The organism is Lysinibacillus sp. NPDC098008 (genome assembly GCF_044760715.1).
GTDB lineage: Bacteria > Bacillota > Bacilli > Bacillales_A > Planococcaceae > Lysinibacillus.
The window spans coordinates 56,693-114,363 of record NZ_JBIWBA010000003.1; the positions used below are offsets into that span (position 1 = coordinate 56,693).

Below are 57,671 nucleotides of genomic sequence, written 5' to 3' on the forward strand. Positions count from 1 at the left end.
TCATGTTCAACATTCAACTACTATTATAAAAGTATTTGAAAATGCCTATAAGTCATTGCATAATAATTCTAAAGGAATTTATTTATAATTTGAAATCCTTAGATACTATAACATTGACGGAGAGAGTGTAAATGAAAGTAACAATCTATGATGTAGCGAAAGAGGCGAAGGTTTCCATTGCTACTGTTTCGAAGGTAATTAATGAAACAGGGCGAATTAGTGATAAAACAAGAAAAAGAGTGAAGAAAGTAATTGAAGAATTAGGATATAGTCCAAATATTTTAGCTTCAGCGTTAATGGGGAAGCAAACTAAAACAATAGGTTTGTTAATTCCAGACTTAGCTAATCCCTTTTTTTCCGAGTTGGCGAGAAGTATAGAAGATTACGGTCAACTGATGGATTATAATTTTGTTATTTGTAATACTGATTATAATTTTGAGAAAGAAAATAAATATGTAACTTTGTTAAAGCAAAAAAGCGTAGATGGATTTATATTAGCTTCAGGCTTTGAAAATTTAGAACGTGTCGAAGAGTTAATGAAAGAAGAAGTTCCAGTGGTTATGGTAGCCCGTGATCTTCCTATATTTTCTGTAAATGCTGTAGCATTAGATGATTTTAGGGGTGGGTATTTAGCTGCAAGTCACTTAATTGAGTTGGGTCATACTAATATTGGAATCATTGCAAGAGATTTATGGAGCAATCGCGAGCGTTTAAGAGGTTTTCATCAAGCACTCCAAGAAAATCAATTAAAGTTACATCCAAAATTTGATTTTATTACAGAAACAGATAGCATTGAAGCCGGAAAAATAATGACTGGATATTATTTAGAGGATGATAATCGGCCAACTGCTATTTTTGCTTGTAATGATTTACTGGCAGCAGGCGTTGTTAAAAAGGCTAAAGAATTAGGAATTGTTGTACCAGATGATTTATCAGTCATTGGTTTTGATAATACTTCTATTGCTACTATTATTGAACCACCGTTAACAACAATCGCACAGCCTATTGAGAGTATGGGGCGTGAAGTGATGAACTTAATGGTGTCAATTATTAAGGGAGAAAAGAACGAGTGTAGTAGAATAATGCTTTTACCAACATTGGTGAAACGTCAATCTGTGGTAGCAATAACTAAAAATAAGTAACATTATATTTTTTCTTAAATAAATTAAGCGTTTAATTTATTTAAAAAAAGCAATAAAATAAGTTGGACACCGTAGTATTTTTCTTGAGTGGAAATGCTTTTTGCTCCCATCTTTTTAAAACGTGTATACTAAACAATTTAATCGTTTAAATTTTAGGATCCTCTTGAAATAATAAAAACTGCTCAATATCGCATTTAATTCAGTTTATAAAAATAGTATTTGAGAAAATTTGAAAATAAAATATTGCATTTTTCAGAAAACGAATATAGAATAAATTTCAACAGAAAGAGAAAGCGCTTAATCAAAAAAGGAGGAAGAAAAATGTCTAAAGTAAAATGGGGAATTTTAAGTGCTGCTAATATTGCATATGATCAATTATTGCCAGCTTTCAAAAAATCAGAATATTCAGAGGTTATTGCGATTGCCTCTAAAACTAAATCAAAGGCTTTGCGATTTAATATAAATACGATTTATGAAGAATACGAGGAATTATTAAATGATTCGAATATAGATGCTGTATACATACCGCTACCAAATGCTTTACATAAAGAGTGGATTATTAAAGCAGCTGAGGCTGGTAAACATGTATTAGTAGAAAAACCTGCTGTCCTATCTGCAAAGGATATGGATGAGATTATTGCAACAATTAAAAAAACTAAAACAATTTTTATGGAAGGATTTATGTATCAATTCCATAGTCAGCATAACGAGATAAAACGTTTACTTAACGAAGGAGTTATCGGAAAGAAAAGACACATTAAGGCACATTTTTCTTTTCCATTAAATAATCCAGATGATATTCGTATGAATAAAGCGTTAGGGGGCGGTGCATTTTGGGATGTTGGTTGCTACGGTATGCATGCCGTTACACAACTTCTAGAATTTAAGCCAAAAAGCTTAACGATGACATCCAAAATCGAACAGGAAGTTGATGTGACATCGGTTTGTGTGATGAAAGATGCAAACGATGTTACGGCAGAAGTTTGCGCATCCTTTGAACTACCATTTGAAAATCGTTATGAAATTTTTGGTGAAGAAGGCGTTATTGTAGCGAAGTATTCGTTCCGACCAGATGAATCTGCTGCTGCTTCTGCAGTAATCAATGTACTAGATATCAACGGACATCTTCAATCATCGACAATAATTAAAGATGATCAATATGTAAACCAAGTTAATTATTTTAATGATTGTGTTTTAAATAATAAACAGCCTCATTACGATGCATTGAAAACAAAGGAATTAATCACTTTCATTGAAGATTGCTATAAATCTATGCAATATCTTTAATAATAAAGTTGAAAAAGTGGTAAAGAAATAAGTTACGTCAATGCCAATGTTGAAGTAAGGAGAAAATATATGAGAAAGTAGCTTTATTTTTAAATTGGTGAAGCGCCTAACCTAGGCTAAGAGAAGAAAGAGGAGTAAGAGATGGCAAATAGTTTAGTTATACAATCAGGAGGTCCAACGGCTGTTATTAATAGTACGGTTGTTGGGGTAGTTGAGGCAGCATCGCAATTAGATAAGGGGACACAAGTATTTGGAGCTCTTGGAGGGATTGAAGGTTTATTACATGCTAATTTTGTAAGTATTCACAATTTGACTTCGGAGGAACTAGATTTGTTACGTTACACACCTGGTGCAGCACTGGGCACATGTAGACATAAGCTTACAAAGCAAGATTTACAGCAAATTATTCATAATTTGAGAGAGTATCACATTACAAAGCTGTATTATATTGGTGGAAATGGATCGATGCAGGTAGCGATTTTTTTAAAAGAACAAGCTATGGAGATGGGCTACCCCTTACGAGTCATCGGGTTACCAAAAACAGTTGATAATGACTTATTTGGAACAGATCATACACCAGGCTTTGCAAGTGCTGCTAAGCATTTAGCAACAATGGTGGCTGATTTAAAAATGGATGTTTCAAGTTATGCTAGTGGTGAACGTATTACTGTCATCGAAACAATGGGGCGTCATACAGGTTGGTTAGCTGGTGCTTGTCAATTAGCATTTTTAGAGGATGACGGTTTTAATGAATTTTTAATTTATTTACCAGAGTTTCGTTTTGATATCGAGAGTTGTAAGGCGAAGGTAGATGCTCTTTTAAAGAAAAATAAAAACGTCTTTATTATTATTGCTGAAGGTGTAAAGGATTTAGAAGGCAATTGGTTAACCTCACATAATATGAAATTCGATGATTTACAAAGGGCTAAACTAGGTGGTGCTGCGAATTATTTGAAAGAACAACTAGAAAAAGCTTTCCTTGTTCAAGTAAGAGCTATTGAGCCAAGTATCTGGCAGCGAAGTAGTACGATTATCGCATCACAAACAGATTTTGATGAGGCATATGAGGTTGGCAGACAAGCTGTTAAATATATGAATGAAGGAAAAACAAATGTGATGGTGGGCATGCAACGCTCGAAATTATCTAGCTATGAAACTGAGTTTTACTGTACACCATTATCATGGATTGCGAGTAAGGAAAAAATTATACCACTAATCTGGTATTCCTTAAGTCAAAATAAAATGACAGATGATTTCATTCAATATTTACTCCCTTTAATTCAAGGTGAGGTGACAGCTAAACGAAAACATGGTTTACCTCAATATAGCTCACTGTATAAATTAAGGGCCAAAGGAGATGAAGGAAATTGTCAACTATCAAGTGTGCGATAGCTGGAGTCGGTCGTCTAGGAATGATTCATGCACAAAATATTGTCCACAATATACCAAATGCAGAATTAAAGGTAGTCGTCACAACGCATGAGGAATCTGCTAGACAGGCAGCAAAAAAACTAGGAGTGGACGCTTGGACAACAGATTACCAGCAGGTCGTTCAAGATGATGCAATAGATGCAATTATTATTGCAAGTCCAACTGGAGCGCATGCAGAGCAGATTAAAGAAGCTATTAAATATAAAAAACATATTTTTGTAGATAAACCGATTACGAGCACTGTAGAAGAGGCGCAAAGTATTGTTCCGTTAATGCAGGATTATAACGGAGTACTGCAAGTAGGCTTTGTAAGACGCTTCGATGATGCTTATATGAAGGCAGCAGAAATGATTCGTCGTGGTGATATCGGAGAGCCAATTTATTTTTCAAGTATAAGCCGTGACCCTGGTTCACCACCAGAGGAATACATAGCAACGAGCGGAGGCATATTTGTTGATTTATGTATCCATGATTATGATATTTCTCGCTATTTAATGGGAGTAGAGGTAGAATCACTTCAGAGCTTCGGGAAAGCGCTTAATCATAATTTTATGAATAAATACGGTGATGTTGATCAGGCGATTACGAAAATGCAGTTTTCAAATGGGGCTCTTGGCATTGTAGAAGGTAGTAGAAACTCCTCATTTGGTTATGATATTCGAGCAGAGGTGCTCGGAACAGAGGGAATGCTACAAATCGGCTCGATTCAACGGACCAATGTATTAACATTCTCGAATGGGCGTTCAACATACGATAATATTCTCGACTTCCCAAGTAAATTTGAAAATGCTTTTTTAAAGGAAATTCAGATTTTTATCGATACTGTTGCTAATAAAGGTGAATCACCAATTACAGTAATGGATGCCATTAAGGCATCGCAAATTTCGGAGGCTGCAACAGCATCATTTAATACAAATAAAATGGTAAAGGTAGGTAGTTAATAATTATGGGAACAATTCGTTTAACAATGGCACAAGCATTAGTCAAGTTTTTAGATAATCAATATGTACTGCATGATGGTGTAGAGCGTAAATTCGTTAAAGGAGTCTTCGGTATTTTTGGTCATGGTAACGTAACTGGTATGGGAGAAGCTTTAGAAAATCATATTGGTGAGATCACTTATCTGCAAGGTAAAAATGAACAAGGTATGGTGCATACAGCAGCAGCTTTCGCGAAGCAAAAAAATCGCCTTGAAATTTACGGTTGTACAACTTCAATTGGACCGGGTGCATTAAATATGGTAGCAGCTGCGGGAACAGCAACAGCAAATCGTATCCCAGTATTACTATTACCAGGTGATAACTTTGCATCTCGTCAACCGGATCCAGTATTGCAACAAATTGAAAACCCAATGGATTATACAATCTCAGCAGCAGACGCTTTCAAGCCTGTAAGTAAATATTGGGATCGAGTGGTTCGCCCAGAGCAATTAATGACAGCAATGATTCATGCAATGCGTGTATTAACAAACCCTGCTGACACGGGTGCTGTGACAATCGCTTTACCGCAAGATGTACAAGCTGAAGCATATGACTATCCAGAAGAATTTTTTGCGAAGCGAGTGCATTATATTGAGCGTCAGGAGCCATTTAAAAATGCATTACAACGTGCTGTAGAGTTAATTAAAACAAAGAAAAATCCTGTCATCATCGCAGGTGGTGGCGTGCACTATTCAAATGCACAAGAGCAATTACAAAAATTTGCACATGCATTTACTATTCCAGTAGGTGAAACACAAGCTGGTAAAAGCGCTTTGCCGTGGGATGATGCATTATATATGGGAAGTATCGGTTCTACAGGTTCGAAAGCTTCTAACATTTTAGCACGTGAAGCAGATTTAATTATCGGTGTAGGTACACGATTCACAGATTTTACAACATCTTCAAAATGGGCATTTGGCAATCCGGATGTAGACTTTTTAAGTATCAATGTAAGTGACTATGATGCAGTGAAGTTAGATGCTACAAAATTAGTGGGCGATGCACAAGTAACTTTAGGGCAATTACAAAAAGCTTTAGAGGCAGAAGGCTATCAATCAGCACATGATTCAGGTCGTCTGAAAGAATTAAAAGCAGAGTGGGATGCAATCGTAGATGATTACTACTCACAGGAAGTAGCAGGCGGTCTTTCCCAAACTCGTGTCATAGGTGAAATTAACAACTTTGTTCAACCTGAGGATGTAATTGTTTGTGCGGCTGGAAGCATGCCAGGAGACTTACATCGTTTATGGCGTTCATCTAAGCCAAAATCGTACCATATGGAATATGGTTTCTCTTGTATGGGTTATGAGGTAGCAGGAGCACTGGGTGTGAAATTGGCTATCGGAGATGAAGGTGAAGCATATGCATTTGTTGGTGATGGAAGCTACTTAATGTTGCATACAGAAATTGTTACAAGCATTCAAGAAAATAAGAAAATGACAATCCTATTATTAGATAACAATGGCTATCAATGTATCCATAACCTACAAGTTGGACAAGGTAGTGAAGGCTTTGGTAATGAATTCCGTTATCGTTCAGAACAGGATAATCGCTTATCAGGTGACTATGTACAAATTGACTTTGCACAAAATGCACGTAGCTTAGGGGCAAAGGGTTACACAGTACGTACAATCGAAGAGCTACATGAGGCATTAGCAAGAGCGAAGGAAGAAACGGTCACAACTTTAATTGACATTAAAGTATTACCAGGTACTTGCACAGTAGGTACTGAATCTTGGTGGAGACTTGGTGTTGCAGAGGTTTCTACATCAGAGAAAGTATCAAAAGCTCATGAGGTAATGGCAGTAAATGTTATGCAAGCACGCAAATATTAATTTTATTGAAGGAGGAATTACAAGTGTCAAAATTACAAATTAAACCGCAAAATCCAAAAATGAATAATAAAAAATTAATTTCAATTACGCCAGAATCAGCAAACTGGGCTTATGTGGGAATGGACGTTATACAACTAGAGCCAGGTGATAAATATCGAGTTGAAACTGGAAAAAATGAAATGATTGCGTTATTGCTAAGCGGTAAAGCAAATGCGAAAACAAAGAAAAAAAGTTGGGATAATATCGGTCAGCGTATGTCTGTATTTGAAAAAACAGCAGCATATTCTGTATATGCACCAAATGACGACTTTGTAGAGTTAGAAGCTTTGACAGAAGTTGAAGTAGCAATTTGCACAGCTCCTGGAAAAGGAACGTACGAAGCGCGGCTCATTGCACCAGAGGATGTAGAAATTGCAGAGCGTGGAAGTGGTCATATAAGTCGTATGATTCACAATGTTTTACCTGAAACAAAGGATGCGGATAGTTTATTTATCTTTGAAGTATTTACACCAGCTGGGAACTGGTCAAGTTATCCACCACACAAACATGACCAAGATGATTATCCGAATGAAACTTACTTAGAGGAAACGTATTACCATAAAATTAATCCAAGCAAGGGTGGATTTGCTATCCAGCGAGTATATACAGATGACCGTAGTTTAGATGAAACAATTATTGTCAACGATGGAGATGCAGTGTTAGTACCAAAAGGACATCACCCATGCTCGGCACCTCCGGGTTATGAACTATATTATTTAAATGTTATGGCTGGGCCAATTCGTTCTTGGAAGTTCACAAATGATCCAGATCATGTGTGGTTAACGAAACTGTAAAAGAGGTGCGCAAATGAAATTACCATTCTCCTTAGGTATCCACCCCATTAATTGGGTTGGAGAGGATGTGTTAGAGCATGGTGATCACTATACTAGTGATGACATAATGCAGCAAATTAGTGAGCTTGGCTTTTCAGGTACGGAGGTAAGTCGCAAATTTCCAACAGATCCAATAGAGCTAAAAGCAGCTTTAGATAAATATAATCTACAGCTAACAACGCAGTGGAAATCAGTGTTCTTCTCTGACAGAAGTCGTCATGAAGAACAATTGAAAGAATATCAAAAGCATATCGATTTTTTAAAGCAATTTGGTTGTAAAGTCATTAGTACGGCTGAAGCACGCAATTCTATTTTAAACCAGGATCCAACAATGCCAGAGGATGCTAGGGAAGTTCGCCCATTAACGGATGATGAGTGGGAAGCATTAGCTGATGGTTTAAATAAAGCTGGTAAACTAGCGCAAGAAGCAGGAATGAAGCTTGTTTATCACCATCATGCAGGTACTGTAGTAGAGCAACCACTGGAAATCGAGCGGTTAATGTCAATGACTGATCCGAATTATGTTCATTTACTATATGATTCTGGTCATGGTTATTACGGTGGAAATGATCCTATAGAGCTTTTGGAGAAATATTATGACCGTGTTGGATATATTCATTTAAAGGATGTACGTCAAGACGTACTAGATGCAGCGCATGCTCAAAAGTATCCAATTCGAGAGTCGCTACGTAAAGGTATTTTCACCGTGCCAGGCAGTGGTGTGTTAGATTTTGAACCAATCTTCCGTTACTTATTGGAAAAAGGTTATTCTGATTGGGCTTTAATTGAAGGAGAGCAAGACCCATCTATTTATAATCCATATGAATTTGCACAAAAAGCATTAGAATATATTGAAACAATTGTTTCAAAAATTGAAAGTGACAAATAGTAAGAGAGTGGGGAATACACAATGGTAAAGGAAATTCGTTGCGCAGTATTAGGCCTAGGTCGTTTAGGCTACTGGCATGCAGAGAACATTGCAAGCAAAATTCAAGGAGCAAAGCTAGTAAAAGTAATTGATCCAATTGAGGAACGAGCTGCAGAGGTAGCAAGACTATTAAAGGTAGACGCCTATGGAACTGATCCAAAGGAAGCGTTTGAGGATGATCATATTGATGCGGTAATTATTGTAACGCCGACAAGCACACATGGAGATATGATTGTACAAGCCGCAAAACATGGAAAACATATTTTCGTTGAGAAACCAATTACACAGACTGTCGTTCAAGCTGATCAAGTAATCGCAGCTGTTGAAGCAGCAAATGTTGTTTGTCAAGTAGGCTTCATGCGACGATTCGACCCAACATATGCGGAAGCACAACGTCGTATCGCACAAGGAGATATTGGAAAACCACTCTATTTCAAAGCGGTTAGCCGAGATGGGAATGTACCGCATGAATCATTTATTGAAACAAGTGGTGGTATTTTCTTAGATGTAGCAATCCATGATTATGATATTGCTCGCTTCTTAATGAATGATGATGTAACAAATGTTCAGTCAACAGGTAATATTTTACTAGAATCAAATCAATTTATGGCTAAATATGACGATGTAGATCAAGGCTTAACAACACTTAAATTTGCAAGTGGAGCAGCTGGGGAAGTTGAAACAATGCGTATCGCACCTTATGGCTATGATATTCGAGCAGAGATCATTGGAACAGAAGGTGTGCTCCAAGTAGGGTCATTACGTCAGCATAATGTAACAATCTTTAAAAATAATACATCAAGTCACGATTTGATTCAGGATTTCCCAACAAAATTTAAAGATGCGTACGAAATTGAAATACAGCATTTTATTCATTGCTTACATACTGGCGAGCCAGTGAAATGTAATATTTATGACGGGAAAAAGGCTCTTCAAATTGCTGAAGCGGCAACCGAATCGTTTAAGGAAAAGCACTTAGTGCAGCTTTAAGCATATTGTATTGATGTTACTGGATGGGGAGTTTAATCCCCATCTCGTAATAAAACAAGACACAGCTAGTCCATTGCAATAGCTTATACATAGACGGCTAATCAATATGTTGAAATGGATAATTGCTCGATTCATATAAAATTTTTGTGACAGAATTGCTCAAAGTAATAGTGAAAAGGGGGAGCAACTCATGGTTTTAAAAGTAGAAAATATCAGTAAATCATTCTCAGGACTTCAAGTATTAAAAGATATTTCCTTTGACGTAGGTCCAGGAGAAATACATGTTTTACTTGGTGAAAATGGTGCTGGTAAATCAACAATTATTAAAATTTTGACAGGTGCTTATCAAAAGGACACTGGGCAAGTCATTTGGAAGGGGCAACCACTAGAGGTTTCGAAACCACAAGATGCAATTGATGTGGGCATAGGAACTATTTATCAAGAGTTGAACTTAATTCCTGAGCTGTCTGTGATGGAAAATATTTTCCTAGGTCATGAAATTAAAAAAGGTATTTTATTAGATCGTGCGACAATGCGCAAGAAATCTGAGGAGTTATTACAACGCTTAGGTGTAGCGGTATCACCAGATGAGATTGTAGGAGCTTTAGGTGTTGGGCAACAACAATTAGTGGAAATTGCTAAAGCGCTTTCCTTAAACTGTGACTTACTTATTATGGATGAACCGACAGCCAGTTTAAGTGAACGAGAGGTTGAGCAGCTTTTAAAAACAGTGTTGAATCTCCAAAAAGAGGGGATGTCCTTCATTTATGTTTCACACAGACTTGAAGAAATTAAACGTATTAGTAATCGTATTACCGTTTTACGTGATGGTGCGAAAATCGATACAGTTAATACTGCGGAAATTTCAATTGATGGCATGATTGCATTAATGGTAGGTCGCTCACTCGATAATAAATTCCCGAAAATGGAATTTAAAAAAGGTGATGCTATTTTAGAGGTGAAAAACTTAAAGTTAAAAGAATTTTCTTCAGAAATTAATTTTACAGCATATCGTGGAGAAATTTTAGGTATTTCTGGTTTGGTTGGAGCAGGACGTACTGAATTAGCACGTGCTATATTCGGTGCAGATCCTAAATATTCAGGCACAATTATTTTAGATGGTCAGGAAGTTCAGATTAAAAATCCAATTGACGCAATTAATTCAGGTATTGCATTTATTACAGAGGATCGAAAGCAAGAGGGACTTTTCCTAGACTTGGATTTAGTTTTCAATAAGACAATTGCTAATTTAGATAGGGTAAGCAATGGAGGGCTTCTTAATCATAAAAAACAAATTGAAATTTCTAATAAGTATATAAAAGAATTAGAGATACGACCAAACAACATAAAATTAATGGCTCGTAATTTGAGTGGTGGTAACCAACAAAAGGTTGTTATTGCTAAATGGCTAAATACCAATGCAAAGCTGTTTATTTTCGATGAGCCTACGCGTGGTATTGATGTTGGTGCAAAGGTGGAAGTTTATAACTTAATGAATGCGCTAGTCGAAAGAGGAGCAGGAGTAGTCGTTATTTCTTCTGAATTACCAGAAATTTTAGGTATTTCAGATCGTGTGTTAGTAATGCATGAGGGGGAGATTACAGCAGATATACCAATCGAAGCGGCTAACCAAGAAGTAATTATGAAGGCAGCAACAGGAGGGGAATAATATGAGTAATATCACAAATGAAACGGTTATTAAGCCGAACAGAAATACTGTTCAGCTGAAAGTATTTCTTAATAAATTCGGAGCATTGTTAGGGTTAGTTTTATTAACAATTATATTATCTATTTTATCACCCAGTTTTTTAAAGGTTGATAACTTAATGAATATTGCTCGTCAATCATCCATTAATGCACTTTTATCAATGGGTATGCTATTACCAATTTTAACTGCCGGAATTGATTTATCGATAGGTTCAATTTTAGCAATTTCAATTGTGACAACTGGTATCGTAACTGTAGGTCTTGGATGGCCTCCAATCGTTGGTTTAGTAATTTGCGTGCTTGTAGGTCTTGCAGCAGGTTTAATAAATGGTTTATTACTAACAAAGTTACGTTTACCCCATCCATTTATTTCAACATTAGGAACGATGAATATTTACCGTGGTCTAGCGTTAATTATCACAGGAGCTTCTCCAATCTTTGGATTCCCATACTTAATTAACTATTCAGGTCAAGCTAACTTTGGCCCAATACCATTTAGTTTTATATTAGTAATTATTGTTGCATTAATAATGCACATTTTCTTAACTCGCACAAAAACAGGTCGTTATATTTATGCGATTGGTGGAAACAAAGAAGCAGCACGTTTATCAGGTATCCCTGTAGATAAAGTATTAATTAAAGTATATATGATTAGTGGTTTAATGGCTGGTTTAGGTGGTTTAGTATTAATTGGTCGTACGAATGCAGCATCCCCAATTGCAGGTCTTTCTTATGAATTAGATGCAATCGCCGCTGTTATTATTGGAGGAGCGAGTTTCATGGGTGGCGTAGGTACAATCTTCGGTACTTTAATTGGAGCAATGATTATTGCTGTACTACGTAATGGCTTAAACTTACTAGGAACATCTGCAGATTTACAAACAGTAATTATTGGTTTGGTTATTATTTTAGCAGTATTTGTTGACGTATTACGTCGACGATCTAAATAAAACCTAGGGGGTTACTAAATGAAAAAATTATTAGGGGTGTTAGTTCTTTCACTAGTAATGATACTAACAGCATGTAGTTCTGATTCATCTGCACCAAAATCTAACAATGCATCCAGTGATGGCAAAAAGCTAAAGATTGGTGTTGTACTCATGTCTTTGAATTCTGAATATTGGAAAATTCATGAAGCAGGTGCTAAAAAGGCAGCTGCAGATCTAGGAGTAGATGTTGAAGTTTTAGGACCTGCTGAAGAAACATTATATGAAGAGCAAGTACGTATGGTGGAAGACTTTATTTCAGCAGGTGTTGATGGTTTAGTCGTAGCAGCAAGCTTACCAGAGGCAATGCTACCAGCTTTACAAAAAGCGAATGCTCAAGGGATTCCAGTAGTCTTAGCAGATGCTAATGTAGAATCATTTAAAGAAGCAGTTACATTTATTGGTACAGAAAACTACGATGCGGCTTATAAAGGTGGCGAATACGCTAACACTCTTTTAAAAGCAGGTGATAAAGTGCTTATCATTCGTGGACAAATGGGTGCGAAAGTACATGACGAGCGTACAAATGGTTTCCAAGATGCATTAAAAGAGTTAGGGATTGAAGCCATTGTACAAGATGCACAAAGTGATCGTATGAAGGCAGTAAATATTGTTGAGAACACATTAACAGCAGAACCAGATATTAAATTAGTGTTCGCTACTTCTGATGAAATGGCATTAGGTGCATATACAGGACTAAGTAATAAAGGAAGTAATATTCCAGTAATCGGATTTGATGGTACACCAGATGGTTTAAACTCTGTTAAAGAAGAACATATGGTAGCAAATATTGCGCAAGATCCATTTCAAATGGGTTACTTAGGTATTGAATCAGTAGTGAAAGCGACAAAAGATGAACCTGTAGAAAAGCGTATTGATTCTGGTTCAGAAGTATACACAGTAGAAACAGTAGAAAAACGTATTGAAGAATTAAATTCTTACTTAGGTAAGTAATTGAAAGCATATGTAAAGAAAGTTTAGAAATCAGATAAGTAATCAGTGGGTAAAAACTTACTCACTGCTTCTATAAAAAGGGGGGGTAAGCTTGTGTTAGCAGGTGTTTTTGAAAGTATTGGTACGTTTAAGTTAAAAGAAGTTGAAGAGCCTCAAATTCAACATGCGACTGATATTAAAATAATGGTTGAGGCAGCCAGTATATGCGGTACGGATGTACATATTTTAAGCAATCCTCCATCGCACCCAGCAACTCCAAATACTGTTTTAGGACATGAATTTGTAGGGCGTATTATAGAGAAAGGAGAAGATGTACAAGGGTTAGAAGTAGGAGATCGAGTAATTATTGATCCAACGATTACTTGTGAGGTCTGTGTATACTGTCAATCTGGTCATACCAATGTTTGTGAAAACTTTACAACAATCGGTATATTCGAAAATGGTGGATGGGCGAAATATTGCGTCGCTCCAGCACGTAATGCACATAAAATTAGTGAAGAGATACCAGTAGAACTTGCAGCAATGGCTGAGCCATTATCATGTGTAGTAAATGCATCAGAAAAATTACAAACAAAACCAGGAGATGCAGTAGTGATTTTAGGTGCTGGACCAATGGGACAACTATTCGTTCAGATGCAAAAGGCAGCAGGAGCAGGGAAAATTATTGTAGTAGATTTTTCAGAATATCGATTAGAGATTGCCAAGAAGTCGGGAGCAACACATGTAGTAAACCCGAATGTTGAAAAAGTTGAAGATGTTGTTGCAGAATTGACACGCATAGGAGCGGATAGTGTCGTGGATTGTGTAGGTATGTTATTTGACCAAGCAATTCAACTTGTTCGAAAAGCGGGGAATGTTCTCTTACTAGGTATGAATGATAAGGCGTTACCTGCTATTCACCAATGTACCATTACAGGCAAAGAGTTAACGATTTATGGGTCTATTATTCAAAACTATCATTTCCCAAAGGTTGTACAGCTTTTAGAATCAAATGTATTAAATCTCGAAGCTTTGATTACAGAGGCAGTAGAGTTAAAAGATGTAGAAAAGGGTCTACAATTAATGCGTGAAGGTAAGGCCATTAAAATAATTATTAAACCATAAGTTAGGGAAGGGGTTTTATAAATGAAGCACGTTAAATATTTATTCTTATTAATGCTAGTGTTGGTATTGGTTGCTTGTAATGATGATAGTAGTGCGGGCACAAGTACAGATGAAGGTTCCTCAGGTGGTGATTCAGGACAACCGCATATTGCAGTTGTATTGAAAGGAGCTGACCAAGAATATTTTAAGTTGGCGGAAGCAGGTGCCAAACAAGCTTTTAAAGATTTTGATGTCAAAGGTACTTTTTTAGCATCATCGAAAGAAACACAGGAACAAGAGCTAATTAATATTTTAGAAGATTTGCTTATTCAAGATCCAGATGGCTTAGTAGTAATGCCAAGTACAGGCTCAGCCATTCCAACATTAACGAAGTATCATGAAAAAGATATTCCTGTTTTATTAATTGATACAGATTTAAATTGGGATGATAAAACTACGTATATTGGGACAGATAACTATACTGCTGGGCAAAAAGCAGGAGAATTCTTAGAATCTATTTTATCGCCTGGAGATGAAGTGGCCATTATTGAAGGTGTGCCAGGTGGAGCACAAAATGAAGCACGTGTAGCAGGTGGTAAGGAATATTTAGAAGAGAAAGGCTTTAAAGTTGTAACAGTTCAAGCGGCAGACTTTGACCGTACAAAAGCGGTAAGTGTAATGGAAAATATTATTACTGCACATCCAAATATTAAAGGGGTTTATGCGGCAAATGATGAAATGGCATTAGGTGCTTATCAAGCATTAAAAACAGCAAACTTAACTATTCCAATAGTTGGTGTGGATGGTACAACAGATGGAATACAATCAATTATCGATGGAGGCGTTACAGCTTCTGTTGAACAATTACCATATAAAATGGCATATATGGGTGTAGAAAATGCCATCAAAGCATTAAATGGTGAAACAGTTGAGAAACAAATTGATAGCGGTATTGAATTAATTACACAAGATAATGCGAATGAAAAATTAGCAAATGTAAAAGAGCTATTAGGAAAATAATGCTCAAAGTGAAGGGAAGAATAGCATGGTACGAATTGGTATTGTTGGAGCTGGCCGCATTGGTCAGCTACACGCTAACGGATTAAAAAATATACCCAATGTAGAAATTGCTAAAATTTCTGATCCATTTATGGAGAATGTTAAAGATGTATTTGCTTCATTTACGGGTACTGAATTAGTCACTGCATATGAAGAGGTTATGGTTGATGAATCAATTGATGCAATTTTAGTGTGCTCACCAACAAGCACACATGCTGAAATTATTCAAGCAGCAGCACGTGCAAAAAAGCATGTTTTTTGTGAGAAGCCAGTAAGTTCATCTGTTGAAGAAACAGAAAATTTATTACAAATTACAAAAGAAGAAGGCGTTTTGCTACAAATAGGCTTTAATCGCCGTTTTGATCCTAACTTTCTAAAAATGAAAAAGTTAGTACAGGAGGGCGCAGTTGGAGATGTTCATATTTTAAAAATTACATCTCGTGACCCAGCTCCACCACCAGTAGAATATTTAAAAAATTCAGGTGGTCTATTCTTTGATATGACAATTCATGACTTTGACATGGCACGCTATATGACAGGCAGCGAAGTTATAGAAGTACATGCAGTTGGAGCGAACTTAGTGAGCCCAGAAATTCGAAAAATCGGTGATATTGATACAGCAATTATTACATTAAAATTTGCAAATGGTGCTATTGGTGTGATTGACAATAGTCGTGAATCAAAATATGGCTATGATCAACGCGTAGAAGTTTTTGGTTCTAAAGGAAAGTTAACAGTTGAAAATGAACGTCATACATCTGTACAAGTACATACAGAGGAGGGTTCTCATGCTGAACCATTAAAGAACTTTTTCTTAGAACGTTATGCGGATGCCTATACAACAGAGCTTCAAGGGTTTTTACGTTCAATTGAAACAGGAGAACCTTTAGTATGTGCTGGTAATGACGGCCTACAGGCAGAACGCATTGCACGCGCTGCAAAACAATCATTAGACACAAATCAACCTGTTGTTATTACACATGAAGGATAAGGAGAGAAAAAGATGAATGAGTTAAAGCAAAAAGCGACGGAAATTCGTAAAGAGATTTTAAAGACAGTTCATCATGCTGGAGCAGGTCATATTGGTGGTCCCATGTCAGCAGTTGATGTGTTAACATACCTATACTTTAATGAAATGAATATTAACCCAGAAGACGGTTGGAATGAACATCGTGATCGTTTTGTTTTATCGAAAGGGCACTCAGCGATTGGTTTGTATGCTACATTAGCTGTGCGTGGCTATATGCTTAAAGAAGAATTAAACACATTTGATGCTGTAGACTCACGTTTACAGGGACATCCAGATATGACATTGTTGCCAGGCTTAGATATGTCAACAGGTTCATTAGGTCAGGGTTTATCAGCAGCATTAGGTATTGCATTAGGTGCAAAATTGCAAAATAAATCTTACCGTGCATTCTGTATGATTGGAGATGGCGAATCACAAGAAGGTCAAATTTGGGAAGCAGCAGATGTTGCATCGAAATATGGTGTTGATAATCTTGTATGTATTGTAGATAACAATAAGCTACAACAATTTGGTTGGAGCGACGATCAAGTAAAACGTAATGCACCTCTTGAAGATCCTTCAGCGCGTTGGGCTGCATTTGGTTGGCATGTTATCTCAATCGACGGTCATAATTTTGAAGAGATTGAAAAAGCATTCAAAGAAGCTGCTGAAATAAAAGGCAAACCAACTGTTATTATTTCAAATACAATTAAAGGGAAAGGCGTAAGCTTCATGGAAGGTGCATATTTGTGGCACTCTCGTGTACCAACTGATGAAGAGCTACAAGCAGCACTAGAAGAGTTAGACAAGGAGGCAGTACAATGAGCACAGTAAAAAAAGAAGCGATGCGCGATCGATTTAGTGAAGTTATTATTGATTTGGCAAGAAATGATACACGTGTTTATGTGGTAGATGGAGATTTAGCAAATTCAACGAAAATTGATATTGTTGCAAATAAAAAGCCTGAAAAGTTTTTGCAAATGGGTATTGCAGAGCAAAATATGCTAAGTGTTTGTTCAGGCTTAGCAACAACAGGTTTACAGCCATGGGCAGTAACATTTGCAGCATTTTTATCTAAACGTGCATTAGATCAAATTCAAGTACAAATTGCACAACCAAAATTAAATGTAAAAATGGTTGGTGCTTATAGTGGATTGTTAACAGGTCTTACTGGTAAAACACATCAAGCATTAGAAGATATCGCAATTTTCCGTTCATTAGCTAATATGGTTGTCATTGCACCAGCAGATAGTGTAGAAGTGGAAAAAGCGATGCGTGCAGCAAATGAATATGATGGTCCTGTATACATCCGCCTAGCTCGTGATGCATATCCATATTTATTTGATGAGAACTATGAATTTGAAATTGGAAAAGCAGTAACATTGCGTGAAGGCTTCGACGTATCGATTATTTCTACAGGAACACAAACAAGCCGTTCTTTGGAAGCTGCAGAAATTTTAGCTGAGAAAGGAATTTCAGTAGAAGTTGTGCATATGCCTACAATTAAGCCATTGGATGAGGAAGCGATTATTCATGCTGCAAAGAAAACAAATTTAGTAGTGTCGGCAGAGGAGCATAATATTTTAGGAGGTTTAGGTAGCGCTGTAGCAGAAGTTCTTGGGGAGCAATATCCAACACGTTTATTACGAATTGGCGTAGAAGATCGCAATTCAGAGTCAGCTTCAAATGAAGCATTGCTTGATAAGTTTGGTTTATCAGTAGAGCATATGGTAGCAAAAATCCAAGCATTTGTTCAACGATTCTAAAAGGTTAAGCGCTTAATCATAGGGGATAGAACATTTATTTTCATACACAAAAGTATAAATAACTGTCGAAAAGGCTTTGTGCAAACAATCTTTTTCGACAGTAAATGGAAACAGTGTAGTGATTGAAGTACTTATTCATCTTATTACCATATAGGAAAATACCTAAAAGGGGTTCTAGAAAAAATATTAGGAGGAACAATCATATGACATATGAAGTTCAAAAATCAAAACTATTGATTGATGGTCAGTGGGTAGAAACAGCGCAACAGCAGCTGGCATTGAATAAATTTACAGGAGAGCCCTATGCTGAAATAAGCTTAGCTGATGAGCAGCTTGTAGACCAAGCAATTGAAGCAGCAGTAAAAGCCCATAAATATAAGCCATTACTCGTAGAACAACGTTATCAAATACTAATGAAAACATCTCAACTATTAAATGAACGTAAGGAAGAATTTGCGAAGTTTATAGCAATTGAGGGAGGAAAGCCGATTACGGATGCTCTAGTTGAAGTACAGCGTTCAGCAGCTACATTTGAAATGGCAGCAATTGAAGCAAAGAAACTAGTCGGCGAAATAATCCCTAATTATAACGCAGAAGGTCGCTTTCTTTATACCATTAAAAAACCAGTAGGAGTGGTTGTAGCAATTACACCATTTAATTTCCCATTGAATTTAGTGGTACATAAAGTAGCACCAGCACTTGCAGCAGGCAATCCAATTATTATTAAGCCAGCTTCTGAAACACCATTGTTAACAATAAAGCTATGTGAACTGTTAGAGGAGGCTGGTGTGCCAGCTGCTTATGTTCAATGTGTTGTAGGTGGAGGTCGTACGATAGGAGAACAATTACTGCAAGATGAACGTGTAGCACATTATACGTTTACAGGATCACCAGCAGTAGGCAAACATATTCAAAAAACGATTGGCTTGCGTAAGGCTACATTAGAATTAGGATCAAATTCTGCAACAATTGTGCATCATGATGCGGATATTTTCAAGGCAGCACAACGACTAGTGAAAACAGCCTTTGCCCATGCAGGACAAATTTGTATTTCTGTGCAACGTATATATGTTCATCAAGCAATTGAGGAAGCTTTTATGGAAGTCTTTTTAGCAGAAGTAGCAAAGCTGAAAGTTGGTGACCCTCTCAAGACCGATACACATGTAGGGCCAATGATTAATATCAAGGAGGCAGAACGTGTTGAACAATGGATTTTAGAGGCAGTAGCAGGAGGGGCAAATATTGTTGCTGGTGGTAAACGTACACATAATTTATTTGAACCTACTGTATTGACGAATGTGAAAAAAGGGATGAAAGTACTGGATGAAGAGCTTTTTGCCCCTGTTGTTTCTATCACGCCGTATAACACATTAGAAGAAGCTGTGGAAATGTTGAATGACTCTAAATATGGTTTACAAGCGGGGATTTATACAGCCGATTTAAATCTTTCTTATAAAATTCCTCATTTATTAGAAGTTGGTGGTGTAATCATCAATGATACATGTTGTTACCGCACAGATCAAATGCCATATGGTGGTGTTAAGGAAAGTGGCAATGGTAAAGAAGGACCAGCTTATGCTATTCAAGAATTAGTTGAAACAGTAACGGTAGTAGTAAATTTGGAATAAAAATCCATATTATCTCTCTCAGATAATAAAAGGAGCATTAATCAATGATTACAAAAAAAATAGCAGTAATTGCAGGCGATGGGATTGGACCAGAGGTTGTAGCAGAAGGGCTAAAGGTTATGAAAAAAGCGGCGAGTCTTGATGGTCGCATTCAATTTGAATTTACTCATTTTCCTTGGGGCTGTGAATATTATCTACAACATGGCAAAATGATGGCTGAAGATGGGATCGAGCAATTAAAAGCCTTTGATGCTATTTATTTAGGAGCGGTTGGGTTTCCAGGTGTGCCTGACCATATTTCATTATGGGAACTATTATTAACCATACGTAAGCAGTTTGACCAATATGTTAATTTGCGACCTATTCAACTATTAAATGGTGCAATCTGTCCAATTGTTGGAGGAAATAAAGAAAATATTAATATGCTGTTCATTCGTGAAAATAGTGAGGGTGAGTACGCGGGAGTAGGAGATTGGTTATTTAAAGGAAAAAAAGAAGAGGTCGTATTACAAACAGGTGTATTTTCACGTGAAGGAACTGAAAGAATTATTCGATATGCCTTTGAACAAGCACGTAAGTATAAGAAAACATTAACGAGTATTAGTAAGGCAAATGCATTGAATTATTCCATGGTGTTTTGGGATGAGGTATTTGCAGAAGTAAGTAAAGACTATCCAGATGTTCAAACGTACTCTTATTTGGTAGATGCCGCAGCAATGTTGATGATTATGGATCCTGGACGTTTTGAAATCGTTGTAACTTCTAATTTGTTTGGAGATATTTTGACAGACCTTGGTGCAGCACTTGCTGGAGGAATGGGACTGGCAGCGGGTGCTAATATTAATCCTGAGCGAGCATTCCCATCTATGTTTGAACCTATTCATGGTTCAGCACCAGATATTGCAGGAAAAGAGATTGCCAATCCATTAGCAGCTATTTGGTCAGTCAGTCAAATGTTCGATTTCTTCGGATTAGAGGATACAGGGAGAAAGATTATAGATGCAATTGAAACATTGCTTGAAGAAGGACAGGTGTTAACACCTGATCAGGGAGGTCAAGCAAAAACAGTAGATGTAGGAAATCGTATTGTGGAAATATTAGCTTTATAGAAAGTAAACAAGGCAAAGAGGAGCTGGTGAAAGTGTCATTAGTATCTATGACGAAGATGTTACATCTTGCTAAACAACAGCAATATGCGGTAGGACAATTTAATATTAATAATTTAGAGTATATACAGGCCATATTACAGGCAGCTAGGGAAGAAAAGTCACCTGTTATATTAGGCGTTTCTGAGGGTGCGGCGAAGTATATGGGAGGCTTTAAAGTTGTTGTAGCGATGGTGAAGGCATTAGTGGAAGAGTATCAAGTCCATGTGCCAGTAGCAATTCATTTAGATCATGGCTCAAGCTTTGAAGCATGTGCACAGGCAATTCATGCAGGATTTACATCTGTTATGATTGATGGCTCTCATCTTCCATTAGAAGATAATATTGCACTTACGAATAAAGTGGTGGAATTAGCACATATTTATGATGTTTCTGTAGAGGCGGAGCTTGGACGAATTGGAGGTCAGGAGGATGACCTTATTGTAGATGATGCAGAAGCAATGTATGCAATTCCAGCAGAGTGTGAGCAGCTTGTACGAGAAACAAAAGTAGACTGCTTTGCACCTGCATTGGGTTCCGTACATGGTCCTTATAAAGGGGAGCCTAAATTAGGTTTCAGTCAAATGCAAAAAATTCAAGAATTAACGAATGTTCCATTGGTACTACATGGAGGGACAGGTATTCCATTAGCAGATATTCAACAAGCAATTACTTATGGTACAGCTAAAATAAATGTCAACACAGAAAATCAAATTGTTCAAACAGCAAAGATTCGTGAAATCTTACTAGCAAATGACACGGTATATGATCCACGAAAATATTTAGGGCCAAGCCGCGATGCTATTAAAGAAACGGTAAAAGAAAAAATGAGAGAATTTGGATCTTCACAAAAAGCACAGTAAAATCTGGATGTTTAATAGGGAATGGGGGGATTCCTATTGAAGCATTACATCAAGCAATGCCAAGTAGAATCACAGTAAAGGATCATATTATATTTCATGCGGCTGTTTTTTGTTTTTGGTTTTCCATGTATATTTATTCTCCTATTTTTGGTGTATATTTAGAGTTTTTAGGATTCTCTTATTCCTCGATTGGTTTAATTTTAGGAAGCTATGGTGTAACACAAATTTTATGCCGCTTTCCTTTGGGAATACTATCTGACGTATTACACAAGATAAAAAAATATTTATGGATTGTAGGATTTGTTTGCATTTTCATTAGTTGTTTAATGTTTGTATATTTAGAATCATTTTGGGCAGTATTAATGGCAAGATTACTAGCTGGTATTACAGCATCTATGTGGGTGATGGCAACAGTATTATATTCTTATTATTTCCATCCATCACAGTCTACTAGAGCAATGGGAGCAATTCAATTTAATACGGTATTTACACAATTTATTTGTGTAACAATTGGTGGTTATTTAGTACATGTATTTGATTGGAAATTCCCATTTTGGATAGGAGCTATAGTGGCAATTTTAGGTATTGTCTTAACTTGGAATATAAAAGTTGTCAAAATCGAAAATACTACAGCAATGTCTATGCAGATCAAAGATTATGTAAAAAAAACTTACATAATTAAAGGATTAAAAATGATAACCTATTTATCGATGATAGCACATGCTATTTTATTTATTACAATTTTTGGATTTAGTCCTATTATGGCTACATCGATAGGAGTAACAGAACAGCAAATAATTTGGCTGATGTGTGCATTTTTTATTCCTCATGTTGCTTCCTCCTTTAGCTTAGTAATAATAAATATGAGTTCAGCATATACACGTAAGTTATTAATAGTATCTTTTGGTGCTACAAGTATATTTTTAGCACTTATTCCATATGCAACATCCTTACAGGCTCTATGTTTTTATCATAGTGGTTTAGGACTAGCTTTGGGGTTTATTTTCCCACTATTATTGAGTGAGGTAACTCAATATAGTCCTCCTCAATTAAAAATGTCTGCTATGGGCTTTTATCAATCTTTTTATGCATTAGGGATTTTTATTGGTCCTATAGTAACAGGTATCATTGCAGAATATAGAGGGTTAGGCGAAGTTTTTTATTTGAGTGCTATAGTTACTGCTTTCTCTACAATTCTTTATTTAATTATGAGTAAAAATAGGAGTTAGATTAAGCTATAAGACTATCTTAGGTGATTATAAGCACTTAGGGTAGTCCTTGTTTAATTAAAGGTAGGCACAGTACAAGTTAATATCACTGAGATATTTCCATTTTTATAGATAAAGAGATATATGTAATTTTATTTCTTAGTCCCTATAGATGGAGAATTAAATAGAGGTTATTTAGCGATATATGTTATCGAGTGCTTTTTACCAAAACTCCGAATAGTTATTTTAAATAATAATATAATTGGAACATAACGGAGCAACATATCTTTTTAAAAATTAAAATCTATTAAAACGATTACGCATAAGATAGTTAATAAAGGGAGATAAATAAAATGAGCAGAGATTATGGTTTATGTTTATGGACGTTTGGCGATATTTCTTTAGAGGAGAAATGTAAGTTAGCGCAGGAAATTGGTGTTAGCGGTGTAGAGGTGCAGGGTGATGTAACACAAAATCCGCAAGAATTGGCAAATATGCTCGCTACATATAATTTAAAGGTGTTATCTGTTACACCTGATAATGTAGATATTTCTAGTGACAAAGAGGAGGTTCGCTCAAAGGCAGTCCAATATTTTTTAGATTTATTAGACTGGGCACAAGAGTTAGGGGCAAGCCGTATTTGTTTACATGGTGATGTAGGGAAAATAGCGGGATGTGGAGATATTGATAAGGATTGGCGACTACTTGTGGATAGCACTAAAAAAGTGATGAAGAAGGCTGAAGCTTGCAATATGAATGTCGTATTTGAAGTATTGAATCGTTATGAAAACCACCAAGTTGTAACAGGGCAGGAGGCTTTGGCATTAATAGATGCTGTTGGTAGCCCGCGATTATATATGTTATTAGATGCCTACCATATGAATATTGAGGAGGCTAATCCTATCGAGGCATTAAAACAGGCAGGCAATAAGCTAGGAATGTATCATATAGCAGATTCAAATCGTCAAGCAATTGGCAATGGCCATGCAGATTTAAAAGGTCAAGTCGATGCTTTACATGCCATTAACTATACAGAACCAATTATTATGGAGATGGTGGCGGAGGGGCCCAATCCTTTTACAGCCGTTAAAGGGGAAGATTATCTGCATGTGCTGACAGATTATTATCAAACGTCATTAGCCACATTGAAAGAATGGGAGCAGTAACAATTATTTATCTTTTATGAACGTAAAGTCCAAAGCTTACCATCAGCTATTTTGATGATAAGCTTTTTTTCATTGTATAAAAGATGTAAAATAAATATATGTTAAAAGAGCGATGATGTACACGTTCTTAACTTTTTAGAGGGGGAATATCGGATGAGAGGTATCATTGAAAACAAACGTGTAGAAATTTCACAAGAGGAAGCACAAGCATTTTTAAAGCAGGGGAGAGTAGCACATGTAGCAACTGTGGATGAGGATGGCTATCCATATGTAGTTCCCTTTGTGTATGTGTATGAGGGTGATGATAAATTATATTTGCATATTGGTAATCTTCGAGAAAGCCATTTTTGGTCAAATATTCAGCAAAACCCGAAAATCTGTGTAGAGGTAAGTGAGATGGGTGATTTACATCCAGGGAAAAAATATGCCTGTCAATCAGCACTTGTTTATCAAAGCGTTGTACTTTTTGGACATATTACTCGAATTGAGGAGGATATAAAAAAAGAGCGATTCTTTGATGCGCTGCTAGATAAATACGGCAATCCTGAATGGACATTTGAAAAGGAAGGCTATCCAATCCTGCCTAAAATTGAATTATTTGAAGTACAAATCGAAAAAATAACAGGGAAAATTAATCACGGTATGTATCATTAAGTCATATTTTTGAAAGTTCAAGATGCCCCTAAAGTTAGAATTTGGGGGCATCATTGAAGTAATGCTTCGGTTTATTTACCACTCACGCTCTCTTAATGCTTCCTCTACATCAATTGCAATATCATATGCCTGTAATATCGCAATCACCGTTTCTGCAATACTATCCCTGGCAACTGTTTCAAGCTCACTATTATGCTCATAAAATGCATCCTCTAAATCATTAATTGCTAGTGTTATCGTATCAAATTTCTCTTGAATCTCCTCTAGGGAATGGGAGCCCTGCTCTAAATATTGCACAACCTCCTCTAACAATACTTTAATTTTATCAACTAAAAAATCTGGATAATAATCATCCTTATACATTATTTCTAAATAGTTGATTCCTTTCATGATATTCAGCTCCCTTTTAGTTATTTGGCATTTGCCAGCCTTCTTGATCATCCCAAATAGCATCTGTATCATCTAAATGCACATGCCAATCTCCTCCAATGATTGCTCTGCGAATATCCGTCAAACATTGCAGCCAATAAAACAGCGTTTGTACTGTTGCTTCGTAATCATCTACTAAAGGTAGCTTTGTTGATCCTTGAAAAATAGTGTCAGTCGCATCAGCATCATAAACATAAAAGGTTTCCCCAATATTTGACCATTGAAAGTTTTTGTTGTATGTCGTAACAATATCCGTTATTTTTTGCTGTTCTTCGTTGGTTAATGGTTGATTGCGTATACATGTATAATAAAGAGATACACCCATTCTATCTTCTCCTATTCTTTTTTCTATTTATTTCATTATTCTATAGCGTCTTTATTTATACATGATGCAGAAAGCCTTAAAAATTTTGAGCTAATAGGTTTATTGTTTAGGTAAAATATTACATTCGAGAAATAGCTTTATCTATTAGGTATTTAACGAAAGCATCCGATAAATATATCTGAGCGTGAAACTAAAAGGAGCAAAAACATCGTTAAATAATCACTTGAGGGCTAAAAGAATCGATTACGTAATTCAAACACTTTATGAAATAATCTAGCATCTTTAGCTATCTTATGGGGCGTGTTCATAAAAGGGCGTAAGCATTGCTGAAATAATTGATCACAATATCTTGAACGACCGTAGCGCGCATAGCATTCATCATGCTGTTGACAGCAAGCATCTACAGCATTTGTAGGCATGCCAGGACCTGAACAGCCTGGACCACAATAGCGATAGCCCGGGTAGCAAAAACCAAACTTGCGATATTGATGCATGAAGGTAACCTCTTTTCTAAAATGGTTTTACTGTAAAATATGTCGAATTTCTTGATAAAGAAGGATGAAAAACTAAAACATAAAAATATATTGATTTGTAAGGTTGCTGTAAGCTTAAAAGAAAATAGCTGTAAGGATGGAACGTTATGATAGCTATAGCTTAACAAAAGGAGCATTAGCAATATGAACTCATCCATTCCACAACAAGAACGTATTGTTTCCTTAGATATTATTCGAGGATTAGCGTTATTGGGTATTTTATTTATCAATGTAGGAGCTTATCAGGTTATGATAGAGGGAGGGCCAATGCCTGATTATAGCGGTATTAATGGCGTGATTGATGCCCTTATTAATATCTTTATCGAAAAGAAATTCTTTTCAATTTTTTCTTTTTTATTTGGTGTTGGTTTTTATATTTTTGCCTCACGAGCAGAGGCAAGGGGAGATCAACCGAAACGATGCTTTGCTAGACGTTTAATCGCCTTATTTATCATAGGTATTGTGCATATAGTGATATTTTGGGGTTCGATTTTAGCCATGTATGCAGTCATTGGTTTTTTATTGCTGCCATTTTATCGTGCACAAATGACAACGATTCGTCGATGGCTGTTTGCTATTATGACACTTCACCTACTTGCTATTGTAGGACAATTGTTTATAGCCCATAATAGTGTTGTTAATTTTTTAGGAAATGATGCAATGACCATTTTTATTATGTTTTTAAGTGGTTTTTATGTAGCGAAAGCAGGCTGGATTCAGCAATGTAGCGATAATATTAAATGGATACTATATATAACATGCCCATTCTTTATTGGCTTCTCCATATGGATTTGGTTTGCATCACAGGCAGACTATGCACATATCCAAGCGATCATTAGTCTAGGAACTATTCCAACAGCTTATTTTTATTTGGCTTGCTTATTTATACTCTTGGACAATAAGCAACTAGCAAAGCTCCTTCAGCCCATTGGACGAGTGGGGCAAATGGCTTTAACAAACTATTTATGTCAAAGCTTAATTGGTACAGCAATTATTTCATTGATGGGGCTTGAAGTTGTTTCGCCATCAAATATTGCTGTTATCGCCTTACTTATTTTTGCTATTCAAATTATTTTTAGCGTAATATGGTTTAAATTTTTTACAATGGGGCCGTTTGAAAAGTTATGGCGCTATATGACATATGGTAAAAAAGTTAATGGTTAGTGATGCTTTTGCCACTTAATAATGGAGGCTATCTTTGTATTCCTATAAAAAATGATTTATAGTTAATAGAGATAATGACGTAATCGATTGAACCTTGGGGAGGAGATTGAGATGTTTAAAAGATATTTAGAGAATCGTAGAAAGCGAAAGACGCTACATCGTGCCACACAGGAGTCAACGAATGATCATGCATTTAACACGATAAATATTGCGTCTAGCACTGCAAACGAGCGCTGTGATTCTTATAGTTCCACCTATGATAGCTATTCAAGCTCAAGTGATTCTAGCAGCTCATCTGATTCTGGTGGCTCATGTGATTAAATGAACGCTAAAATTGGCAGCATCTTTAACTAGTGCTGCCAATTTTTTTATGCTTTATTATTGCCAGCCCTTGCATACATCCACCCATTCTTTATAAGGTGTGTAGGTTTCTAGCTCTGAAATAGTGACCTCGATAGCAGAATTACTACTTCCACAGGCTGGGAAGACGGTTGTAAAGCGTTTAAGTGATTCATCTAAATAAATGTCCACATCTTCATTGACACCAAAAGGGCAAACGCCTCCAACATCATGTCCAATTTTGTCCTCCACATCCTCTTTTGCCAGCATTTTTGCCTTTGTACCAAATAATGCTTTATATTTAGCGTTGTCAATTTTCGCATCGCCTGCCGCAACGATTAAGATTGCTTTGTCGTCCACCAGAAATGATAAGGTTTTTGCAATGCGTTCAGGCTCACAGCTCAATGCCTGCGCAGCTAATTCGACAGTGGCAGAGCTTTCCTCCAATTCCTGTATTTTATGTTCAACATGCCAATGTGCTAAATGCTGACGTACTTTTTCAATTGCCATATGTACATTCCTCCTTGCTATACAAAACTAATTTTAACATAATTTTCAGAATATATAGTTGCAAGCGGCTTATTTTTTAAGTATCATTAGTGTAAAATTACACTAAAAGGGAGAGATTAATAATGATGAAGCTTCTACAAATTGTCAGTATATTAATTGCTCTATCATTTGTGACATTTATAGTAACGTTTATTTTAATACTAGGCGGGCATTTACATCTTATGGGGTTAGTCTGGACAATTTCCGCTTGTTTATTTGTGCTAATTGTTTGTAGTATGATGAATTGGTTCAATACAAAAACGAAAAAGGGTTGGGTCATAGGTATTCTTAGTGTGGCATTGCTAATAGCTACCATTCAACCGATTCGCTACTATTATAAGATGAGCATTCCTACTGTAGATGCAGAAATTGATGTCTTTGCCTATGAGCCATTTTCGCGCAATAATAAGGTGATAAAGTCTGATACAGAGGCATCCTTACAGTTAACACAGCCATTGCCACGCTTAGATGGTGCAACAGCTATGTACCCTTTGTATGCGGCATTTGTAGAGGCGACCTATCCTAAAAATAATTATTCACCGTATGACAGTATCGTAAAGGTTAGCCGTACACCAGAAGCCTATCAAAATTTATTAGTAGGCGATACAGATATTATTTTTGTAGCGGCTCCATCTACATCACAGCAATGGCAGGCTGAAAACAAGGGACTAGCATTTAATATGACACCAATTGGACGGGAGGCATTTGTCTTTTTTGTTCATGCTAACAATAGTGTTGATAATTTAACACTTGAGCAGGTAAAGCAAATCTATGCGGGTGATATAACAAATTGGCATGAGGTAGGTGGTCAGGATGATGCCATCCGTGCTTTTCAGCGTCCAGCAGATAGCGGTAGTCAAACAGCACTTGAAAAGCTGATGGGTGATCAGCCTATTATGGAAGCGCCAACTGAAGATATTGCCTCAGGAATGGGCGGTATTATTCAAGAGGTTTCAAAATATCGAAATTATAAAAATGCGATTGGCTATACATTCCGCTATTATTCTACAGAAATGATTCAGAATAAGGAAATAAAATTATTATCCATTGATGGTGTAGCGCCGACAAAGGAAAATATCCAAAATGGTACGTATCCTTTAATAGCTGAATTTTATGCGGTGACAGCAGGAACAGAAAATCCCAATGCGCAGAAGCTGATTGATTGGATATGTTCAGATGAAGGACAGGCAATAATCGAAAAGGTTGGCTATGTGCCAGTGGCAAAGAATTAAAAAATTTGTTATACTAAAAAGAACATAATAGCGTCAAAGTTTTCTAGGGTTCCGTAGCTTATGCTAGTCTGGTCCGAGAGAAAACCACAAATTCATTTTGTGACACGGAAGGATAAAAGCCTGGGAGATACTGTTGTTAGACAGTTTCTTTAGGCTTTTTTTATTTGGCTAAAAATATGGAGGGATTTAGGATGAATAAACAATGGTTCAGTGTTATTATTGCAGCTTGTTTTGAGGTTGGCTGGGTTATTGGCTTAAAGCATGCCAATAGTGTATTAGAATGGATTGGCACAGCTATTGCGATTTTTGTTAGTTTTTATTTACTCATTAAAGCAGGGGAGCATTTACCTGTTGGTACGGTATATGCTGTGTTTGTTGGCTTAGGTACAACAGGAACCGTCTGTGCCGATAGCTTGTTGTTCGGAGAGCCATGGAAGCTGTCGAAAATTATTTGTATTGTTATATTGCTTGCAGGTGTTGTCGGCTTAAAGCTTGTAACAGGTGAGCCACAGGAAAAAGAGGTGACAAGATAATGGCATGGATGGCATTAGTAGTTGCTGGGCTATGTGAAATGATGGGTGTTTATATGATTAGTAAATATAATGAAACAAAGAGCATTAAAAATTTAGGGCTGCTGATTTTAGCATTTGCTTTAAGCTTTGTAGGGCTTGCTTATGCGATGGAAACTTTGCCAATGGGAACAGCCTATGCAATTTGGACAGGTATTGGTGCAGCAGGAGGAGCCCTGCTAGGGATGTTATTTTTTAATGAATCGAAGGACTGGCGACGAGTTGCTTGTATTGTGCTTGTTTTAGGAGCCGCTATTATGTTGAAGCTATTATCATAAAGAAAAAATGCACTTCCGCTATAATGGCGAAAGTGCATTTTTTAGTTTATTTTGTTACATCTTTTGTCCATTCTTCAACTTTATCTGGATTTGCTGCAATCCAGTCTTTAGCAGCATCTTTTGGATCTTTACCATCTGTAATTTCAGACATCACGCTTTCCATATCTTCTGGTGTCCAGTGGAAGTTATCTAGTACAGAATAAACATCTGGTAAATCTTCCTTTAGCCCTTTACGTGCAAATGTATTAATTGTTTCTTCGCCACCATAAGAGCCTTTCGGGTCCTCTAAATATTTAAGGTCGTATTTCGCAAATTTCCAGTGTGGTGACCAGCCTGTAACAACGATTTCTTCCTCATTTTTTAGTGCTTTATCCAATGAAGTTGTCATGGCACCAGAAGAGGAAGTAACAAGGCTCCAATCTGCTAAATTCTCATAGTCTTCTAATGCTTTTTCAGTAGCAGCCGTGATACCAGCACCAGGTTCAATACCTGTAATTGTTTTGTCTGCTTCATTTGTTAAATCTTCAATAGAATTAACATCCATATATTGTGGGACAACTAAGCCAATTTTTGCACCAGCAAGGTTTTCACCAAGCTCATCTAGGTCAGCGCTATATTTATCGTATTGCGTACCGTGTGTATGTGGTAGCCATGCAGCTACCATCCCATCTGCCTCACCTTTTGAAACAGCCTCCCACATAATAGCATTATCAAGTGGTGTTAATGTAACATCATAGCCTAAGTCTTCAAGCACCTGCCCAACAACATTTGTAGAGGCAATTTCTGTATCCCATTCTACATAAGCTAGATTTACCTCTTTAGAGCTGCTGCTGCTGCCAGAATCTGAACCTGAGTCATCACTGCTACAAGCGGCAAGCATTAAGCCTAAGCCTAAAGCCATTCCTATTTTTGATAGTGTTTTGAATTTCATCGAATCTCCCTTTCTCTTGCTAATTTTATATCAAACTGCTATATACCTATCAGCAGGTATAAGCAAGAACGATTAATAATTTTAGGATGCTTTCTTTTTATTAAAGCTTTGCGTTAAGCGGTCAATAATAATCGCAAAAATAACTAAGCCTAAGCCAGCAACAAAACCATTACCAACCTGTGTACGTTGTAGTGCTGTTAATACTTCACGTCCTAGACCAGGCGCACCAATCATAGAGGCGATAACAACCATTGAAAGTGATAGCATAACAGTTTGGTTAATCCCTGCCATAATTGTTGATTTAGCAAGAGGAATTTCTACTTTAAATAGCTTTTGGCTACCTGTACTACCATAAGAGTCAGCTGCTTCCACTAACTCTTTAGGTACTTGACGAATACCTAAGTTTGTCATACGTACAGTTGGTGGTAGGGCGAAGATAACAGATGCGAAAACACCAGGTACAATACCGATACCGAAGAATGCAACCGCAGGAATTAAGTAGACAAAGCCAGGCATTGTTTGCATAAAGTCAAGCACTGGTTTAATAATGCTCTCGGCAATTGTTGATTTGGACATTAGAATTCCAAGTGGGATACCAATAATAATGGATATAATACTTGAAAAGATTACGAGCGTGGTTGTTTCCATAAGATTTGTCCATAAACCTTGATTGTAGATAAACAACAAGCCGATTAATGAAAATACGGCAAGCCCGAATTTTTTGCCTGTAATAAAAAAGGCAAGTATAACAACAAGTGCGATTAAAATAATAGCTGGGATACTAATTAATAAATCAGTGACCTGATTCATGAGTAGCTTTCCGAATTGTTGAATAGAGTTAAAGAACGCAGAAAAGTTACTCGTCAACCAGTCCATAGCTGATTCTACCCATGAAGCCAGTGGTAATTTATTATCTAGAAAGTTATTCATGTACTTCAGCCTCCTCATCGCTCGTTGAAAGTGCTTGGATGACAACGCCTCGAATCAGCACACCTAGTAAGCGTCCATCTTTCACAACGGCAATTGGAGTAGGGGAATTGTAAATCATTCCTAAAATATCCTGAATTAGCATATCTGGAGGAACTGTTAATACTTCTGATTGCACAATTGAATGAACGGTTTGCTCCTGTTGTTTAGCTGCGGCTAATGCATCATCAGCAGTAATATAGCCTTTTAAATGACGATTTTTATCAACAGCCATCAGTAAGCTCACTGCTTCCTGACGCATACGTTTTAGTGCTACTTTAGGACCATCAAGGTCTATATTGACAGAAACAGGTCGCACCATGACATTTTCTGCTGTTAATACTTTTGAACGGTCTACATCTTCAACGAATGTTTTGACATAATCATTTGCTGGATTTGTTAATATCTCTTCACCTGTACCAATTTGAATGATAGAACCATCCTTCATAATAGCGATGCGATCTCCTATGCGTAAAGCTTCATTCAAATCATGGGTAATAAATAAAATCGTTTTTTTCAATGTTTGTTGTAGATCAAGTAGCTCATCCTGCATTTCTTTACGAATTAACGGGTCAAGTGCAGAGAAAGCTTCATCCATTAATAATATTTCAGGGTCATTGGCTAGCGCTCGTGCTAAACCAACACGTTGCTGCATACCACCTGATAATTGGCTGGGATATTGATCTTTGTAAGCGAGTAGTCCAGCATTTTCGAGGGCCTGTTCTGCTTTAGCTTGTCGTTCTTCCTTTGGAACGCCTCGGACTTCAAGGCCGTATTCGGTATTTTGAAGTAATGTACGATGAGGGAATAAACCGAAGTTTTGGAAAACCATACTCATTTTGTTTCTTCTAACAGTTCGTAAACTTTCTTTTCCCATTGTAGAAATATTTTCACCGTCAATATATATATTTCCGCTCGTTGGTTCAATAAGTCGGTTTAAGAGCCGTATAAGTGTTGATTTACCACTTCCTGATAACCCCATAATAACAAAGATTTCACCTTCATTTACTGTAAAGCTTGCATCGTATACACCAACAGTTGCACCTGTTTGTTTTAAGATATCAGTTTTACTTTTTTGTTGCTTAACGAGTTCTAGTGCTTGGGGAATATGCTTACCAAACACTTTAGATACGTGTTCTACTTTTATTTTTTCCATAGAAACATTCCTTCCGTAGAGTATTACTATTTGAGGATAATGATACCCAAAAATAAACAAGTAACAACTTTACTTTAACAAAGAGTTGTCACTTTTGTCAAATCGACAAATTAGAAAAAATCCGCATAAACGCTGTAATATCAGCGCTTATACGGATTTTAATTCGGATATAAAAAACTTTGAACTCGAGCAAAGCTTTCATCATTACCAATAAAATAAATGACGTCACCCTCTTCAAAAGATACATAGGGACCAGGGGATATTAATAATTCATTGCCACGTCGAATACCAACAATTGTGCTAGCAGTATTTTGCCAAAAGTTTAAGGCTTGCACAGTTTGGTGGATGCATGGACTATCAGCAGTTAGCTCTAATTGATAAGGAATAAATGGATTAACCGAACGGAAATGCTCCGTGCGACTAATAAGCTGCTTTGCCTTTTCCTGCAACGTGATAAGTTCTTGCTGTTGCTTGTGAATGCTTGTCAAAAGTTCATTTTGTATTTCATGGATGGATTGCACATCATGAAATTGTCGAACAAACTGCGCCGCTTTTTCATACGATTTAATGATAACACCGCTCCCTTTTGAAGCTTCAACAATTTCTAGGTCTTGTAAAACGGCTATCGCTCTTCTTGCTGTTTCAGCTGAAACATTATACTGACTTGCAAGAGAGGAGCGTGCATAGATTTTATCGCCAATACGATATTTTCTTTCGACAATCTTCGAAGCAAGATCAATGGCTATTTGCTGATATTTTGGTTGCTTGAGTTGAACGTTTTTTTCTAAGTTCATTATTAAACTTCCTTTCGTTGTTACAGGTAATTATAGACGAACCCGCACAGAAGCAATGGCATTTCCATAAACGATTACTAGATAAGTTTATAGGATAACTATTAGTAATAGAGGGGGAGATTCATATAACAATGATTACTGAAAGCAAAGAATATCGTACAAGGTAAAATGGTTAATGTAAAGTATATTACCATAGAAAATATTTGCCTAGTTAAGATATCTATTAGCGTAAGTATACATGATTTTACCCATATAGGAGAGGAGTTAATCTATATATATAAAGGATTGATGCAATCTATGTGCATCAATCCTTTTATCATTTAACAAAATCGACTAATTTTAAATGGTGTTAAATCCTGCTTGCTTGTACCATCTAGGATTAATTCGGAAAGTACCTCGCCAACGGCACTACTAAATTTAAAGCCATGCCCAGAAAAGCCCCCTGCCATGACAATATTGCGATGGTTAGGTAAAAAATCAATAATAAAATCTTCATCTGGTGTCATGGAATATTTGCACGTTTTGCCGTATTTGAATGCACCATGCTGTGGCATAAATTGCTGAATAAATTGCTGTAAATCTTCACGATCATTATCGTCAAAGGGGTGCAATGGTTCATTTGGATCAACCGCTTCTCCGCCATCATGTCGACCTAATTTTAATCCTACACCATCAATGCTTGGAAACCCGTAATAGAAAGAATCTGCTAACTCAATCCCGTAAGCTGGGAAAACAGCATCACGATAAAGCTGTTCATCTGCTTCAAACCAAGCAAAGGTTTTACGTGTTGGTGTAACAGGAATTGATATATTCATAGTTGCTAGTAACTCGGTTGCCCATGCGCCAGCTGTAACAATTAATTGCTTTGCTTGATAGGTAGTATTCGCTGTTTGGATATGTACAATGTCACCTGCTTGAATAGCGAGCACCTTGTCATTTGTTTGCAAGGTTGCACCAGCAGCTAATGCTAATTTTTTATATGCCTGTATACATGCCTCAACACGGAGGACACCTGCTGTTGGTTCAAAGCAAGCGACGAGATTTGCGGGGAGGGCTAATCCCGGCCATTTTTCCATTGCTTCCTCTGCTGAATAACATTCAAGTGCTAAATGGTAGAGCTGTGCACTTGCCTTCACATTTTGAATAGAGGAGCTTGTGGGCTCGCCAATATTAACCACACCTGTTTGTAAAAATAAGCGTTCATCTACTAAACTTTCTAGCTCCTGCCATAGCTCGCCAGCTCTTTTCACAAAAGGTACATAGCTTGTGCCCTCACCATAGGCAAAACGAATAATACGTGTATCCCCATGATGACTGCCTTCCTCATGTGGGGGATTAAAGGCATCTAACAGCAGCACCTTTTTTCCTGCCCTTGCTAAATAATACCCCGCAGCCATGCCCATGGAGCCTGCACCTACAATTACCACATCATATAGCATTCTAAATCCCTACTTTTTTGCTCTAGTATAGCAGAATATAGCGCAATTAAATAGCTAAAAAATGCACAGCACCTGCTACTCAATAGTGGATAGGGAGCTGTGCATAATTATTTACTTAGTATTTGGTAAGATTTTATTCAGGATAATAGCTACTAAAGCTGCTGTTGCAATTGGTGAGCCAAATAAATATTGAATGGTTGTCGGTAAAGAATATAAGAAGTCATCAGGTAGGACGGTTAATGCTAATGTTAAAATAACAGGTATAGCAATAACATACATTTCCTTCTCACCAATATATTCATTTTTCATAACCTGTAAGCCACTAATCGCAATAATACCGCAGACGATAACAAAGACGCCACCAATAACAGCCGAAGGAATAGCTGAAATAAGCGCAGCTAATTTACCAGAGAAGCCAAATACGATAAACCAAGCCCCTACAGCAATAAATACACGGCGGCTGGCAACACCTGTAATCGAGATAACGCCTGCATTTGTTGAATACCCTGTAACAGGTGTAGAGCCTAAAAAGGAAGCAATAAAGCAGCCAATCCCTTCACCAACCACACCACGGTTAATTTGTCGCTCGGTTAATGGCTGGTCGATAACATTACTAATGGCAAACCATGTTCCTGTTGTTTCTGCCATTAACACAATATAAATAATAATCATTGTAATAATTGCTGAAATATTAAAGCTAAAGCCAAAATCGGCAAATGGAATTTGAGGCATACTAAACCAGCGTGCCTGTGATACGGCAGATAAATCTAAAACGCCCATTATATTTGCAGCTATACTGCCTGCGATTAAAGCGATAATAACGGAAGCAATACGAAATACTCGTCCTTTTTGCTGAAAAACAGAGCCTAGCATAACGCAAAGCACTAAAACACCTGCTGTAATTAATGCTAAATAGATATTTTGTGTCATCGATGCGCCTGCGCCATTAAAAATATTATCACTTAATCCGACAGGCATTAATGATAGCCCAACAACAAAAATAATTGTACCGCCAACAATTGGTGGAATAAATATTTTAACAATTTTATTAAAGATACCTGTATAGCCTAAAATAATCACCAAGATTGCCCCAATTAAGCTGGCTCCTAATACGGTACTCCAGCCTAGATCACCACTGCCGCTTGCTGCATAAATTCCAACAATGGCTCCAAGTGGTACATAGGATGGACCCTGTGCCATTGGGAACTTCATACAGAAATGTGTTTGCACAATGGTCGCAAGTCCTGCTGCAATAAAGGTTGATTGAATTAAGGCACTTGCTTGACCTGTTTGTAAGCCAATTAACATAGCAATTAAAAATGGTACAACATACACATCCATTGCCATGACATGTTGTAAGCCAAGCAGTGCTGATTGACCAAAAGAAATTTTCTCATGTGGTAAGACGGTCAATTGTGTTTTTGCTGATTGATTAGCTAGTTTGTTATGCTGCGTTTCCACGGAAATGTACACCTCAAAATGGTAGATTTTAATCAATTACGCTCCAGCGTAATTGTGCCTGTCGCTAATGCTTTCGGTACAAAAAGAATTTGCTGAGCCAAGATCAAATTAGCCTCTAGTATGAACTTTATTGCCCTGCACCCAGACTTCACGAATATTTTCAGGACGAACAAGATACATTATTTTTTGGAAAATATCGTGTAAATCCTCATGCTGGTCGAAAATAGGTAGCTTAGCAGAAGGGATTGCTGTATCAATAACCTGAACATCCCATGCATAGTTTTCCTGTAAACGACCAATAGGAAGGCTTAAGCTTTCGCCTCCACCTGCTGTTGCAAGGTAGAAAGCCTCATTAATTGTAATGCGTGAATTTGGTACGCCACGCTGTGCGGCTGGAATTGTCGTATCCACACCATCCTCTAGCATTCTTGAGGAGATAACAGCTTGGCGTGCATTATCAAAAAGGCTTGGAGAAAACCCACCTGACACATCTGTGCCTAAGCCAATATCCACACCCATTGCATGGAAGCGAGCGATAGGAATAACACTATTAGCAAAATAAGCATTGGAGATTGGGCAATGACCAATAGCTGTCCCTGTTTCAGCAAATAATTGGGCATCCTCATCGCTTAAAAAATTGCAATGTGCCATAACAGATTTATCGCCTAAGAGACCAAAGTCATGCAGGGCAACAGCATCATTTTTATGGAATCGTTCTTTGACATAGCCATGCTCCCAGTCACTTTCGCTACAGTGCGATTGAATATGTGTATCATATTTCGCTGCTAATTCGCCCAAGCCCTTTAAAGCCTCATCTGTACAGCTTGGAATAAAGCGTGGTGTAACAACTGGATAAACACCCTGCTTAGTTGTTTTTGCTAATTCCTTGACAGCCACAATAAACGCCTCTGTATCAGCTAATGCTGCTTGTGTGCTGGCATCGCGATAAAAATCTGGATTTTGCTCGGCATCATCCATCACTACTTTCCCAACAAGTCCACGCTGTCCTTTTTCCGCACAGATTTTTGCCAAAAGGATGCTTGCTTCTTTATGCACAGTGGCAAAATAAAGTGATGTTGTTGTACCATTGGCAAGCAATGTGCTTACTAAATCCTCATAAACCTCTTGGGCAAAAGCTATGTCAGAAAATTTGGATTCGATTGGGAATGTATAGGTATTGAGCCAATCATAAAGTGGAATATCTAATGCTGTACCCGATTGTGCCCATTGTGGTGCATGGACATGTAAATCGACAAAGCCTGGTAAAAGATATTGGCCCTCAGCTAATTGATGGAAATTGCTGTGATGCTGATAGGTAGCTAATAGTTGCGGATAATCCGCATGGTCAGGAGCGACTATTTTTTCGATCATGCCCTCTGCATTAATGAAAAATAAATAGTCCTTTAATAGTTGGATTTCAGTAGGGGATTTACTAGTAAAAGCTGTTCCTTTAAATATTTGCGTATATTCTGTCATAAAAACCACCTTAATGTTCGTTTGTTGTTAATAATACCGATTATTATAGGCTATTATAACGGTTTAGTCTATAAAAAAAGCGAATATTCATAGATAGAACTGCTCAATTTATAAGCGTGAGTGCTCAATAAAAGGATGTGTTCGCTCAATACAGGGGTAATTCCGCTCCATTTATAGGCGTTCTACTTTAACATAGAACGCCAACATTTAATCAGATAGATTCATTAATAATATGAAGAAAGCTATGAAAGGAGGAGGCGTAAAGCGGCTCATTTTTTCGTGTACATAAGTAAATAGGGCGCTGAATATCCATATTCTTAATAAAAACTCGCGCAATTTGCTGCTGCTGGATAAAGCTAGAAGCGGCAATGGACGGGGCAAGCATCGTACCATAGCCTGCGGCAATAGCATGAATGGATTCGTTGATACCATCGAGTTGCAGCCCGACTTTAGGTGGTGGAATTTTATGTACTTTACATAAAGCATTTAAAAATTCCTTGGTGGAGCTACCATCCTCCCTTGACACAAAGGGCTGCTGCATTAGCTTTGCCAGTGAAACCGTTTGACCTGCAAGTGGGTGCTGGTAGGGTACAATAAACCAATAGTCTAAATTCATTAGAAATTGATAGGTAATATCAGGATGATGCCCATCTTCTTTAACAATAAAACCTAAATCGGCCTTGTAATGAAGCAGTTCCTCTATAACTTGCTGTGAATTAGCCGTTTTTACATGAATATGAGCGGTTGGGTGAACCTGTTTAAAGTGAGCCAGCCATTTTGGCAATAAAAAATGAGAGGGCACATGTGTAGAAATAATTTGCAATTCCTCATTGCCTGTATTTTTCAACTGTGCTACTTTATTTTCAATATCCAATTCTAAATCAAATAAACGCTGTGCTTGTTTAAATAAAAAGGTTCCATTTTGCGTTAAGGTGATACCTCGACCTTTCGATTCTAATAAACGTAGGCCTAGTTCCTTTTCTAAATTGCGTATTTGAATGGTAACAGCGGGCTGACTAATGCTAAGTGCCTGTGCTGCTTTGGACACGCTGTTAAGCTCAGCAACCTTTGTAAATAAACGCAATGCATGTAAATTCATAAATGATAAACACACCTTTAATAAAAAATTTTTATAATTTCATATATATTATATATTAGATTTATTAATTTTTACTCTGTATCCTTTATATTACAATCAAATATATGGGGGTGAATAACAATGAATCGACAACATATGGGAATTGTTTTTGGTGGCATTTTATTACTAGTAATTGCAATGGGGATTAGTCGATTTGCTTTTACACCGATTCTACCATTTATGCGTCACGATGCAGGGTTTTCATTGGAGGTAGCTGGCTATTTAGCTTCCAGTAATTATATCGGTTATTTTATAGGGGCATTATGGGCAGGGTTTATTGCTCGTCAGCGCAAAACCGTTTTATTAGTGAACGTTGTGATCAATGTGCTATCTGTTGGCATGATGGGCTTGCTAGAAGTATATAGTGTCTGGCTTGTGCTGCGCTTAATCGCTGGTATTACAGGGGGAATTATTTTTGTTTTAACATCCAGTATTATTATGGACTATTTAGCAAAGCAATCACTATCAAGATGGTCAGGCTATGTATTTAGTGGTATTGGTCTTGGCATTGCTATTTCAGGCTTATGTGTGCCAATGATTGAAAAACAATTTGCATGGCAGGGGACATGGATAGGTTTAGGGATAATATCAGCTATTTTTTTAGCCATTACATATCGTTTATGGAAAGGCTTAGGCGTACAGGATAGCATAAAAACAAAGAATACCTTTGATACAACAATGGTAAAGGGCTTTATGCTATGGCTTATTTTATCCTATGGCTTAGAGGGATTAGGCTATATTATTACAGGTACTTTTTTAGTTGATATTATTCATAATATCCCATCTTTACGAGCTTACTCGTCATATAGCTGGGTTATTGTTGGACTAGCTGCGATTCCATCAGCACCTGTTTGGACATTATTATTAGAAAAATTTTCAGCAATAAAAATTTTAATGGCGGCATATATACTTCAAGTGATTGGCATTTTATTACCTGTATTGTCGCAAACCGTATGGAGTGTATTGTTAGCATCGTTTTTATTTGGCTTAACGTTTGTAGGCATTGTTACACTTACAACATCGTATGCACGCCAGCTATTCCCAACACAAAGTGGCTTAGTTGTGTCATTATTAACAACGGTATATGCTTTTGGGCAAATTATAGGACCAATTATCGCGGGGCAGCTTGTAGAGGTTTATAATAGCTATAAAGCGGCACTTGTCTTTGCAGGTGCAATTGTGTTCCTTGCATTGCTTGTCATGCTAGTAGGCAAAGGGCTAACAATGAAAAAGCAAGCTGTCACGGCTATTTCTCAACCACGTTCATAAAAGGCAAAAGGGAATGTCTAGTTTTTTAGACATTCCCTTTTGGGATTAAACAGCATGATAACGACCAACAGGCACAATTAAAGGTGTTTGAGAAACAGGGTCTTCAATCACCATGCTCTCTAAATCAAAGGTTTCTTTAATTAACGCACTTGTTACAATATCTTTTGGTGAGCCTTCAGCCAGTAAATGACCATTTTTTAATGCAAATAGATGGTCTGCATAACGGGCGGAAAGGTTAATATCATGCAGTACCATCACAATCGTTGTACCATGTTTTTTATTTAAATCTGTCAGCAAATCTAAAATTTCCACCTGATATGTAATATCTAAAAATGTTGTGGGCTCATCTAAAAATAAAATATCTGTTTGCTGTGCCAGTGCCATCGCAATCCATACACGCTGGCGCTGACCACCTGACAATTCATCAATATTGCGATCAGCAAATTCTGTAATGTTCATCATGTCAAGTGCCTCTGCAACTGCCTCATAATCTTGCTTTGACCATCCTTTAAATAATGCTTGATGAGGAAATCGACCACGCCCAACTAAATCAGCCACTGTAATGCCTTCTGGCACAATAGGGGATTGAGGTAATAGCCCTAGCACACGCGCTAATTGCTTTGGTGGCATTTGATGAATTGATTTGCCATCTAGGACGACTTGACCACCAGTTGGCTTAATGAGGCGTGCCATTGTTTTTAGCAATGTAGATTTGCCACAACCATTCGCACCAATAATAATGCTAATTTTATTACTTGGGATAGCAATGCTGACATCTTCTAAAATGGTTTTCTGCTCATAGCCAGATGTTAGATGCTCAGCTTGAAGCATATGTGTTGGTTTCATCATATATCTCCCTTTCGATTGATTCGAATTAACAAGTAAATTAAGTATGGTGCACCAATAATGCCTGTAATAACACCTACTGGATATCTAGCTGTAAATGCGAATTGACCAATTAAATCTGCAGCCAATACTAAAATAATGCCAATTAGCCCAGCTGGAAGTATATTTGAAAACCCGACACCTACTAATTTTTTAGCGATTGGCCCAGCAAGGAATGCAACAAAGGCAATTGGTCCTGTAGTTGCCGTAGCAAGTGCAATCATTAATACAGAACAAATAATTAAGATGATTCGCGTTTTATTTGTATCTATCCCTAAAGAGGTAGCGGCTTGTTCACCAAGCTCAAGCATTTCTAAATATTTCCCGAAAAATAATAGGATTGGTGTAAAGATCATCACTGCAATTAGTAATGGGTAAAGTGTTTCCATTTTTGCACCATTTAAGCTTCCACTTAACCATCTCATCGCAGAGGGAATATCATGCGTATTCCCAATTAGCATTAAATAAGAAATGAATGCATTGAGCATTGCCTGAATGCCAATCCCGATTAAAATTAATCGACCAATTGAAAAAGAGGAGCCTTTTGATAACGCATAAATAATAAGCACAGTTGCTAATCCGCCAACAATGGAAGCGATGGACACAATCGTATTGCTTGCCTGTAAAACAATAATACAGAATACAGCAGCCGCGCTTGAACCAGCCGTAATACCAATGACATTTGGGTTTGCTAAAGGGTTGCGTAGCATTGTTTGGAAAACATAGCCGCCAACACCAAATGCAAAGCCAGCAAATGCACCTGCTAGCATTCGTGGTAATCGAATTGTGCCGACAGCAAAGGAAGCCCCCTGTATATGTTGCCCTAAGAGCACATGGATTACATCTTTAACAGGATAAATGGTGTTTCCAAGCATCAGCATTGTGCCGCAAAGTATGATGGCAATAAGAGCGAGTATAGAAGTGGTGATCACAAACCGTCTTGTTCTTCGTTGTCTGCCGTCTATTATGGATTTCAATGTTTCATTCATCATAACGCACGCATTTTCGCTTTCATTGTAATTAAAATTAAGATTGGAGCGCCAATAAAGGCTGTTAAAATACCTACCTCTAGCTCACCGGGACTACCAAGAAGTCGTCCACAAACATCTGACACTGTTAAAATAATCGCTCCTGCTAAGGCGGACATCGGCAGTAAAAAGCGTATATCAGGTCCAATAATAAGGCGAACAATATGAGTAGCTAATAAGCCAATAAAGCCAATTGGTCCTGCTAGCGCTGTAGCAGCCCCACATAAAAGCACACCGCCCAGTGCTGCAAATAAACGCAATGTTCCTGTACGAACACCTAAGCCAGTTGCGACTTCATCCCCAAGCGCTAAAGCATTAAGTGCTGGTGCTGTAAAGAGGGCAATCACCATACCTACAATTAAAAATGGTATAAATAGCTGAATGGCATCCCAGCTACCAGCACCTACACTACCAACCTGCCAAAACCGAAATTGATCCATGACATTTGTCCGCGGAATCATCACCGCCACAACTAATGACGATAAAATAGCGCTTGTCGCAGCTCCTGCAAGTACAAGCTTTAGAGGTGTAGCCCCACTTGCCCCCATAGAGCCTATACCAAATACAAAAATCGCTGTGATCATAGCACCAGCAATTGCTAGCCAGATATACTGGCTGGCTGCACTAATATTTAAAAAGGCGATCCCACATACGACAAAAAGGGATGCCCCTGTATTTACCCCTAAAATACTTGGGTCTGCAATTGGATTGCGCGTAACAGCTTGCATTAGTGCCCCAGAAACACCTAATGCCGCTCCGCATAGCAAACTAAAAATTGTTCGAACGATTCGTTGTCGCACAACGCTGGCTTCATGTGACTGGGCATCAGGATGGAATAAACCATCCATCAGTCCAGTCCAGCCAATTGTACGAGAACCGAATAGCAGAGAAGCAATCACACATATCGCAAGTACAATGATAAGAAAAAGTAAAACCTTACCAAAATGTTTAGGGATAAAGTATTGCTTTTGTTCGGTAGCTTGTAACTTATTCATATTACTTCACATTTTTTGCAACGTCTGAGATTAAGGATAGGTATTCATCAATTGTATAAGCAATTGATAGTGGGCTAGGCGTACCAGCGGCTGCAAGCGGTGTATTATCACCAATCACAACAACATTGCCATTTTGAATAGCAGGTACTTTCCCTAAAATTGGGTCAGCTTGTAATGCAGGTAAAGTTGTATCATCTCCATAAGCAATGAAAATTTCTACATCAGCTAAAGCATCTGCGTTTTCAGCACTTAATTCAATATAGAAGCTACTGTCATCTGTAATTTGCTGTTTAATGCTTTCAGGATATTCCATCCCTAGCTCCACTAAAAATTCACCACGTGGGTCAGCAGGCGTATAAATATAGAATTTTGATAAGTCTGTTGCGCTAAACATAGCAAATGCTGCTTTTTTACCTTTAATTTCAGGATGCTCATTCACTTTATCTTGAATTAATTTTTCTGTATCTGCGATTAATTGCTGACCTTCAGCAGCCATCCCCATACCTTGCGAATTTAATGTAATTTGGTCACGCCAAGAAGTTACCCAAGGAATTTCTTTATAGGCAACAACGGGTGCGATTTGGCTTAATGTATCGTACTCCTCTTGTGTAATACCAGAGTATGCAGCAAGAATAACATCTGGATTAGAGTCTGCAATTGCCTCAAAGTCTAAACCATCAGTATCTTGATAAATGTTTGGATTTTCTTCACCAAGCTCCTTTAATTTTTCCGCAGTCCAAGGAAGCATCAATTCACCATCTTGAACACCATAGTTTGCTGCGGAGAAGCCTACAGGAACAATACCAAGTGCTAAGGCAACATCATGGTTAGACCAAGCAATTGTTGCGACACGCTCAGGCTTTTTTTCAATAACTGTTTCACCAAAAGCATGTTGAATCGTAATTGGATATTGCTGTTCATCAGTCGTTTCTGATGTATTGTCTTTCGGTTGTTCGTCATCTTTTTTAGCAGTGTCCTCATTAGAAGAATTAGAGCATGCTGCTAAAGCAAAAACGAGTAATGACACTAGCATTAATAGCAGCATAGAATTTTTCATTTTTAGCATGTTAGTAACCTCACTTTATTTTCTCGAATGATAATGATAATCTTTATCACTAGAATAAAATAATACGCTTATTTTAATGAAAGTCAATACAATTTTTTGGCATTTTGTCGTTGTGGAGAAGGAAGAAAGCTGAACACTTTTAAAATATTAGTCTTGCTTCATATATAGAAAAAAGTAATATAACAAGAGAGGGAATTCAACGAAAAAGGAGGAATGACCTTGCGCTTATTTCACGTAAGTGAGAACCCTACTATAGAAATTTTTTATCCCCGTATACCAAAGCGGCAAGATTTAGATACAACAAAAGGGCTTGTATGGGCAATCAATGAAAGATGCTTACCAAATTATTTAACACCGCGAAACTGTCCACGTGTATGTTTTCATGCAGGGGCACAAACAACGGAGCAAGATAAACGAAGCTATCTCTCAACTGCGTCACATGTAGTCGTTATTGAAAGAAAATGGTTTGAAGTATTGAAAAATACGAAACTGTATTTATATGAGTTTGATAGCAGAGAATTTATATTACAGGATGACAATGCAGGCTATTATATTAGTGAGAGAGCGCAAATGCCCATTGCTATCTTTGAGCTTGATGATGTCTATCAAGCATTATTGGTACGGAATGTTGAACTGCGAATCGTAGATAGCTTATGGGACATTTATGATGAAATCCAACAGACAACATTAAATTGGTCAATGTGCAGAATGCGTTTTGCACAGCCTCGATATAGGGAAAACTGTTCTGATAGTAACTTTTCTTAGGCGAAAGCGTCTGAACAAATAGAGGTGAGCGTATGCCATTAACATTTGCACATCCAGCTGCCGTGCTGCCTTTTTCGAGAAAAAGCAAATATATTCATTTTTCAGCGCTTGTACTAGGAAGCATGGCTCCTGACTTTGAATATTTTGTGAGAGGCAGACCAATCGCAGAAATTGGTCATAGCTTAACAGGCTTCTTTATGTTTAATTTACCGCTTATAATGCTTTTTTATATAATTTATCGTGTATGCATCTCGCAAAGCCTTATGCAGCATTTACCAAGATGGTTGCAAGATATAACCTATCAGCCATTAACTAAAAGCAAGCTGATCAATGTAATTATTTTTAGTTATTCAGCACTCTTGGGAATGCTAACGCATGTTGTTTGGGATTCCTTTACACATCAGCATGGGTCTATGGTGACAAAATTAACCATACTATCACAAACCATCCAGATAGGCGGTTTTCAAATACCTATTTATAAATTATTACAGCATGGTAGCACATTGCTTGGAATTGCGTTAATTATAGGCTATGTATATAAGAGAGCAGCCCATTCTTCCAAGAGCTCCTTACCAACTATATATCCAAAGCAGAAATACCTTTTTTGGATGGCTGTTTTTGGCGTAACATTTAGTTTTATATGCTTGTGGTATGCTATTGCTTGGCAGCCATTACACAGCTATGGCATCTTAGTCGTCCGTACAGTTGACGCATTTTTCTGTAGCCTATTAACGATTTCCTTGTTAACTACATATAAAAGGAGATGCTTTGAGTAACCCGAGAAACATCTCCTTTTATTGAATTATTTCCTTTTTAGCTTGGACAAGAGGAAGAATAAATAGATAATAAAGCTTGCATAAACTATTAGCCAAAGAAATCGCCAATAAAAATGATTTGGTATCGTCTTTAGCTGGTCGCCGCTATTCATGATTTCAAGTGAAAGATGGAGTGGCGGTAGCAGCCAAATAAGCCCTTTGATTTGCAAAATAGAATCCTTTAGCGTTGCTAAGACTAATGTAAGTAATAAGATACTTGAACTACCCCCACTTACTCGCTAACGCTCCTTGAAGTGGGAGTCTTCTGTCGGAAAACGATAAAACGCCTGATTATTTTCAAACATAGTGGGGGCAGTATAGGCTTCGTTATCGTGCTACACTTATGAGAGAGCAATCAGCTATAAGGAAATGAGGGATAGTCATGATTTTAATTAGCGCTTGTTTAGCAGGGTTGAATATTCGGTACAATGGCACAAATAGTTTGGATGAGCAAATACAAAAGCTTGTACTAGACAATAAGGCTGTCACGGTTTGCCCTGAGCTTATGGGAGGCTTTTCAACACCCCGTGAACCTGCTGAAATTGTAGGTGGCATTGGAGAAGATGTTCTCGATGGAAAAGCAGCCGTGGTTGAAAAATCAGGTCGTGATGTTACAGAGCTATATGTCAAGGGTGCTTATGCAACATTGCACAAGGCACTAGAAGTAGGCGCAACAAAGGTTATTTTAAAGGAATATAGCCCATCCTGTGGCAGTGTGATGATTTATAATGGTGATTTTAACGGTACTAAAATCGCTGGGGCAGGGGTAACGACTGCGCTATTACGAAGACATGGCATTGAGGTGCTATCAGAGGAAGATTTTCAAAACGTCTAAGGCTCTGCTTTAGAACCTTAGACGATGACTTATAATGAACGATATTTTTTTAAGCTTATAATATTTAAGACAATAAAGACGATGGCAAAACAAGCGAGCACAATGAGATTTAGCAGAATCTCGTTGAAGGAATAGCCTTTATACATCACACCATTTAAAGCATCTGCTGCATAATACAGAGGCATAATATGACCGAGATTTTGCAGCCATTCCGCCATATTATCAAGCGGGAAAAGCCCTGAAAAAAATACCTGTGGCACAATGACCAACGGAATAAATTGCATCATTTGAAACTCTGACGCCGCAAAGCTTGATAGCAATGCACCTAAGGATAGGGATACAAGGGCAACCATCATATTAATCAATAAAACAAGCCAAATCGAGCCAATATGGACAATATCAAGTACATAAATACCAAATAACACAATAATAATTGTTTGTAACAGGGCAAATAAACCGTAGCCAATCATATAGCCTGCGACAATCTCTGAGCGTTTAATAGGTGTTGCCAGCAACCGCTCCAATGTGCCTGAAGTACGTTCTTTTAATAAAGCGATGCCTGTAATTAAAAAGACAAAGAAGAACACAAAAAAGCCAATTAGCATAGGACTAAAAATATCAAAAATAACCGTATCCCTATCACCATAAATATAGTCTGTTTCGAGATTACCTGTAGAAACTTGCGTAGGCTGTAAAATTTGTGCCAACTGCATCGTTAAAAGCTTTGCCTGAGAAGGGTCATCATTTAATAAAGTGAGCTTTATAGTCTGTTGGTCGATAGCCAGCCAGCCAGTGTACTCTTTTTCTGCTAACTGCTTTTTAGTAAAATCTTGATCTTCAATAATTGTAAAATCTGTGCTCTCTAGCTTTTCCATAAGTGGTGCAGAACCATTGGAAACAACAAGTGTAATCGCAGGCTCATTACTATTAAAAATAAAGTACATTAATGAGAGTACAAGAAGTGGTGCTAAAAATAGTAAGGCGAGCGTGCGTTTATCTCGTTTCATTTGTTGAGTAATTCTTGTGATAATGGCGCCTATTCTCATTGTACATCACCTCCAGCTTTTAAAAACACCTCATCAAAATCTTTCGCTTGATAATGTGCTTTTAATGCTTGCGGTGTGCCCTGTGCAATAATATGTCCACTTCTTAGCATGGCTAGCTGATCGCATCTTTCCGCCTCATCCATTGCATGGGTTGTGACTAAAATCGTTTTTTGTTCTTCCTCTTTTAAACGAATAAGCTCTTGCCAAATCTCCCTTTTTAGCACAGGGTCAATACCAACTGTTGGCTCATCTAAAATTAATAGCTGTGGATTTTGAATAAGTGCAATGGCAAGCGATAATCTACGCTTCATTCCTCCAGAATAATTGATGACTTTTTGCTGTAGATCATCTGTTAAGCGCACAAGATTGGCAGCATAGGCTACACGCTCCATACGCTCCTCTTTTGACAAACAATAAAGCCTTGCAAAAAAATGTAGATTCTCTGCACCTGTTAAATCTTGATAAAGCGCATCATTTTGTGCCATATAGCCAATAGCTTTTAATAATTGCTGATGCGGCACAGCAAAATCCAATACTTGAATAGTGCCTTGATCTGGCTTTAGCATCCCCATAATCATTTTAATCAATGTTGTTTTGCCACAGCCTGATGGACCAAGCAAGCCCATTAATTGTCCCTTTGGAATAGCCAAGGAAAGAGGGGCAATAACCTGTTTATGCTTAAAGCTTTTTTCAAGGTTATGAATAGAAATAGCATAGCTCTCCATAACGATCACTCCTTCACTGAACACAGTGTTGATTTGATAAAAATTTTACGGTAGCATAGGAGCAAATACAATAAACAGTTTGCAGCCATGTGTTAAGTAAATGGAGGAGTAGCTATGTCGATACATGAACAAATGACATTTGAAACAAAGCAGGCGATAAAAAAAGCATTTATTCAACAAATGGAGGAGGTAGGCTTTGAGCGTGTAACCGTTAAAAATTTAGCATTAACCGCCCATATTAATCGAGGCACATTTTATTTACATTATGCGGATAAATTTGCGGTGATGGAGGATATCCAGCAGGAGTTATTGATGGAGCTAGAGAGTCGTGTCAAAAAGGTGCAGCCAGTGGAAGCCTTTCAAACTTTACAAACAGGGCATCTATATCCACCATTTATCAATGTGATTACATGCATTAAAGAACATGCCCCTGCCTTTCGGGTGTTACTAGGAGAGCAGGGAAGCCCTACATTTGCGAAAAAGGTAAAAATAATTTTTAGCAATCATATTTTAGATCGATTAGCCATTGTACGCAAAGAAGTGCAAGACCCAGAATTCCAGCAATATTTCCAAGCCTTTATTGCTTCTGCTATTTTAGGTGTCATTCAGGAATGGCTAGATAGAGGAAATCAGGATTTAAGCATGGAGGAAATGGTTATGATTCATTTTCGATTACTAAGATTTGTCGGCACGCTTGTATCCTCAGTCTAAAAAAGAACATGAGGGTAGTAGCCCATCATGTTCCTTATTTTTCATAGTAATCATTCAGTGCAACCTCTAAACGCTCTGCTAAATGCTGTGAAATATAGCGTAGCACAAATTGCTCCTTTTCCATTTCAATTTGGGAGGATTTAAACATCCTTGTCAAAAAGCCTGCTTTATGATTAAGCGCAAATTGCTGTAATGCCTCCGTTCGTAAAGTCGATACGATTTCATTTTCAATATGGCGCTCTCGAATTTTTTGCACAATATCCTTTACGCTATTTTCTTGCAGCTCAAAAATTTGCTGTTGAAGATGGTTATTTTCCTGCTGAAGTGCCAATGTTTCTTGCTGAATTGTATACGTAAAAAAATCCTGATTAATAGTTACCTGCAAAGCCTCCTGCTCATCATTTGGTACAAACTGAAAAAGCCCTGTTTGTATCATTTGATGCAAAACATTTCCAAGCACATCTACCTTATGAGAGAGCTCCTCTGCATCACTTGTTGTAGCAGTAATTTGATGCTTGAGTAGCTGACCATGATCATCAAGCCCAAGTAGATGTTTAATCCCCTTTACACGGTACTCATCCTTTAATAATAAAATCATGCGTAGTCTGACGATAGCTGGAAGATATAAACGAATATTACCATTTGCGTTAGGCGTGGTATTGTCAAAAATATATTGCTCAAATGGTTTTAAATAATAGCGTAGCATCGCATCTGTACTATCAAACCAGCTAGCAACCTCTGCAATCGTATAATGTTGGGCTTCATCAATAGTTGTTAAATAAGCATCCTGATAGAGAACTTCCTCTAAAGGCGTATGTTGTAGCACAGCAAATAACGGATCACCCTGCACAATTTTCAGTACCATCTCTTTTGCATCATTTACTTTCAGCATCCTTTCACACCCCACTTTATTTTTCACATAACGAAAATTACTCTTTATATAGGTTTCTATTCTACTAATAGCAATTGTATGCATATTTTTTGTAAGAAATAATTAAGATGATTCAAGTTGATAGACGGTTATCATATGATGTGTTTGCTGACGATTGGAAACTATTTCGTGCATTGTAGCTAAAAGAGCCGTATTGTTAATCAAAATTTGAATTTCTGTCTGCTTATATTGCTGTTGAAGGTCAATAATATAATCTCTAATAATTGATAGGTGAGAAGGATGTTTGATTTCTACTTCAACAAAAAATGGCAATGTTAAATGAGGAAGCCTGAGATTACCTCCACGCCGAATCCAAACTGCTTCTTGCTGATAATAACGGATAGGTAATTGACGGTTGCTAGCAATAAAAAGGTCCATAGGGGCTCCTCCTTTGAGTGTCTAAGGAAAGTGACGGATAGAATGGCAAAAGTGACGGATAGCACTTCGAGAATGACGGATAGAACAGCAGAAGTGGCGGATAGACTCCCATGAAATAAAATAAAGAGGGACCCTAGCAAATTGTAGGCTCCCACCTTATATAAATTAGTGAATATCACGCTTCTTAAAGTTACCACCACGAACCTCAGCAACATCTGAAATTACCACAAAAGCTCCATCGTCGATATCTTTAATAATAGAAACTAGCTTAGTTTCCTCCATACGGTTAATAACGCAGTATAAAATTTCAGTTGGTTCGTTAGAGAAGCCACCACGCCCATGTGTGTAGGTAATACCACGCCCTAAACGAGCTTGGATAGCATCACCAATTTCCTCTGACTTGGCACTGACCACACGGACTTCTTTCGATTTTTCTAAACCTGCCTGAATAATATCAATCACATTTTTCGCAATATAGTAGGTTAATGCTGAATATAAGGCACTTTCTAAGCCGAAAATAAAGCTTGCCCCTAAGAAAATAAAGGCATTAATAAATAATATAATATCACCGACTGAAAATGGTACTTTACGTGATAATAGAACAGCTAATACCTCAGTACCATCTAAAGCACCGCCATTACGTAAGACAATTCCAATACCAACACCAAGCAAGATACCGCCCGATAAAACAATGAGAAGGGGATCGCTTGGTCCTAAAATTGTTTCAACATCATGTAACAAAACTGTAGCAATAGATAGCGCAGCAATACCTATACTACTCATTAAAGCAAATGTTCTTCCTACTTGTTTATAGCCAATATAAACAAATGGAATATTTAAGATGAACAGTAGCACTCCTAATGGAATACCAAAAAGATGTGCTCCCATAATACTAATCCCTGTTACACCGCCATCAATAACGTTGTTTGGAATTAATACTGCCTCCAGTCCATAGCCAGCAATAGCTGCGCCAATAACAATCATAATAAATTTTCGTATAGTTTCTGATAACTTTCCTTTTTTCATAAATCTTCTCCATTTCTTTAGACAAAATCGACCTAAGGTTTTGGAATAATATTGATCGCAATTGTTTTTGTTTCAGCGTCCTTACTTGAGTCAGCCATATTATAGTATTTGGTTAATAAATCATTTAATTCACGATCAAAACTCATAAATTGATCTTTTGTTAATGTCAAATCAGCTAAGGAAAAAGTTGCTAAATCTGTCGTGCTTTCTTTTTCATCAAGGGAATGTAAATAATTTTGATATTGTGATAACAAAGCCAATTGATAGTAGGAAATATAATTTAATTTTTGCTTTGTTGTAAGCTGTGTCCAATCCTCCTTACTTAGTTTTGCTGCTCCTTCATTTAATGCATAAAATTTCTCTGTAACGGAACGTACCTTTCGTTCCTTCACAATTTTTATAATGTTTTCATCGACTAAAATTTGGATATGACGATATAAGGTAGCCTGTGGTACATCCTTAATAACAGAAATCATCTCCAACGTGCTTAAACCTTCTTCTTTATTGTGCATCAGAGCCTGTAAAATTTTCATTCTCACAGGATGCATTAATACCTCTGCTTTATTACGCATTAACCGATCCTCCTATCAAGAAAAATGAGATGGTATCAGGGGAAGCAATCGAATGTTATCAATATGAGAACATTATCAAAAAATATAATATATATTTTTTTTAAAGATGTACAGTAAAAAGGTAATGCAATTTTTATTATCTATTGTTGTTATTATTGATAATGAGAAGATCTTAAAAATAAATTACGTGATAGATTTGCAAAATTTGCTCAACTTGATTAGGAAGCATTCTTTCGCTCCTTCTAGCTTTTTTACTCGTGGGATTTTTATTTATCTGGACACCGATAGATAAAAGGGGATATTTTAATATGTAAGATGTAATAACCTTTATTTCTAAATATAGGGGATAAATGCATTGTGAAAATCTGGCTGGTAGCTTCGCCTTATTCGCAAAGGACATATCTTAAAATTGCTTTTCAGACACGTCCTTTGTTGTTTTAGCCTAACCTTTTTTATTAAAACCCAAGCTGCACAAGCCAACGATTCAACTGTTGCTCTCGTTTAGATAAATCATTATTTATAGGATTGTATTTTCCTAGAGTTGTTTCAGCAATAATTTCGCCATCGAGCATAAATAATACACGCTCGGTTTTTGCAGCAACTTTGGCATCATGGGTAGCAAGTAAAATCGTTGTGCCTTCTTGGTTAATCGTTGCTAAGACGTCCATTACCTCTGAAGTAGCGGCTGTATTTAAAGCCCCTGTTGGTTCATCGCCAAATAAAATGACTGGGTTGTTTATTAATGCACGGCAAATGGCAACCCTTTGTAATTGCCCACCAGATGCTTGAGTAATATCGTTCTTAGCTAATTGTGCAATACCTAGCTTTACCATTAGCTGTGTAGCGCGCATATTAATTTTTTGACGGCTTTCTTTTTTCGCTAAATAAGCAGATAAAATGATATTGTCGAATAAATTTAAATTTTTTAATAGATGGTGCTGTTGAAAAATAAAGCCCATTGCTTCAAGTCGTAATTGTGCTAATTGTGGCTCAGCCATCGTGCCAATAGTATGCTGTAGAAAGGTAATATGACCTGATGTTGCTTGATCCATGCCACTGACTGTATAAAGTAAAGTAGATTTACCACAGCCTGAGGGCCCCATAATCGCAACAAACTCTCCCTTTTGAAGGGTCAGCTGAATATTTTTCAATACGTGCTGCTCTGTATTGCCGAGAACATATATTTTGTGTAAATGCTGTACTTCTAAAATTGTCATCATTCGTTTCCTCCTAATGTTGTAATGGCAGATTGTCGTTGTAGCTTTGCCGTTGCTAATACAACAGTCCACGTAACGGCGCAAATAAATAATAATGGATAGAAGAAATACACCTGTAATGGCTGGCTTATTAATGTAATATGTGATGCACCAATAAGCATAGCGAGCCTGTTAATTAAATATTGCCCAAGAGTGTTAGATAAAATTGTTCCTATTATAATGGCGATAATTAAAAGCGTTATGGCACGTGTTATATATTGTGTGCGAATCGCTTGCTTCGAAAAGCCTAACCTTTGTAAAATGGCGATTTGCCTTGCATCCCTTGCAAGCAGCATATTGATAAACATCGCTGTAATACATACCGTAATAGATAAGGATATGATAATAGCCAGCAGGGTAATTTGCTTGAGCTGTGCAATATTTGAACCAAGTGTTTGTGCAATATAATGTGTCATATTTGTAATTTTAGCTGTTTTAAATAGCTCACGATATGTTTCTATTTTTTCTTGAGCCGCAACGCCATCTATAATATTTACGCTAATGACATACCAAAGAATAGGAGTAGCCGAGCTGATTGACAACTGTGCTTTTGCTGTTTTACCACCGTTGGTAATATCCTGATAAATACCTGAAACGGTTAATTGCTTCGGCACTTTTTCAACAATAACAGTTAATGAATCGCCTATATCCACGGCGAGTTCGCGTGCCTGTAAAACGGAGAGGGCAATCGAATCCTTTTGTGTCGGTGCAACCCCTTCCACATAACGTAAAGGAAATGCTGTAAAATCACCAATCTCCACCTGTATGCTGTCATATTGTCCATTTGCGACCTCTACCATAAACCTTGCTGTTGTAAATATTGTATATTTTTCCACCTCTACATCTTGTGCAAGGGTAGCTTGCATAGCTTCAAATTGCCTGCGAGTATTGTCGTTGTAGGGCAGGTCGATGCGTATATCACTTTTACTCGCGCCCATATACGTAATAAAGTCTGGTGATTTCACTGTTTGCAGTAAATTCAGTGGCACAAGCATCATAAAGCAGGCTATAATAAAAACTGCACCAATTAAGCGATATATTGGAAAGCGTGCTGCAATATCTTTTATGCCAAGTAATAGGTTGATAGATGGAAATTTACTGCTAGCAATTGCAATCGCTTTCTCTGTCGCAGCTCCTTGCCGAAAAGCTTCTACTACAGAAATACGTTCACAGCTTTTTAAAATGATGTAGCAATATAAAAGGGCGATTAAACAAATTATCGCGACACTGCTAAGCGACAATAAATAGTGAAGTGTGGTCATATGAAATTGCCCCAAATAGTGCGCCATATTTGCAGTAAAGTGCTGTATGATAAACAATGATAGCAGGTAACCACTAATGCCAGCCAGCAGAGTAATCGCAATATATTTTCCTAAATAAAGCAGGCGAATTTGCTTATTCGCAATGCCGATCCCCTTCATAACAGCAATTTCACGCACATCCTCCTCCAATGTTGTCATAACTGTTAAACGAATGCAGAGCATCGCAACAACCATTAAAAGAGCACTTAGAAAAAGCACAATTAACACATTTAGACCGTCTGTTAGCATATTCAGCATCTTAAAAAGTGGGTACGTAATCGTTGGTCCTTGCTGTGGCAAATCAGATGCCTGATATAATTGCTCTAGCTGCTGTATTTGTGCCTGCTCCGTCACTAGAAATTCAATTAAATATTCATGCTGTGCTATTGATTGTGCTAAAGAATGCCAATCCTCCTGATGAATCACAAAGCGCTTAGAGCTAACAATGGATGGATTCATTTGTACATCACGTGTAAAGCTTGAAATAGTAAATTCCTTGTCGACTTGCTCATTGGCAAACCAAATTTTATCGCCAAGCTGCAAATGATATTTTTCCATATAATAAATCGGTACGGCAATTTCTCCTTGTGCAACCTGTAGTGGTTGATTTGTTTCATCTAATAGCAAATCAAATAACTGGTTTTGAGTAACGAAGCTAATATCCATTACACTGCCATTCATTGCCTCACTTTGTGTTCGATTTTCAATAAAAAGCTGTGTTTGTTCAATTGTCAGCATATCAACGGTTTGCTGGGCTTCAATAAAAGGATGCTCCATAACAAATGTATCAATTTGCTGCTGATTAATGGGACCTGCATGCATTTGCACAAAGTGGGGTGCTTTTGCCTGCTGAAAAAATTGTTCTACAGATGTAAATAAATGAACAATCATTGTTGTCGCACTTGCCATTAAAAAAGAAGAAAGCAATATAAAGGCGATTAAAGTTAAAGTTAGGATGGGATTTCGTATAATATCTCGTTGTGCCATACGCAAAATCATAGCATTTCCTCACTTTCTTTCTGCTGCCACATTTTTTTTGCTAGAAGGGCTAGTAGCAATACGGCGCAGCTCATTAGTAATACCGACCAATACATAGCATGCTGTGTTGCTTCAAAGACGATGCCATATAAAATTTGGCCAAAGGGAGCAGTACACTGAGCGCTTGCTGTAATAATAGCCATTACTTTACCGAGATGTGCATTGGGTGTTTGCTTTTGCACAGCCGTGATTACGAAAATAGAGAGTATCGTAATCAGCATTGCAATCGCAATACTACAGCCTATAAAAATTAAAATGGATAAAATAAAGCTTTGCTGTAATAAGAAAGGTGTTACTGTAAGGGCAATCGGTATCGTCAATAATGCAATGACTAAAAGCCATTGATAGAGTCGATTCATGCGTAGATGCTTGGCAAATAACCCAATAGATAATGCACCGATAATTGTAGCAAAATCAATAATCCCCATTGCTATACCATAGAGCATATCGCTCACCTGCATTGCCATTCGCAAAATAATCGGGACAGCGACAATAAAGAAGGGTGTTAATAAAAAATTTAAGCTTGCTGCAAGGACAATGCACTTTACAATAAAGTTATGCTGACCAACGTATCGAAATCCTATTTGCAAATCTTTTAAAATGGGTGGTGGCTGTGTCTGCTTGGAAAAAGGAATTTTAATAAATATTTCCAAGATGGCAGAGCAAAAAAACAAAATGGCACTAACCATAACAAGTGTTTTGAAAGGTAGTATAGCGTATAGTACACCACCCAAAACAGGCGCAGCTACTTGTGATAATGCCTGTATTGCTTGAACAATACCATTTGCCTGCTCTAACTTATTGTCTGCGACAAGAAGTGGAATACTAGCGATAACAGCAGGCGAATACATAGCGCTAATCAATGCTAATAAAGTCATAACAATACCAATCACAACAATGGATGGCTGTTGCAGCAATAAAGATAAAAATAAGCAACAAATAATAACACCACTGGCTATATCAAATAGAACCATTAAATTACGCCGATTAAAGCGATCAGCCAGTGCTCCACCGATGGGTGATAAAAGAAGTGGAAGGCTGGATAGTGCGAGCAATCCAGCAAATATATCAGCTCTTCCAGTTATATCTAATACATAAAGTGATAAAGCAAAGCGCAATAAAGCAGCTCCTAAAATGGAAATGATCTGACCTAATACAACAAGTATAAAATCCTTTGAAAAAGCAGGTTTACGAATAGATGTCATAAGGTCCTCCTTCTATATTAGACCGACTGCCGGTCTATATTGTTGGAAAATAGAAAGCGAATCTAGATTGAATCGCTTTACATTAAGATGATTTTAATAAAATGTCTAGCATTTGTTGAAAGCTCCCTGCTTTTGCTCCTAAAGCACGCTCCATTAGCTGGACAAAAGCTGTTGCTCTTTGTAACATCTCCTCTGGCTCCCATTGAAAGAAGCCATCATCGAAAACAACCTGTGCAGAAACGAGTAAAAACTCGACTGTTTCCCTTGGGTAATCTGTATCAAAAATCTTTTCCTCAATGCCTTGCTGAATGACCTCTGTTAAAATGGGTGATAGCCGGTTAACAGCCTGCAC

The 57,671-nt window shown here is 37.4% G+C and carries 58 protein-coding genes and 1 riboswitch (1 of these 59 cut by a window edge); of the genes, 32 read left to right on the forward strand and 26 right to left on the reverse strand.

Annotation, left to right across the window (positions count from 1 at the left end; translation table 11 throughout):
• The first annotated feature begins 131 nt into the window (after positions 1-131).
• The 22 genes from ACIQVU_RS05010 to ACIQVU_RS05115 all read left to right on the forward strand — a co-directional run bounded on the left by ACIQVU_RS05010 (position 132) and on the right by ACIQVU_RS05115 (position 24,693).
• Positions 132-1,142 (forward strand): LacI family DNA-binding transcriptional regulator, encoded by a 1,011-nt coding sequence (locus tag ACIQVU_RS05010; protein ID WP_402894172.1) that lies wholly within the window; start codon positions 132-134, stop codon positions 1,140-1,142.
• 321 nt (positions 1,143-1,463) lie between these two features.
• Positions 1,464-2,429, forward strand: coding sequence for a Gfo/Idh/MocA family protein (locus ACIQVU_RS05015; RefSeq protein WP_402894175.1), 966 nt, complete (start codon positions 1,464-1,466; stop codon positions 2,427-2,429).
• Positions 2,430-2,570: 141 nt separating this feature from the next.
• Positions 2,571-3,821: a diphosphate--fructose-6-phosphate 1-phosphotransferase gene (locus ACIQVU_RS05020; protein ID WP_402894178.1), complete on the forward strand. Its 1,251-nt coding sequence runs from the start codon at positions 2,571-2,573 to the stop codon at positions 3,819-3,821.
• Positions 3,797-4,801, forward strand: coding sequence for a Gfo/Idh/MocA family oxidoreductase (locus tag ACIQVU_RS05025; protein WP_402894180.1), 1,005 nt, complete (start codon positions 3,797-3,799; stop codon positions 4,799-4,801). The genes ACIQVU_RS05020 and ACIQVU_RS05025 overlap by 25 nt, the downstream gene beginning before the upstream one ends.
• Before the next feature lie 5 nt (positions 4,802-4,806).
• Positions 4,807-6,675: a 3D-(3,5/4)-trihydroxycyclohexane-1,2-dione acylhydrolase (decyclizing) gene (iolD, locus tag ACIQVU_RS05030; RefSeq protein ID WP_402894183.1), complete on the forward strand. Its 1,869-nt coding sequence runs from the start codon at positions 4,807-4,809 to the stop codon at positions 6,673-6,675.
• 23 nt (positions 6,676-6,698) lie between these two features.
• Entirely contained in the window at positions 6,699-7,508 is an 810-nt protein-coding gene (iolB, locus tag ACIQVU_RS05035) for a 5-deoxy-glucuronate isomerase (protein WP_402894186.1), read from the forward strand.
• A gap of 13 nt (positions 7,509-7,521) precedes the next feature.
• Positions 7,522-8,436, forward strand: coding sequence for a myo-inosose-2 dehydratase (gene iolE, locus ACIQVU_RS05040; RefSeq protein WP_402894189.1), 915 nt, complete (start codon positions 7,522-7,524; stop codon positions 8,434-8,436).
• A gap of 21 nt (positions 8,437-8,457) precedes the next feature.
• The gene (locus ACIQVU_RS05045; protein ID WP_402894191.1) at positions 8,458-9,465 is read left to right on the forward strand and encodes a Gfo/Idh/MocA family oxidoreductase; all 1,008 of its coding nucleotides are present in this window, start codon (positions 8,458-8,460) and stop codon (positions 9,463-9,465) included.
• A gap of 190 nt (positions 9,466-9,655) precedes the next feature.
• Positions 9,656-11,134 (forward strand): sugar ABC transporter ATP-binding protein, encoded by a 1,479-nt coding sequence (locus ACIQVU_RS05050; protein WP_402894194.1) that lies wholly within the window; start codon positions 9,656-9,658, stop codon positions 11,132-11,134.
• 1 nt (position 11,135) lies between these two features.
• Positions 11,136-12,122 (forward strand): ABC transporter permease, encoded by a 987-nt coding sequence (locus ACIQVU_RS05055; RefSeq protein WP_402894197.1) that lies wholly within the window; start codon positions 11,136-11,138, stop codon positions 12,120-12,122.
• Positions 12,123-12,140: 18 nt separating this feature from the next.
• On the forward strand, positions 12,141-13,112 hold the full coding sequence (locus ACIQVU_RS05060) for a sugar ABC transporter substrate-binding protein (RefSeq protein WP_402894200.1): 972 nt from the start codon (positions 12,141-12,143) through the stop codon (positions 13,110-13,112).
• 93 nt (positions 13,113-13,205) lie between these two features.
• On the forward strand, positions 13,206-14,216 hold the full coding sequence (locus ACIQVU_RS05065; protein ID WP_402894203.1) for a zinc-binding dehydrogenase: 1,011 nt from the start codon (positions 13,206-13,208) through the stop codon (positions 14,214-14,216).
• Between the two features lie 21 nt (positions 14,217-14,237).
• A complete protein-coding gene (locus ACIQVU_RS05070) occupies positions 14,238-15,215 on the forward strand; it encodes a sugar ABC transporter substrate-binding protein (RefSeq protein WP_402894205.1) in 978 nt (325 codons plus the stop codon).
• A gap of 25 nt (positions 15,216-15,240) precedes the next feature.
• On the forward strand, positions 15,241-16,245 hold the full coding sequence (gene iolG, locus ACIQVU_RS05075; protein ID WP_402894207.1) for an inositol 2-dehydrogenase: 1,005 nt from the start codon (positions 15,241-15,243) through the stop codon (positions 16,243-16,245).
• A 12-nt stretch (positions 16,246-16,257) separates the two neighbouring features.
• On the forward strand, positions 16,258-17,088 hold the full coding sequence (locus ACIQVU_RS05080; RefSeq protein WP_402894210.1) for a transketolase: 831 nt from the start codon (positions 16,258-16,260) through the stop codon (positions 17,086-17,088).
• Positions 17,085-18,029 carry a transketolase family protein gene (locus ACIQVU_RS05085; RefSeq protein ID WP_402894213.1) on the forward strand — a complete coding sequence of 315 codons (945 nt, stop codon included), beginning with the start codon at positions 17,085-17,087 and terminating at the stop codon, positions 18,027-18,029. Before ACIQVU_RS05080 ends, ACIQVU_RS05085 begins: the two co-directional genes overlap by 4 nt.
• A 203-nt stretch (positions 18,030-18,232) precedes the next feature.
• Positions 18,233-19,657 (forward strand): aldehyde dehydrogenase family protein, encoded by a 1,425-nt coding sequence (locus ACIQVU_RS05090; protein WP_402894216.1) that lies wholly within the window; start codon positions 18,233-18,235, stop codon positions 19,655-19,657.
• 44 nt (positions 19,658-19,701) lie between these two features.
• Positions 19,702-20,766: a tartrate dehydrogenase gene (locus ACIQVU_RS05095; RefSeq protein ID WP_402894218.1), complete on the forward strand. Its 1,065-nt coding sequence runs from the start codon at positions 19,702-19,704 to the stop codon at positions 20,764-20,766.
• Between the two features lie 32 nt (positions 20,767-20,798).
• Positions 20,799-21,665, forward strand: a complete 867-nt coding sequence (fba, locus tag ACIQVU_RS05100; protein ID WP_402894220.1) for a class II fructose-1,6-bisphosphate aldolase — start codon at positions 20,799-20,801, stop codon at positions 21,663-21,665.
• 56 nt (positions 21,666-21,721) lie between these two features.
• Positions 21,722-22,894: an MFS transporter gene (locus tag ACIQVU_RS05105; RefSeq protein ID WP_402894223.1), complete on the forward strand. Its 1,173-nt coding sequence runs from the start codon at positions 21,722-21,724 to the stop codon at positions 22,892-22,894.
• A 332-nt stretch (positions 22,895-23,226) separates the two neighbouring features.
• On the forward strand, positions 23,227-24,039 hold the full coding sequence (locus ACIQVU_RS05110) for a sugar phosphate isomerase/epimerase family protein (protein ID WP_340805062.1): 813 nt from the start codon (positions 23,227-23,229) through the stop codon (positions 24,037-24,039).
• 153 nt (positions 24,040-24,192) lie between these two features.
• On the forward strand, positions 24,193-24,693 hold the full coding sequence (locus ACIQVU_RS05115; RefSeq protein WP_340805063.1) for a pyridoxamine 5'-phosphate oxidase family protein: 501 nt from the start codon (positions 24,193-24,195) through the stop codon (positions 24,691-24,693).
• A gap of 75 nt (positions 24,694-24,768) precedes the next feature.
• On the opposite strand, the gene ACIQVU_RS05120 is transcribed toward ACIQVU_RS05115, so the two are convergent.
• The 3 genes from ACIQVU_RS05120 to ACIQVU_RS05130 form a co-directional block, all read right to left on the reverse strand.
• Complete coding sequence (locus ACIQVU_RS05120) at positions 24,769-25,083, reverse strand: DUF5713 family protein (protein ID WP_340805065.1); 315 nt, start codon at positions 25,081-25,083, stop codon at positions 24,769-24,771.
• A 16-nt stretch (positions 25,084-25,099) separates the two neighbouring features.
• Complete coding sequence (locus ACIQVU_RS05125; RefSeq protein ID WP_340805066.1) at positions 25,100-25,447, reverse strand: hypothetical protein; 348 nt, start codon at positions 25,445-25,447, stop codon at positions 25,100-25,102.
• Positions 25,448-25,677: 230 nt separating this feature from the next.
• On the reverse strand, positions 25,678-25,941 hold the full coding sequence (locus ACIQVU_RS05130; protein WP_402894227.1) for a Parvovirus coat protein VP1-like protein: 264 nt from the start codon (positions 25,939-25,941) through the stop codon (positions 25,678-25,680).
• A 183-nt stretch (positions 25,942-26,124) separates the two neighbouring features.
• Here ACIQVU_RS05130 and ACIQVU_RS05135 point away from each other — a divergent pair, with 183 nt between their 5' ends.
• The gene (locus tag ACIQVU_RS05135) at positions 26,125-27,144 is read left to right on the forward strand and encodes a DUF418 domain-containing protein (RefSeq protein ID WP_340805068.1); all 1,020 of its coding nucleotides are present in this window, start codon (positions 26,125-26,127) and stop codon (positions 27,142-27,144) included.
• Between the two features lie 111 nt (positions 27,145-27,255).
• Entirely contained in the window at positions 27,256-27,465 is a 210-nt protein-coding gene (locus ACIQVU_RS05140) for a hypothetical protein (RefSeq protein ID WP_340805069.1), read from the forward strand.
• 57 nt (positions 27,466-27,522) lie between these two features.
• Here ACIQVU_RS05140 and ACIQVU_RS05145 read toward each other — a convergent pair whose 3' ends face one another.
• On the reverse strand, positions 27,523-27,993 hold the full coding sequence (locus ACIQVU_RS05145; protein ID WP_340805070.1) for a YbaK/EbsC family protein: 471 nt from the start codon (positions 27,991-27,993) through the stop codon (positions 27,523-27,525).
• Between the two features lie 122 nt (positions 27,994-28,115).
• On the opposite strand from ACIQVU_RS05145, the gene ACIQVU_RS05150 reads away from it, so the two are divergent.
• From ACIQVU_RS05150 to ACIQVU_RS05160, 3 genes are all read left to right on the forward strand, one after another.
• Positions 28,116-29,264 (forward strand): PstS family phosphate ABC transporter substrate-binding protein, encoded by a 1,149-nt coding sequence (locus tag ACIQVU_RS05150; protein ID WP_340805072.1) that lies wholly within the window; start codon positions 28,116-28,118, stop codon positions 29,262-29,264.
• Between the two features lie 32 nt (positions 29,265-29,296).
• A riboswitch (guanidine-I (ykkC/yxkD leader) is annotated at positions 29,297-29,393 on the forward strand.
• Between the two features lie 62 nt (positions 29,394-29,455).
• Positions 29,456-29,797: a DMT family transporter gene (locus ACIQVU_RS05155; protein WP_340805074.1), complete on the forward strand. Its 342-nt coding sequence runs from the start codon at positions 29,456-29,458 to the stop codon at positions 29,795-29,797.
• Positions 29,797-30,111, forward strand: a complete 315-nt coding sequence (locus tag ACIQVU_RS05160) for a DMT family transporter (protein WP_340805075.1) — start codon at positions 29,797-29,799, stop codon at positions 30,109-30,111. Before ACIQVU_RS05155 ends, ACIQVU_RS05160 begins: the two co-directional genes overlap by 1 nt.
• Positions 30,112-30,157: 46 nt before the next feature.
• Here the strand turns inward: ACIQVU_RS05160 and ACIQVU_RS05165 are convergent, their stop codons facing one another.
• The 8 genes from ACIQVU_RS05165 to ACIQVU_RS05200 form a co-directional block, all read right to left on the reverse strand.
• The gene (locus tag ACIQVU_RS05165) at positions 30,158-31,042 is read right to left on the reverse strand and encodes a glycine betaine ABC transporter substrate-binding protein (protein ID WP_340805077.1); all 885 of its coding nucleotides are present in this window, start codon (positions 31,040-31,042) and stop codon (positions 30,158-30,160) included.
• 81 nt (positions 31,043-31,123) lie between these two features.
• A complete protein-coding gene (locus ACIQVU_RS05170) occupies positions 31,124-31,972 on the reverse strand; it encodes an ABC transporter permease (protein ID WP_340805079.1) in 849 nt (282 codons plus the stop codon).
• Entirely contained in the window at positions 31,965-33,164 is a 1,200-nt protein-coding gene (locus tag ACIQVU_RS05175; protein ID WP_340805081.1) for a quaternary amine ABC transporter ATP-binding protein, read from the reverse strand. Before ACIQVU_RS05175 ends, ACIQVU_RS05170 begins: the two co-directional genes overlap by 8 nt.
• Positions 33,165-33,322: 158 nt before the next feature.
• Complete coding sequence (locus ACIQVU_RS05180; protein WP_340805082.1) at positions 33,323-33,958, reverse strand: GntR family transcriptional regulator; 636 nt, start codon at positions 33,956-33,958, stop codon at positions 33,323-33,325.
• Between the two features lie 320 nt (positions 33,959-34,278).
• Complete coding sequence (solA, locus tag ACIQVU_RS05185; RefSeq protein WP_340805083.1) at positions 34,279-35,397, reverse strand: N-methyl-L-tryptophan oxidase; 1,119 nt, start codon at positions 35,395-35,397, stop codon at positions 34,279-34,281.
• Between the two features lie 111 nt (positions 35,398-35,508).
• Positions 35,509-36,858 (reverse strand): uracil-xanthine permease family protein, encoded by a 1,350-nt coding sequence (locus ACIQVU_RS05190; protein ID WP_340805084.1) that lies wholly within the window; start codon positions 36,856-36,858, stop codon positions 35,509-35,511.
• 108 nt (positions 36,859-36,966) lie between these two features.
• Entirely contained in the window at positions 36,967-38,334 is a 1,368-nt protein-coding gene (guaD, locus tag ACIQVU_RS05195; protein WP_340805085.1) for a guanine deaminase, read from the reverse strand.
• A 211-nt stretch (positions 38,335-38,545) separates the two neighbouring features.
• Positions 38,546-39,433 carry a LysR family transcriptional regulator gene (locus ACIQVU_RS05200; RefSeq protein ID WP_340805086.1) on the reverse strand — a complete coding sequence of 296 codons (888 nt, stop codon included), beginning with the start codon at positions 39,431-39,433 and terminating at the stop codon, positions 38,546-38,548.
• Positions 39,434-39,553: 120 nt separating this feature from the next.
• Here ACIQVU_RS05200 and ACIQVU_RS05205 point away from each other — a divergent pair, with 120 nt between their 5' ends.
• A complete protein-coding gene (locus ACIQVU_RS05205) occupies positions 39,554-40,741 on the forward strand; it encodes a YbfB/YjiJ family MFS transporter (protein ID WP_340805087.1) in 1,188 nt (395 codons plus the stop codon).
• A 45-nt stretch (positions 40,742-40,786) separates the two neighbouring features.
• Here ACIQVU_RS05205 and ACIQVU_RS05210 read toward each other — a convergent pair whose 3' ends face one another.
• Genes ACIQVU_RS05210 through ACIQVU_RS05225 form a run of 4 tightly spaced genes read right to left on the reverse strand, consistent with a single transcriptional unit; the run spans position 40,787 to position 44,715 of the window.
• Positions 40,787-41,587, reverse strand: a complete 801-nt coding sequence (locus tag ACIQVU_RS05210; RefSeq protein WP_340808543.1) for an ABC transporter ATP-binding protein — start codon at positions 41,585-41,587, stop codon at positions 40,787-40,789.
• Positions 41,587-42,618: a FecCD family ABC transporter permease gene (locus ACIQVU_RS05215; protein WP_340805088.1), complete on the reverse strand. Its 1,032-nt coding sequence runs from the start codon at positions 42,616-42,618 to the stop codon at positions 41,587-41,589. The genes ACIQVU_RS05210 and ACIQVU_RS05215 overlap by 1 nt, the downstream gene beginning before the upstream one ends.
• Complete coding sequence (locus ACIQVU_RS05220) at positions 42,615-43,649, reverse strand: FecCD family ABC transporter permease (protein ID WP_402894240.1); 1,035 nt, start codon at positions 43,647-43,649, stop codon at positions 42,615-42,617. The genes ACIQVU_RS05215 and ACIQVU_RS05220 overlap by 4 nt, the downstream gene beginning before the upstream one ends.
• Position 43,650: 1 nt before the next feature.
• Positions 43,651-44,715, reverse strand: coding sequence for an iron-siderophore ABC transporter substrate-binding protein (locus tag ACIQVU_RS05225; protein ID WP_340805091.1), 1,065 nt, complete (start codon positions 44,713-44,715; stop codon positions 43,651-43,653).
• Between the two features lie 219 nt (positions 44,716-44,934).
• On the opposite strand from ACIQVU_RS05225, the gene ACIQVU_RS05230 reads away from it, so the two are divergent.
• The 3 genes from ACIQVU_RS05230 (at position 44,935) to ACIQVU_RS05240 (ending at position 47,130) form a co-directional block, all read left to right on the forward strand.
• A complete protein-coding gene (locus ACIQVU_RS05230) occupies positions 44,935-45,480 on the forward strand; it encodes a DUF6886 family protein (RefSeq protein ID WP_340805093.1) in 546 nt (181 codons plus the stop codon).
• 32 nt (positions 45,481-45,512) lie between these two features.
• The gene (locus ACIQVU_RS05235; RefSeq protein WP_402894245.1) at positions 45,513-46,256 is read left to right on the forward strand and encodes a DUF4184 family protein; all 744 of its coding nucleotides are present in this window, start codon (positions 45,513-45,515) and stop codon (positions 46,254-46,256) included.
• Between the two features lie 421 nt (positions 46,257-46,677).
• Complete coding sequence (locus ACIQVU_RS05240) at positions 46,678-47,130, forward strand: 2-thiouracil desulfurase family protein (RefSeq protein WP_340805096.1); 453 nt, start codon at positions 46,678-46,680, stop codon at positions 47,128-47,130.
• A gap of 29 nt (positions 47,131-47,159) precedes the next feature.
• Here the strand turns inward: ACIQVU_RS05240 and ACIQVU_RS05245 are convergent, their stop codons facing one another.
• A complete protein-coding gene (locus ACIQVU_RS05245; RefSeq protein ID WP_340805097.1) occupies positions 47,160-48,176 on the reverse strand; it encodes an ABC transporter permease in 1,017 nt (338 codons plus the stop codon).
• A complete protein-coding gene (locus tag ACIQVU_RS05250; RefSeq protein ID WP_340805098.1) occupies positions 48,173-48,901 on the reverse strand; it encodes an ABC transporter ATP-binding protein in 729 nt (242 codons plus the stop codon). The genes ACIQVU_RS05245 and ACIQVU_RS05250 overlap by 4 nt, the downstream gene beginning before the upstream one ends.
• A gap of 114 nt (positions 48,902-49,015) precedes the next feature.
• On the opposite strand from ACIQVU_RS05250, the gene ACIQVU_RS05255 reads away from it, so the two are divergent.
• Complete coding sequence (locus ACIQVU_RS05255; RefSeq protein ID WP_402894249.1) at positions 49,016-49,612, forward strand: TetR/AcrR family transcriptional regulator; 597 nt, start codon at positions 49,016-49,018, stop codon at positions 49,610-49,612.
• Between the two features lie 34 nt (positions 49,613-49,646).
• Here the strand turns inward: ACIQVU_RS05255 and ACIQVU_RS05260 are convergent, their stop codons facing one another.
• The 8 genes from ACIQVU_RS05260 to ACIQVU_RS05295 all read right to left on the reverse strand — a co-directional run.
• Complete coding sequence (locus tag ACIQVU_RS05260) at positions 49,647-50,504, reverse strand: hypothetical protein (protein ID WP_340805100.1); 858 nt, start codon at positions 50,502-50,504, stop codon at positions 49,647-49,649.
• A 102-nt stretch (positions 50,505-50,606) separates the two neighbouring features.
• Positions 50,607-50,921, reverse strand: coding sequence for a hypothetical protein (locus ACIQVU_RS05265; protein WP_340805101.1), 315 nt, complete (start codon positions 50,919-50,921; stop codon positions 50,607-50,609).
• Positions 50,922-51,086: 165 nt separating this feature from the next.
• Entirely contained in the window at positions 51,087-51,947 is an 861-nt protein-coding gene (locus ACIQVU_RS05270; protein WP_340805102.1) for a YitT family protein, read from the reverse strand.
• Positions 51,948-51,979: 32 nt separating this feature from the next.
• Positions 51,980-52,519 carry a transcriptional regulator gene (locus tag ACIQVU_RS05275; RefSeq protein ID WP_340805103.1) on the reverse strand — a complete coding sequence of 180 codons (540 nt, stop codon included), beginning with the start codon at positions 52,517-52,519 and terminating at the stop codon, positions 51,980-51,982.
• A 455-nt stretch (positions 52,520-52,974) separates the two neighbouring features.
• Complete coding sequence (locus ACIQVU_RS05280) at positions 52,975-53,739, reverse strand: ABC transporter ATP-binding protein (protein ID WP_340805105.1); 765 nt, start codon at positions 53,737-53,739, stop codon at positions 52,975-52,977.
• Positions 53,736-56,075, reverse strand: a complete 2,340-nt coding sequence (locus ACIQVU_RS05285; protein WP_402894255.1) for an ABC transporter permease — start codon at positions 56,073-56,075, stop codon at positions 53,736-53,738. Before ACIQVU_RS05285 ends, ACIQVU_RS05280 begins: the two co-directional genes overlap by 4 nt.
• The gene (locus ACIQVU_RS05290; protein ID WP_340805108.1) at positions 56,072-57,319 is read right to left on the reverse strand and encodes an MFS transporter; all 1,248 of its coding nucleotides are present in this window, start codon (positions 57,317-57,319) and stop codon (positions 56,072-56,074) included. The genes ACIQVU_RS05285 and ACIQVU_RS05290 overlap by 4 nt, the downstream gene beginning before the upstream one ends.
• Before the next feature lie 82 nt (positions 57,320-57,401).
• Positions 57,402-57,671 carry the end of a TetR/AcrR family transcriptional regulator gene (locus tag ACIQVU_RS05295; RefSeq protein ID WP_340805110.1) on the reverse strand. Its footprint extends 366 nt past the window's final position, so only the last 270 of its 636 coding nucleotides appear in the window; its start codon lies off the right edge, out of view; the stop codon is at positions 57,402-57,404.

Bases quoted from the DNA above. Each gene is read 5' to 3' on its own strand.
- ACIQVU_RS05080 (WP_402894210.1), top strand. From the start codon at position 16,258: ATGAATGAGTTAAAGCAAAAAGCGACGGAAATTCGTAAAGAGATTTTA.
- ACIQVU_RS05160 (WP_340805075.1), top strand. From the start codon at position 29,797: ATGGCATGGATGGCATTAGTAGTTGCTGGGCTATGTGAAATGATGGGT.
- ACIQVU_RS05145 (WP_340805070.1), bottom strand. From the start codon at position 27,993: ATGGCAATTGAAAAAGTACGTCAGCATTTAGCACATTGGCATGTTGAA.
- ACIQVU_RS05245 (WP_340805097.1), bottom strand. From the start codon at position 48,176: ATGAGAATAGGCGCCATTATCACAAGAATTACTCAACAAATGAAACGA.
- ACIQVU_RS05055 (WP_402894197.1), top strand. From the start codon at position 11,136: ATGAGTAATATCACAAATGAAACGGTTATTAAGCCGAACAGAAATACT.
- solA (WP_340805083.1), bottom strand. From the start codon at position 35,397: ATGCTATATGATGTGGTAATTGTAGGTGCAGGCTCCATGGGCATGGCT.
- ACIQVU_RS05120 (WP_340805065.1), bottom strand. From the start codon at position 25,083: ATGAAAGGAATCAACTATTTAGAAATAATGTATAAGGATGATTATTAT.
- ACIQVU_RS05060 (WP_402894200.1), top strand. From the start codon at position 12,141: ATGAAAAAATTATTAGGGGTGTTAGTTCTTTCACTAGTAATGATACTA.
- ACIQVU_RS05140 (WP_340805069.1), top strand. From the start codon at position 27,256: ATGTTTAAAAGATATTTAGAGAATCGTAGAAAGCGAAAGACGCTACAT.
- iolD (WP_402894183.1), top strand. From the start codon at position 4,807: ATGGGAACAATTCGTTTAACAATGGCACAAGCATTAGTCAAGTTTTTA.
- ACIQVU_RS05085 (WP_402894213.1), top strand. From the start codon at position 17,085: ATGAGCACAGTAAAAAAAGAAGCGATGCGCGATCGATTTAGTGAAGTT.
- ACIQVU_RS05050 (WP_402894194.1), top strand. From the start codon at position 9,656: ATGGTTTTAAAAGTAGAAAATATCAGTAAATCATTCTCAGGACTTCAA.
- ACIQVU_RS05175 (WP_340805081.1), bottom strand. From the start codon at position 33,164: ATGGAAAAAATAAAAGTAGAACACGTATCTAAAGTGTTTGGTAAGCAT.
- iolE (WP_402894189.1), top strand. From the start codon at position 7,522: ATGAAATTACCATTCTCCTTAGGTATCCACCCCATTAATTGGGTTGGA.
- ACIQVU_RS05280 (WP_340805105.1), bottom strand. From the start codon at position 53,739: ATGATGACAATTTTAGAAGTACAGCATTTACACAAAATATATGTTCTC.
- ACIQVU_RS05200 (WP_340805086.1), bottom strand. From the start codon at position 39,433: ATGAATTTACATGCATTGCGTTTATTTACAAAGGTTGCTGAGCTTAAC.
- ACIQVU_RS05215 (WP_340805088.1), bottom strand. From the start codon at position 42,618: ATGATGAATGAAACATTGAAATCCATAATAGACGGCAGACAACGAAGA.
- ACIQVU_RS05115 (WP_340805063.1), top strand. From the start codon at position 24,193: ATGAGAGGTATCATTGAAAACAAACGTGTAGAAATTTCACAAGAGGAA.
- ACIQVU_RS05135 (WP_340805068.1), top strand. From the start codon at position 26,125: ATGAACTCATCCATTCCACAACAAGAACGTATTGTTTCCTTAGATATT.
- ACIQVU_RS05260 (WP_340805100.1), bottom strand. From the start codon at position 50,504: ATGCTGAAAGTAAATGATGCAAAAGAGATGGTACTGAAAATTGTGCAG.
- ACIQVU_RS05125 (WP_340805066.1), bottom strand. From the start codon at position 25,447: ATGGGTGTATCTCTTTATTATACATGTATACGCAATCAACCATTAACC.
- ACIQVU_RS05015 (WP_402894175.1), top strand. From the start codon at position 1,464: ATGTCTAAAGTAAAATGGGGAATTTTAAGTGCTGCTAATATTGCATAT.
- ACIQVU_RS05130 (WP_402894227.1), bottom strand. From the start codon at position 25,941: ATGCATCAATATCGCAAGTTTGGTTTTTGCTACCCGGGCTATCGCTAT.
- ACIQVU_RS05220 (WP_402894240.1), bottom strand. From the start codon at position 43,649: ATGAATAAGTTACAAGCTACCGAACAAAAGCAATACTTTATCCCTAAA.
- ACIQVU_RS05110 (WP_340805062.1), top strand. From the start codon at position 23,227: ATGAGCAGAGATTATGGTTTATGTTTATGGACGTTTGGCGATATTTCT.
- ACIQVU_RS05155 (WP_340805074.1), top strand. From the start codon at position 29,456: ATGAATAAACAATGGTTCAGTGTTATTATTGCAGCTTGTTTTGAGGTT.
- ACIQVU_RS05265 (WP_340805101.1), bottom strand. From the start codon at position 50,921: ATGGACCTTTTTATTGCTAGCAACCGTCAATTACCTATCCGTTATTAT.
- ACIQVU_RS05045 (WP_402894191.1), top strand. From the start codon at position 8,458: ATGGTAAAGGAAATTCGTTGCGCAGTATTAGGCCTAGGTCGTTTAGGC.
- ACIQVU_RS05070 (WP_402894205.1), top strand. From the start codon at position 14,238: ATGAAGCACGTTAAATATTTATTCTTATTAATGCTAGTGTTGGTATTG.
- ACIQVU_RS05205 (WP_340805087.1), top strand. From the start codon at position 39,554: ATGAATCGACAACATATGGGAATTGTTTTTGGTGGCATTTTATTACTA.
- ACIQVU_RS05020 (WP_402894178.1), top strand. From the start codon at position 2,571: ATGGCAAATAGTTTAGTTATACAATCAGGAGGTCCAACGGCTGTTATT.
- ACIQVU_RS05105 (WP_402894223.1), top strand. From the start codon at position 21,722: ATGCCAAGTAGAATCACAGTAAAGGATCATATTATATTTCATGCGGCT.
- guaD (WP_340805085.1), bottom strand. From the start codon at position 38,334: ATGACAGAATATACGCAAATATTTAAAGGAACAGCTTTTACTAGTAAA.
- ACIQVU_RS05180 (WP_340805082.1), bottom strand. From the start codon at position 33,958: ATGAACTTAGAAAAAAACGTTCAACTCAAGCAACCAAAATATCAGCAA.
- ACIQVU_RS05010 (WP_402894172.1), top strand. From the start codon at position 132: ATGAAAGTAACAATCTATGATGTAGCGAAAGAGGCGAAGGTTTCCATT.
- ACIQVU_RS05250 (WP_340805098.1), bottom strand. From the start codon at position 48,901: ATGGAGAGCTATGCTATTTCTATTCATAACCTTGAAAAAAGCTTTAAG.
- ACIQVU_RS05150 (WP_340805072.1), top strand. From the start codon at position 28,116: ATGATGAAGCTTCTACAAATTGTCAGTATATTAATTGCTCTATCATTT.
- ACIQVU_RS05170 (WP_340805079.1), bottom strand. From the start codon at position 31,972: ATGAATAACTTTCTAGATAATAAATTACCACTGGCTTCATGGGTAGAA.
- ACIQVU_RS05285 (WP_402894255.1), bottom strand. From the start codon at position 56,075: ATGATTTTGCGTATGGCACAACGAGATATTATACGAAATCCCATCCTA.
- ACIQVU_RS05235 (WP_402894245.1), top strand. From the start codon at position 45,513: ATGCCATTAACATTTGCACATCCAGCTGCCGTGCTGCCTTTTTCGAGA.
- ACIQVU_RS05240 (WP_340805096.1), top strand. From the start codon at position 46,678: ATGATTTTAATTAGCGCTTGTTTAGCAGGGTTGAATATTCGGTACAAT.
- ACIQVU_RS05290 (WP_340805108.1), bottom strand. From the start codon at position 57,319: ATGACATCTATTCGTAAACCTGCTTTTTCAAAGGATTTTATACTTGTT.
- ACIQVU_RS05090 (WP_402894216.1), top strand. From the start codon at position 18,233: ATGACATATGAAGTTCAAAAATCAAAACTATTGATTGATGGTCAGTGG.
- ACIQVU_RS05270 (WP_340805102.1), bottom strand. From the start codon at position 51,947: ATGAAAAAAGGAAAGTTATCAGAAACTATACGAAAATTTATTATGATT.
- ACIQVU_RS05095 (WP_402894218.1), top strand. From the start codon at position 19,702: ATGATTACAAAAAAAATAGCAGTAATTGCAGGCGATGGGATTGGACCA.
- ACIQVU_RS05210 (WP_340808543.1), bottom strand. From the start codon at position 41,587: ATGAAACCAACACATATGCTTCAAGCTGAGCATCTAACATCTGGCTAT.
- ACIQVU_RS05275 (WP_340805103.1), bottom strand. From the start codon at position 52,519: ATGCGTAATAAAGCAGAGGTATTAATGCATCCTGTGAGAATGAAAATT.
- ACIQVU_RS05225 (WP_340805091.1), bottom strand. From the start codon at position 44,715: ATGCTAAAAATGAAAAATTCTATGCTGCTATTAATGCTAGTGTCATTA.
- ACIQVU_RS05255 (WP_402894249.1), top strand. From the start codon at position 49,016: ATGTCGATACATGAACAAATGACATTTGAAACAAAGCAGGCGATAAAA.
- iolG (WP_402894207.1), top strand. From the start codon at position 15,241: ATGGTACGAATTGGTATTGTTGGAGCTGGCCGCATTGGTCAGCTACAC.
- ACIQVU_RS05165 (WP_340805077.1), bottom strand. From the start codon at position 31,042: ATGAAATTCAAAACACTATCAAAAATAGGAATGGCTTTAGGCTTAGGC.